The following is a 53,937-nucleotide window of genomic DNA, read 5'->3' as shown; positions in this document are numbered from 1 at the left end:
GGTGTGCCCGATGTCCAGGAGGTTTTTCTCGATCATCTCAATTCGCCCTTTGGTGTGGCGCTGGTCGGCAACGATCTCTACGTCGCCAACACCGACGCCATCGTGCGGTACCCCTACACGTCGGGCGACACCAAGATCACCGCCCCGGGCACCGTGCTGACGCCGTTGCCCGGCGGGCCTATCGATCACCACTGGACAAAGTCTCTCGTGGCCAGCCGCGACGGGTCTCTGCTTTATGTCGGCATCGGATCCAACAGCAACATCACCGAGAACGGCATCCAGGCGGAAAAGGACCGGGCTGCCATCTGGGAAATCGACAGGGCCACTGGCCGTTATCGTGTTTTCGCGAGCGGCCTGCGCAACCCCAACGGGCTGAGCTGGGAGCCGCAGAGCGGCGCGCTGTGGGCTGTTGTCAACGAGCGCGACGAGCTCGGTCCCAACCTGGTTCCCGACTACATGACCTCGGTCAAGGACGGCGCGTTCTATGGTTGGCCGTACAGCTACTATGGTCAGCATGTCGACCCGCGCGTGATGCCGCAGCGGCCGGATTTGGTCGCCAAGGCGATCCCTCCCGACTATGCCTTGAGTTCCCACGTCGCACCTCTGGGCTTAGCGTTCTACACTGGAACCAACCTGCCGGACCTGTATCGCAACGGCGCCTTTGTTGGCGAGCATGGCAGCTGGAACCGCAAGAGCTTCAACGGCTACAAGGTCGTTTTCGTGCCGTTCAAGGATGGTCATCCAGACGGCAAGCCGCAGGATGTCGTCACCGGTTTCCTCGACAAGGACAACAAGGCGCACGGGCGGCCGGTCGGTGTTGCCGTCGACAAATCGGGCGCGTTGCTGATCGCCGACGATGTCGGAAACACGGTCTGGCGCGTAACTTCCGCGAGCCAGTAGGCACCTGCATAAACGCGGATCGCTTCACCTATCTCGGTGCAAATTCCGCCAGCGCCTTGACGAATTCTGCCGGTGCCTCGATCGGCAGGAATTCGCCGCAGTTGGCGATCACGCGACCTTGCAGGTTCTTTGCTCCAGACAGCCTCAAGCCTTCCAGGTAGTCGTCGATCGATCCGAAATCCGCGTCGCCGCGGATATAGAGGATCGGAACTTCGATGCGCGCCGGTACTGCATTGACCTTGGCATCCTCCTTGAACGCGCGATACCAATCAAAGCCGGCCTTCATCAAGTGGGAGGAGGGGGGCCACTCTCTCTGCTGGCCCGCCTACGGAACAAGCATTCAATCCTGGCGTTGAAATGCCGGGCGATCCCGCATGGGCTGTCGCGACGTCGTCGGGGCGATTGCAATTAGGACAATGCAGGGAGATTCACATGCCGCTCACGGCCTTCGCACTCAATTGCTCGCTCAAAGCTTCGAACGACAGAGAAAAATCCTCCACCGATCGGTTGCTCGCCGATGTCCTGGCGGCGCTGATGCAATACGAGGTGAAGGGCGAGATCGTGCGTGCGCTCAGTCACGATATCAAGCCCGGCGTGCTCTCCGACATGGGCGAGGGCGACGATTGGCCGAAACTCAGAGAAAAAATACTGGGGGCCGACATTTTCGTACTCGGCCTCCCGATCTGGCTTGGTCAGCCCTCGAGTGTGGCCAAGCGCATCCTGGAGCGGATGGATGCGTTTCTCGAGGAGACCGATGACAAAGGGCGCATGCCGGCAGCAGGAAAGGTGGCCTTGGTGGCCATCGTCGGCAATGAGGACGGTGCGCATCACTGCCACGCGGAATGCTTTCAGGCACTGAACGATGTTGGCTTCACCATCCCGGCCAATGGCGGGGTCTACTGGGTCGGCGAGGCCATGCAGGAGGTTAACTATGTCGATCTGCCGGCGACTCCGGAAAAAGTCTCGGGTGCGATCGAAATGGCAGCATCAAACGCCGCCCATCTCGCTGGATTGCTGAAAGACCGGGGCTACTTGGGCGTCTCGGGGTGACCTTTGTTCGCCTGACATCCTTCAACCTGGCAGCGTCGATGCGGTCTCAGTCGGGAACAGGAAGGCTTGTAGCGAGTTCATAATCACATCAGCCGGCGACCGCCGCTCCGTCTAAGGCGCGAAGCCGCAAACAGGAGAGCAAGTCATGGGTCTCGGCACAATTCTTATCATCATTCTGATTATTGCATTGCTTGGCGGTTTTAGTGGGCTTGGCGGCGGGCCATTCTACGGCACCGGCTATTACGGCGGGGGCGGCCTCGGTCTTCTGCTGCTTATAGTCATTATTCTGGTCGTGCTCGGGCGTCTCTAGCCCTCGCGATGCGGTGGCAGGGTGTATCACCTGCCGCTTGCAGTCCCTTTTGCGGGTTGCTTTGAATCCATAGCAGCCCAGCAATGGCGGTCCGCCCTCTGGAGGGCGGACCACTGCTCGGACATGTCAGGTCAAAATTAGGACGATCTTGAATGTATCCGGATCAACGATCACGATCCGGCCGTCCGCAAGCACGAAATACTCGTAGCTTTCGTAAGCGGGAACGATCTTGACGATACGAGCCGGCAAACGATGCAGCCTGACCTTTTGCCGCGGAACTTCGACGCCGACGGTGATGTCAAAATCGACGTTGGACACAGGCTCGACCTTCGTCTCCCGGATGATCTGGGTGACTTCGGTTTTCTGCTCCACCGTCACGTTGTTGATGGAACCGGTCGACGTCGTATCCTGCGTCGAGGCCTTGCCCTGGGCCTGCTCGTCGGTTTGCGTCTTGGCCTTGTCCTGAGCCTGCTGGTCGGTGGTGGTGCCGGCCTTGCCTTGAGCCTGCTCGTCAGTCTTCAGCTTGGTCTTGTCCTGGGCCTGCTGATCGGTTGTGCCGGCCTTGCCCTGAGCCTGCTCGTCGGTCTTCAGCTTGGTCTTGTCCTGAGTCTGCTGGTCGGTGGTGGTGCCGGCCTTGCCCTGTGCCTGCTCGTCGGTCTGCAGCTTGGTCTTGTCCTGAGCCTGCTCGCCCATCTTGGAACCATTCTGGCAGCCAGCTTGCCCGGAAGCGCAATTGGCGTCTGCGCCAGACTGGCTTTCGGGCTGTTGTGTCTGAGCCATCGCCGTTCCACAGCCGAGCCCGATCGCCAGCATGCTGGTAATGAGAACATGTTTCATGGGGAAATCTCCCTGGGTAAGGTTCGTCCCTTCAGTGCGTAGAACCAGCACCCAAAAAAAATGTTCCGAGATAGTTGAGTTAGGGCTAAAAAACGACCTCGCTTGAGATCATACGATCGCGGGCGAAAGCCGTCGCTAAAACGACCTTTTCAACTCTGCCGATTGCCCTAGCTCTCTCCTGAGAGGAGACCGGATATGGCAATTTATAGTCTGAGAGTGGTCAGCTTCATTTTCGTTGCATTGGCTTTCGTTCCGGCCGCCGCGCATTTCTTCACGATGTTCAACAAGATGAAGCTCGACGGGCCGAACTATCTGGCTGCGCAACGCGCCTATGATGGATGGAGCCTGTTCGGCATCGTAGTGCTGGGAGCATTGCTCTCTACGGCCGCCCTGGCGATCCTGCTCTACCGAGCGAGTGCATCTTTCGGCTTGGTTGTTGTCGCCTTTCTCAGCATCGGCGCCACGCAATTTGCCTTCTGGACGCTGACCTATCCAATCAATCAGGCGACCCGGAACTGGACTGTCCTGCCTGAAAACTGGGAGCTGCTGCGGCGCCAATGGGAGTATTCGCATGCCATCGCCGCCGGCCTCAACGCCTTGGCGTTGCTTGTGCTTTTCCTATCGGCGCTTCGCGCTGCGGTGCGTTGAACGACCACGTCTTCACCAGCACGGCCGCCGAGCGGGCAGGAACCACCAATGAAGCGAAAACATTGACCCGCCAGATGTTTCCAGCGTGGCCCGAAAATGAAGCGGTACTATTTCGATCTTCAAAACGGTGACGGCGCGATACCCGATGATAACGGGCAGCTGTTCGAATCCCGGGAACAAGCCAGAGCGGAAGCAATTCGTATTTTGCAGGATGTTGCCCAAGACGAAATGCCCGCCTGCGATTTCGTCAAGGTAACCGTCAAAGTACGCGATGAGATCGGTGCGCAGATGTTTGAGGCATCGCTTGTCCTGACCTCCGGATGGAGCGTGTGATGCCGCAGTGCTAGCGGCTATACCGCACCGGGATTTGCACGACATTCTCCGATCCAGGCAGATCGAAGGCCATGGCCAGCTGACGTACGGAGGCCATCTCCACGATCAGTTCCTCGATCGAAAGATCCGGCAGACCGGTCTTCACCCTCTGCCTCACCCTGGCCGCAAGTTCATGGACCCGTACCGGGACGAAAAGCGGGCTGTCGTCCAGCAGCTTGCTGATTTCGATGACCACATCGGCGTCGATGTCTTTCGGCAATTCCCGCATGGGCGTCACCTCCAATCGAAGCAACAGCCCGCCATATCGGTGCGGCGGGCGATCAGGCATTGAGCGCCGGGCAGTGGGATCGGAGAGGGACGTGCTCGACGCTGGCCGATAGCCAGATTCATAAAGCTGCGGGCATCGGTGTGTCACGAAAAAATATCAGTACGAAAATTGCCAAGCGGTTCGTCCCACGCAATCCACAAGCGCCTTCCCGAAATCGCGGCTCCGGCAGCGGCTGTTCCCGACAGAGGAGGAACAAAAAATATGGCCCGGAATTGAGACTGACGAATTGGAGGATCTGGCCATGGACAGCAGGGAAGAAAAGATCAAACGGCGAGCCCATGAAATCTGGGAACAAGAGGGCCGGCCGGCTGGCCGCGAGCAGGAGCACTGGGACCAGGCCGTGCAGGAGATCGAGGCTGAGGGTTCGGAGACTGAACGTGGCCCGGTTTTGCCTGATCCGACAGTTGCAGCCGATTCCAATAGCTTGAAGCGTTGATCGTCAGATGCCGTGGCGTCTTGAGAGGACGATCAGGCAACCAAATTGGTGGAACCTCGTTTGCCGGACAGCAACCAGAGGAGGTTTCGATGAAGAGGTTCTTTTCACTCCTGGTCCTGGCCGCTGGCCTTACGCTCGGCGCCTGCGACAACAATATCGAGCCGATGAAAGCCAACACCGGCCCCATCAACAAGAACCCACAGGTTGACCAGGCCGCCAAGCCAGAGTCCGCGACTGGTGATGATAAGCCAGCTATTGCGCCTCAGAGCCAATGAACTCCGTCTCACATTGCGACACACCTCTGCTGCGCGTCGCCTATCTCGATGGTGGACCGCAGGACGGCGCCCCGGTTATCCTGCTGCATGGCTGGCCCGACGACGCGACGACATACGCTCGGATTTCGCCGGTCCTTCATGAAGCTGGCTTCCGGACGTTTTCGCCTTGGTTGCGGGGCTTCGGGCCGACATCGTTCCTGTCAAAAGAAATCATGCGCTCGGGCGAGATTGCCGCGATGGCGCAGGATGTGCTGGATTTTGCCGATGCGCTAGGCCTCAGCCGCTTTGCGGTCGTCGGACACGATTGGGGTGCCCGGATATCCTATCTGCTCGCGTCGGTTTTCCCGGACCGCATCAAGTGCTGTGCTGCGCTGTCGCTCGGCTGGCAACCAGGCAAACCAGCAACGCCGGCGCCCGGACAAGCGAAAGCATTTTGGTATCAATGGTTCATGGCGACGGCACGGGGCGCCGAGTTCGTACGAAACAACGGTAAGGAATTCGCCAGATACCAGTGGGACAGCTGGGGTCCATCAGGCTGGTTCGACGACGCTATTTTCGATGGTGTCGCGAGTTCGTTCGAAAATCCTGACTGGGCGGATGTGACGTTGCATTCCTATCGGGTCCGATGGGAAGAGGCCGAGCCCGATCCCCGCTATGCCGAACTCGCCCGCCGGCAAGCAGCGGTCAAGATCATCACGGTGCCGATCCTGACGCTTCATGGTGGCGCCGACCGCGTTGTGTTTGCCCAGTCCTCAGAGGGGCTCGAAGAGCATTTCACCGCGTTCTACAGGCGGGTGGTGCTGGATGGCATCGGACACTTCCCGACGCGTGAGGCTTCTGATCAGGTTTCGCGATTGTTGGCTGCGTTTCTCGACAGCCATGGCAAACGCTGAAGTGGAGTCATCATCCGACCTCATAATACAGGCCGGAACCTGACGCATCGCCGCGCATTTCGTCTCCATGCATGACGAACCGAAATGCGGCCTCGCAATCAATCGGCAGCCAGGGAGAATTTGAATGCAAGCTTCAGACGCAATCTCAGCACACCATGCTGGCCAGCTGGCCATAGTACCGTTTGTCGGCACGGTGACGGTACGATTTTCCGACGCCATAGTCGCTGCTACGGAACGGGCGAAAGTGCTTCAGGAAGAAGGACATGAGCCCGTGTTCTACATCCCTTTCGAAGACATCTATTTCGACCTTTTCGAAAAGACGAACACCACCAGCCGCTCCCCTTCGAAAGGCACCGCGAGCTACTGGCGCGTCCATGCGGTGGGCAGCTCGGCTGACGATTTCATGTGGGCATACGAGACGCCTGAAACCGCGGCGCGGCCCATTGCACGTCATGGTGCATTCGATCCGGAAAAGGCGCGCATCGATGCTGAGCCCGCGGAGGACAGACGGCACACGCCCCACGTCCCGGAGTAGATTGCCCGTTCGCAGCGGGGCGATCTGAATTCAAGGCTGGTGCTGACGGCGCGGAAACTCGTCATCAAGGATGCGTAGTGCCTCCTCATATTTGACAGTCGATGCCCCGACCTGTCGGGCCTGCCAGATATTGTCCGCCAGATCCGCGCGCTTCACCGGCAGCGCCAATGGATTCGATGCCGCCCGTCGCACAAACGCGAAGTAGTCCTCGCCATCCCTGCGCGACATGGCGTCGACGGCCGAAGCGATCGTCGGGCCAAAACCGGCCTCGTCCAACCTGGTCCGGTTCCAGCCTTCGCCCTTTTCCACAACGTCATGGAGATAGGCGACGACCTTCTGGTCCCTGGTTTCGACCGCGTCAACGACCCGGCGGCAGTGCTCGATATACGGTCGCCCGGTCTTGTCGCGCTGTGCTGCGTGGACCTCTTCGGCAATCTTGGCCGCCCGGTAAAACATGCTCATCTGGCTTACCCTTCAAACATGGTTTCACCATCGCTCCTCGGTATCGTGGTGCGGCAGGTCTATTCCGCAGCAAACCCAGCCAAGTCGCTGCCTCGATCCATAATTGTAGCGCGGCTCCAGGCGAGCCGGATCGTCGAACGTTCCGACATGCAACGCGATCTCTCCGGGCGATGCGTCATAGGCAAGGCTGAGCGGCGATCCGCAGGCGGAGCAGAAGCCCCTCCGGGCAATCGGTGAAGATCTGCGATAGGCCGGCGTCGCATTGGTCCAGGTCACGCTTTGGGAAGGCAACCAGGCCAGAACCGCGAACGCACTGCCGGTCGTTCGCCGGCACATATCACAATGGCAATAATGCACTCTCGGTTCGCTTCCAACGCGGAAGCGGATCGTGCCGCAGAGACATCCTCCGCTCAGTTCCATTTTGGCGCCCCGGCTGACTTGCGGCTCCAACGCCTCTCGCGCGGTCTCATGCGAGCACCTCCATTCATCTCAGCGGAAACGCCAGCCATTTGCGTCGGTTCCTGTGGCTATCTCAGGAACCAGTGCTTGCGCGCGGCGTTGCGTGTCTTTGCCGACAATGGGAGGAAACAGGGAAATGCATCGTCGGTCGGAGAAGCGCTGATGTCGATGCCGGGGCTGGCATACGGTCCTCTCGGCGATCGATGCATGCATGTCTGCGTGGATATGCAGCGGCTGTTTGCCGAGCCGTCTCAATGGGCAACGCCCTGGATCACCCGGGTTCTCCCGCAGATCGAGAGGCTGGTCGAAAGACGCGCGCCACAGACGGTCTTTACACGCTTCCTGCCAGCCGAAAAGCCGGGGCAGGGCGTCGGCACATGGAAGCGCTATTATGAGCGCTGGGCTTCCCTGACGATCGAGACGATCGGGCCCGAAATGACCGAACTGTTGCCGTCTTTGGCCGGCTACTGCCCGCCAGCGGCGATCATCGACAAGCACATCTATTCGCCCTGGTTCGAAGGGCGCCTCAGAGCCCTTCTGGTGGAGCGCGGCATCGATACGCTGGTCATTACCGGTGGCGAAACAGATGTTTGCGTTCTCGCCACCGTGCTCGGGGCCATCGATTTCGGCTATCGCGTGGTTCTCGTCACGGACGCGCTGTGCAGTTCTTCCGACGCAACCCATGATGCACTGCTGACCGTTTACCACCAACGTTTCGCGCAGCAGGTCGAGACGGTTGAGATGGAAACGGTTCTCTCGAACTGGACTTGACGTCCGCTAACCCGGCCCGGGTGGAAGTGTCCATGCTTCCTTGCGCGGTTGGGCTGCCTATCTGTTAAGAGAATGACGGACACCAGAACAGGTAGCAGACGTGACGCAACGATCGGGAAGTGCTGATCTTCCACTCCATGGCGGGCGCGTGCCGAAATGGCTCGGCGACCGCATGACGCGTCTTGGCGCTGTGATGTGCGAGGCGATCATTCATCACTATGGTCGAGACGAGCTGCTGCGGCGGCTGGCGCATCCATTCTGGTTCCAGTCCTTTGGTGCTGTCATGGGCATGGATTGGCACTCGTCGGGGATCACGACCAGCGTCGTGGGCGCTTTGAAGCGTGGCCTCACGCCGCTCTCCGGCGAGCTCGGCATTCATGTCTGCGGTGGTCGCGGCGCGCATTCGCGCAAAACCCCGCATGAGCTGGAGGCCATCGGCCAACGCGTCGGCTTCGACGGGGCGGGCCTGGCCACCGTCAGCCGGCTTGTCGCCAAGGTCGACAGCGCCGCGGTCCAGGACGGTTTCGATCTTTACCTGCATGGTTTCATCGTCACCGATGATGGTCGCTGGGTCGTGGTGCAGCAAGGCATGAACGGTGACAGCAAGGTGGCGCGCCGCTACCATTGGCTCTCCGAGGGCCTCAAGAGTTTTGTCGACCACCCGCATGCCGCCATAGAGGGCGCCCATCAAGGTGAGATCGTCAACCTGACCGACAGGCGCGCCGACGCGTCGCGCCAAGGGCAACTGAACCTTTTGCAAGACCTCGGACCCGATCGCATCCTGGGCGAGCTTGCAGCATTGGAGCGTTGCGCGGAGCCGACGCGCCGGCAAGAACCGGAGCAGCCGCTGCTGCCGCATTTGGTCATGCCGGCCCACCATGACGTTCGCGAAAGCGATGTCGTCATGCATCGTCTTCACGGCAATATCGCAGCCGCCGCGGACCGCGGTCCCACCGATTTCGCCGAGCTCCTTCTGGTCCCCGGCGTCGGCGCGCGTACGGTGCGCGCGCTGGCCCTCGTTGCCGAGGTGGTGCATGGCGCGCCTTGCCGGTTTTCCGATCCCGGCCGCTTCTCGCTGGCGCATGGCGGCAAGGACAGGCATCCATTTCCAGTACAGCTGAAGGTCTATGACGAGACGATCGGGGTTCTGAAGTCGGCCGTGCAGAAGGCAAAGCTCGGTCGCGATGAAGAAATCGGGGCCTTGAGGCGGCTCGACGATCAGTCGCGGCAAGTCGAGCGATACGTGACCGGCCCCAGCCTGAAGGAAATTGTCGCGGGAGAATTCGACCAGTCGCATCTGCTTGGCGGGCGCAGCGTGTTCGGGTGGGAAGCGCCGCCGGACACAGCATCAGCTGAGCGGAACGAGAAAGCGTGAGCACGGGTGGAGGGGCTGGAGATCAATCGTCAAGATCGATGAGGGCGACACCGAGCTCCGGACGCTTGCTGCGACGCAGATGACCGGGTGCTTCCACCAGGGTGATTTCGAGCGTTGGACGAACGATGCCGTCAAGCAGATGTCCACCCCGAGTGGTGCCGTCACTCAATCCAAGCACCGCATGAACGTGCAGGCTGGGCTTATCGTCGTCACCCAATGCGACATCGCCGATCGCGCTCAGAACCTCGCACTGTTCGTCGACAGGGATTTTGCGGTAGGTCTTCGAGGCCGGATCAAACCAGCCCACCGTGGCTTTCTCGAAAGCCCCTATGGCGGTCAAGGACGCGCTGCCGATCTCTTGGTCGACCGCGAAGGCGGTCAGTGCCGCGAACGCTTCTTCGCCTGGGTCGAGCACCACGACGAATGTCCGTTGTCCGCCGATCTCATTGACGAGCTGCGATTTCATCCCTGTGCTCCCGCCGCATTCAGTGCCGGCCTCATATCAATGTGCGCGGTGTTCCGCATTGCGCTTGCGGGTCGCCGCAGCTTTCCTTGCCGATTCCGATCGGCTTGCGGCAGACCGTGATGCCGATGCCTTGCCGCCGCTTTTGCCGCCTTTGTGCGCCGCTGGATGGCCCGTGTGTTTGCCGCGGCCGGAACCGCCTTCCTTCTTGCCGCCGCCATCGTCCTTGTTGACGGTAGCCCATGCGCGCCGCTCTGCCTCCTTGTCGGAAACCCCGCGCTTCTCATAGCCTTCGGCAATGTGGTCGGCTTTGCGCTCCTGCTTGTCAGTGTATTTCGATTTCTCGCCTCGTGGCACGGCCTGTTCCTCCTGTTGAATAAGGGCTGAACGTCGACTCGACGCGCTGGTTCCAACAGAAGTCGCGTAGCCAATGGCGCATCGCGATGCATGGCCAAACACCGCCGCGCCGCGCAAGCTAGCGCCTTTCGAGCCGGGGAGAGTGCAGCAGCAAGGCGAGGGGGATTGGTTCAGCCGATTGCCAACCTCACGACGATGGCCAGGATCACGACGCCGACCAAGCCGGCTATGAAGACGACCCGACGCGTGCGCGTTCGCAGGATGATCTCGCCTTGTCTCGCCTGCTCCGCAGAGAATACGGGTCCATGTCACCGTCCTTGCCATGCCGACCATCGCTCATGATCGCCTCCTTCCGGCTGTTGGCACACAACCATCGCTTGACCGGGGAGGTTCCGATTGCATCGATCCCGCCGACAGAAAAAAAGATCACAGGCTCGTGAGGAGGGAACTTTGCCCTCCGCGAGTGGTTTGGGCCGCTTGAGACCCAGCCAGCCCGGAGCCAGCCATGTCCGATGCCAAGATTTCCAGTGGCCTGAGCAGACGCATGTTCATGACGGCCTCTGTTTCGGCGGCGGCGGTGATGCCGCTTGTAAATTCCCCGACGAGAGCTGCCCAGCCCGCGTCCGCAAAACCGGCCGAACCGCGCGATTTGTCGGCGGTTTCGATGCGTATCAACAAGCAGACCTACAACCTCGCGCTCGACAATCGAACCAGCCTGCTTGACGCGCTGCGCGACCATGTCGGCCTGACCGGCACCAAGAAAGGTTGCGATCACGGTCAGTGTGGTGCCTGCACGGTGCTGATCGACGGAAAGCGGGTACTGTCCTGCCTGAGCTTTGCCGTCATGAACCAGGGCCGAGAGATCACAACGGTGGAAGGCCTGGCTTCGGCGGAAGGGGAATTGCATCCGGTCCAGAAGGCCTTCGTCGACCACGATGCCTTCCAATGCGGCTATTGCACACCGGGTCAGATCATGTCCGCCATCGGTTGCATCAACGAAGGCCATGCTGGGTCGGAAGACGATATTCGCGAATATATGAGCGGCAATCTATGTCGCTGCGCGGCCTATCCCAACATCGTTGCCGCGATCGTCCAGGCACGCGACGAGACCAGGAGGGCTTAGGATGCGCCCATTCGTATATGAAAGACCAACCAGCGTCTCCGCGGCAATCGCCATGGCGTCCCGTCCCGATACCGTGCATGTTCCGCCAACCGGTGCCGACACGCAGTTCATCGCCGGCGGCACCAATCTGGCCGACTACATGAAGCTCGGTGTCGCGCGGCCGGAGCGACTGCTCGACCTCAACACTCTTGCCGAGCCGGCCTTGCGGCAGATCAGGATAGACGATGATAAGATCCGGTTTGGTGCGCTGGTCCGTATGGGTGAAGCAGCAGACAACAATGATGTCAGGCGCCGTTGCCCGGTCCTCGCCGACAGCCTGAAATTCGCTGCCAGCGGTCAGCTTCGCAACATGGCGAGCCTGGGCGGCAATGTGCTGCAACGTACGCGCTGCGAGTATTTTCGAGAGATATCTTGGCCGTGCAACAAGCGCGAACCGGGCTCCGGCTGCGCTGCGATGGAAGGGTCCAATCGCCAGCATGCCGTGCTGGGTACGAGCGATGCCTGCATTGCCACGTATCATGGTGATTTCGCGCAGGCGCTGGTTGCGCTGGACGCCACCGTCGATGTCGAAGGTTCGCGGGGAAGGCGCACGCTCACTTTTGCCAAGCTGCATAGACGGCCGGGCGAGACGCCCGACATCGAGACGGATCTGGCCGCCGACGAGCTCATTACCGCCATCGAAGTGCCGCTCGCACGGTGGAGCAGCCGGTCGCGCTATCTGAAGATACGCGATCGCGAATCCTACGCGTTTGCGCTGGCGTCCGCGGCTGTCGCGCTCGACATGAATGGCGAGACGGTAAGGAGTGCGCGCATTGCGCTCGGCGGAGTGGCGACGGTGCCGTGGCGTGCGCGCGAAGCAGAGGACGCGCTACAGGGCAAAGTGCTTGACGAAGCCACGGCGCAGGAGGCCGCAGAGGCTGCTTTCGCCGATGCCAGACCGCGCGAGCATAACGCATTCAAGATACCGCTCGGCAAGCGCACGCTGGTGCGGGCGCTGCTCGAAACCCGGGATATGAAGGGCTGAGCCATGAACCAAGCTGCACCCGCTCCAAGGGAAAACCAGGGCGATCCCGTTGTTCGCATTGACGCCCGGCTAAAAGTTACCGGACAGGCCGGCTATCCCGCCGACATCGTCACGGCCAACGTCGCCTACGGTGCCCTTGCCACCAGCAGCATTGCCCGGGGCAAGGTTTCCGAACTTCACACGAAAGACGCCAGGGCCGGACCCGGTGTGCTGGACATCGTCACCTATGGCGATCTGGACAAGACCGACATGCCGAAATTCGGCAACACCGGCGCAAGTTCGATTGGGCCTTTGCACGACAAGACGGTTTTTCACGATGGTCAGATCATCGCTCTGGTGGTCGCCGAAACCTTCGAGGCGGCGGAGGAGGCAGCGATGTTGATCCGCGCCGACTACGAGGACGAACGGCCCAGCGCCAGCTTTGATTCCAAGGGCGTGAAGATGGAACCGGCTGCCGGCAAAAGCCCGATGTTCAAGGAGGATGCGAAGGCCGGTGACTTCGACGCCGCTTGGGCGGATGCGACGGTGAAGATCGACGAAAAATATTCGACGCCGACCCAGCATCATAATCCGATCGAGCTGTTTTCGACCACGGCCATATGGCAGGGCGACCAGTTGACGATCCACGAGCCCAGCCAGAATGTTACGGGCTGGAAGGTGGAACTGGCACGCCAACTGAAGCTCGATCCGGCCAATGTGCGGATCGTCAGTCCCTATATCGGCGGCGCCTTCGGCTCCAAGGGGCCGATGACGGCACGCACTGCGATCGTTGCCGTCGCGGCGCGGCGCATCGGCCGGCCGGTTCGCTGCGTCGTCAATCGCATGCAAGCCTTCGGTACCCAGACCTATCGAGCCGAAACGCGGCATCGGATCCGCATGGGCGCCGGCAAGGACGGCCGCATCACGGCGTTCGGACATGAGGCCTGGGAGGTGACGTCACGCCCTGACCCTTATGTCGTCGGCGGCACGTCCGCCACCGCGCGCATGTACAATTACGGCTCCGTTCTGACGCATGTTTCGCTGGTTCATGCCGACCGCAACACGCCTGGCTACATGCGATCGCCGCCGGAGACGCCTTATGTCTACGCGCTGGAAAACGCCATGGACGAAATGGCCGTGGCCCTCGGCATGGATCCTGTCGAGTTTCGTCGCATCAATGAACCGGAGAAGGAGCCGATCGGAGGCAAGCCATTTTCCAGCCGCTCGCTCATCAAGTGCTATGATCAGGCGTCGGAGGCCTTTGGCTGGTCGAAACGCGATCCCACGGTCGGCTCGATGCGCGACGGCGATTGGCTGGTCGGGATGGGCTGTGCGACGGCAATCTATCCGACAGCCGCCGCGCCTTGCGCGGCCCGGGTTCGTCTCACCGCCGATGGCGAGGTTCGGGTCCAGTGCGGCTCGCATGAAATCGGCACCGGCGTTCGCACCATCGCCGGCCAGATGGCGGCCGAAAGGCTGGGGGTTGGCATGGACAAGATCAGCGTCGAGATGGGCGACAGTGCCTTGCCGCCGGCTCCCGTGTCAGGCGGATCGATCTCGACCGCCAGCGTCTGCTCCGCAGTCATGAAAGCCTGCGACGCGATACGCGAAAAACTGTTTGCCGCCGCTGCGGGCAAGGGGGCTCCGCTGGCAGGTTCGGGCAATGCGAAGCTGGATTTGAAGGACGAAGAGGTCGTCACCGAGACCGGCAAGTCCGCCAAGCTGGCCGATGTCTTCAAGGTCATGCAGGTCGGCGCCATCGAAGAATATGCCGAGTTTGCGCCGAAGGGTTCTTCGCCTGAAGCCCTCAGCAAACTCTATGCCGGACAATCGGAGTTTCATGGTGGAGAGAACGACGAAGATTCGGTCAAATATGCCTTTGGCGCCGAGTTCGTCGAAGTGCGCATCAACAGCTATACACGCGAAATCCGGGTGCCGCGCATTGTCGGAGCCTTCGCTGCCGGGCGCATCATGAACACGCGCACCGCGCGCAGCCAGCTGATGGGTGGCATGATCTGGGGCATCGGCCAGGCGTTGCACGAGGCCACGGAAATCGATCAGCGACACGCGCGCTACGTCAATCGCGACCTGCAGGACTATCTGGTGCCGGTCAACGCCGACATCAAACAGGTCGACGTTATCCTGGTCCCCGAAATCGACCACCAGGTCAATCCTGCCGGCGTCAAGGGCTTGGGCGAACTCGGCAATGTCGGAACGGCTGCTGCCGTGGCGAGTGCCGTCTATCATGCCACCGGCAAGCGCATTCGGGATCTGCCGATCAGAATAGATGATTTGATAGGCTGACGATCGAGAGCTCTGAGAGGAGGGGCTTCACAAGCCGACATCGTCATCGAAATTGTCGCGGTGGCGGCGTTGTCCGACTGAAAAAGTTTTCGCATGCAGCGATAGCTTAATCGCCTTGGCTCTCGAGTGTCACTCCGGGGCTGTGGCCGGAGCCGTGTAACGGCGGCGTACAGCGTCAAGCACCCGCTTGCGGCTATCCTGCGCCGACAGGGTCTTGTCCTCTTCAGCCTCGGCGGTTTCGCGCGCCAGGTCCTTGTCCCTGATCTGATGTCGGAACCATTTGGAATAGTCGCCGGTGCGCAAATGAAACTCCCAGGTCTTGTCGTCTATCCCCTCGGCGATCTGAGCGAAGATCATCAGATTGTGAGCCCTGAGGTTCATCGCATTGTCAGGGCCATGGAAATAGAAGCTGCCGGCTTCGTCGAGCTGGCCTTCGGCATATTTCCGGCTGTGCCGCTTGAGTGACTGACGTGGTTCGACCACCTTGACCGTCTTGACTTTCTTGCCCGACTGCGGCCGCCAGAACAGCACGCGCGCGCCTTTGGGCGTTGGAATGTCCTTTGGCGGCTCAATGCCAGTTTCCTTGCAGAAGACCTTCACCACGTCCTTCGCCTTGGGGCCAAGCGCAATGATGGCTGTCACAAGGCGCAAGGCGTCTGTCGAGATCGCCTCGGGGTGAACGGTGATCAGGATTGTGCCCGGCAATTCCAATGACAGGACCGCCCGCGTATCGTCGCGCCGCTTGGGCAGAAGATGGTGCGCTTCATCGATGACGAGCCAGTGCGGTCTCGCGGTGCGCCGGCGGAAACTGCTCAGGCCAGGCAGCAGGTCGGCAAAGAAATCCGGCCTCTCGTCGACGCGCAGGGCCAATCCATTGACGACAATGTTGCTGTCGGCCTTGGCGATCAGATCCAGCACCTGCGCCTTTGTCGGCGCGCTTGAGCCGTCTCCCAGGCGAACGGCGCCTTCGAGGCCGTCATAGTCGCCTTCGGGATCGAAGACGCAGAACTGAAAACCACTTTCGACGAAGCGTTCCGTCAGCGCGGTGGCCAAGGTGGATTTGCCAATGCCGGAACTCCCGGCAATGAGGATCGTATCGCTCGGCGACAGGTAGACATCATCGCCGCCAGACGATCCAAGAACGATGCCGTCATGGCGCTTCGGCACTATCGCGTGATCACGCTTTATCAGTTTTGCGATGAGTTGCTCCACGCCCTTGCCGCGGGCGCCACGCATGACCAGGTTGGCTGTATCCTTGACCGCCGGAATTGCATTGTCGACGGCGGCGCTGCAGCCACAGGCCTGCAGGAACGCGTGGTCGTTCTCGGCATCGCCGACGCCGACGACGTTGTGCGGCGAAAGTCGAAGGTCCTGAAGGGCCGCAGCGAGCCCGGTGGCTTTGTTGATGCCGCTCGGCAGGATCATCACCGCGCCCTTGTTGAAGATGATTTCCAGTTCGAGACCCATCTTCTTGATGATATCGAGCACGGTCGCCTGATGGGGTTCCCAGGTCGCGACGATCGATCGCCCGACCGAAAGCGGCTTGACGCCCTGCCGCTTCAATCTGGCGACGAATTTGGGCTCGGGCGATGGGGCGATCACCCGTTCTTCCTCGCTTGCCGGCGTGTAGATCATCGCGCCATTCTCAGCGACGACCTTGTCGAAGAGGCTAAGCTCGGGAAAGACGCGCTTGAGATCGGGCAGTTCACGCCCGGTGACGAGAACCAGCTTGCGGCCGCTTTTCTTGAACCGCTCAAGCGCGGCGAGCGTCTTTTTGGCGACGATCCCATCATGAGCCAGCGTGCCGTCATAGTCTGCCGCCAATGCAATGAAATACATTCCGCCGACCCTTCTCGTTCCGGTTGCCCTGCGGCTAGAACGTGCGATCGAGACAAAGGCTCCCCACCGACCGGATCGCAGGTCTGGAGAAGGGCGGTTCGCCCTCGGAAATCAGGAACTCCTTCAGTGCCGGTACGTTGACCAGACAAGCCGGGAACCGTCCCGGTCTTTGCTGGCGGCGCGCAAACCGCGTCGCCGAAATCCACACCAAGCGCAATGAAAGGTAAGGCCATGGGCTTCTTTTCGAAGGACATCAAGACACTCGACGATCTCTTCGTGCACACGCTGCGCGACATCTATTACGCCGAAAAGCAGATCGAGAAGGCGCTGCCGAAGATGATCGACAAGGCAACCGACCCGCAATTAAAAGCCGGATTTGAAAAACACCTCGACCAGACGAGAGGCCATATCGAGCGCGTCGAACAGGTGTTTGAGTTGCATGGGGTCAAGGCCAAGGAGGTCAACTGTCCGGCAATCGACGGCATTCTCGAGGAGGCCGACGATGTGAGCGGTGACGTCGATGACAAGGAGGTTCTCGATGCGGCGCTAATTGCTTCGGCGCAGGCCGTCGAACACTATGAGATGACCCGCTACGGCACGCTCATCGCCTGGGCCAAGCAACTCGGCCGCACCGACTGCGCCAATGTGCTGACCAAGAACCTGAGGGAAGAACAGGCGACCGATCGCAAGCTCACCGAAATGGCGGAAAGCAAGATCAACCTGCAGGCAGCCGAATAAGGCTGCGATCCGGCCGGCTGGTAACTCGGCCGGCCGGATTGCCGGCAGGTTTCCACTCCGTCAGCGAGACGGGTCGACGCCCAAGGCCGCTGATTGCTGGCGCAGCGCCTCACCGTCGTCCTGCGGCGCATGCCCAGCAGATCCTGCAGTTTCCGTGTAGATGCGGTAGGCTACACAAGCGAGCGCCACCGTGAAAAGCAGACGAACCATCCATTCTACTCCTTGCTCATGGATTTCATTCCGGCCATCCTCAGTATCCTCCCACGACCGGCAGGATCTCGCCGGTGATGTAGCTCGAGCAGTGCGGCGAGGCGAGGAACACATAGGCTGGCGCGAGTTCTTCCGGTTGCGCGGGTCGTTTCATCGGCGTGTCCGCGCCGAATTTGGAGACGTCGTCGGCTTCCTTGTCCGACGGATTGAGCGGCGTCCACACCGGACCCGGTGCGACCGCATTCACCCTTATGCCCTTGCCGATGAGATTGCCCGACAGGGCCCGCGTGAAGGCATGGATGCCCCCCTTGGTCATCGAATAGTCGACCAGCTGTTTTGAACCGTCGATGCCGGTTACCGAACCGGTGTTGATGATCGCCGAACCGGGCTTCATGTGCGGCACCGCTTCCTGCGCCATATGAAAATAGCCGTAAAGATTGGTCTTCAGCGTCGTGTCGAAATGTTCTTCGGTCAGCTCGCCGAAATCGCTGGAATGGATCTGGAACGCAGCGTTGTTTACCAGCACATCGATGCGGCCGAATTTTTCAACGGTCTCCATGACCGCCTTATGGCAGTGGCTGCGTTCGCTGACATCGGCCTTGACCAGGATGCAGCGTCGTCCCTCCTTTTCCACCGCTGATTTGGTCTCTTCAGCATCCTTGTCCTCGGTCAGATAGACGATCGCGACGTCGGCGCCCTCGCGGGCGAACAACACCGCCACCGAGCGGCCGATGCCGGAATCGCCGCCCGTGATGAGCGCTACCTTTTGGTCGAGTTTTTTCGATCCGAGATAGTAGGGCGCATCGTACAGCGGCTCCGGCTCTAGCGCCCATTCGTGCCCCGGTTTGGGCTGATGTTGCTCGGGGAAGGGGGGCTCGGGATATTCACGGGCGCCAGCCTGCATGGCGCCTTGCTGCTTCCCATCGCCTTTCGACTTGTCCTTGGCATCGACGCCACGTTGGATATGGCGCTGCTTTGCCGCTTCACCGGCTATTTCCGACTTCATCTGCATGATCGTCTCCTTGGCTTGGAGAGGAAACAACGCATGTCAGGCAAAAAGGTTTGCGCAAAAGATCGAGAGATTCCGGCCAGCGTTTGGCAATGCGTAACAACGACATCGCCAGTTGCACCAATTCAGCTGCAATGCAGCCGTGCCAGCCACCGCCGCCGATGGGGTCGAGCACCCGGGCTTGCCCGTTGCCTGTGCCGCCTTGGCAGCGAGCCAAATGTGATGATGTGGATTGGGAGCTATTGCGTCAAACTGGCGTGCGCAAAGCAGCGCCATCCGGTCTGCTCCGGGCGTAGCCGCCGGAATCTATCTTGGCGAGAGGCCATCGAGCAGGAAGTCCAGGCCTTTTCGGAAAGTGCCGTCCCAATCGTTGTCCAACAGCAGACGAGAGCGTTCGATTGTCGGATAGTGTTCGCTGAGACGTGTAAGACGCTGCTGCGCGGCTGCTCTGTCTTCTTCCGAGAGGTCGAAGCTTGCCCGGGTGAGGGTGGCGCCCATCACATAGTTCCAGAGCGACCAAATCGCAGCGTTGAGATCCGCGTCCGCAACACCGGCTCTGGACAAGGTCTTGCTCAGCATTTCCAGGCGACTGAGGATGTTCGGGCCAAGCGCCCGTCGCGGCAACAGCGATGCCGACCAAGGATGGCGCAACATTCTGGCGCGCCAGTTTTCGAGCATATGAACGACGTCTCCGCGCCAGTCCGGAGACTCACCTGTTTCAGGCGATCCGCGATATTCGAGCACCGAATCGAGTGCCAGATCAAAGACATCCTCCTTGTTGTCGACGTGCCAGTACAGGCTCATCACACCCGAGCCAAGGCGATCCGCCAGCCGACGCATTGTCAATCCGTCTATGCCCTGGGCGTCCAGCAGTTCCACCGCGATCGCCACGATACGCTCTCGAGACAGCGGCGGCTCGCTGCTCGCTTCCTGCATGGGTGGAAGCTTTGTCCGTTGCGATCGTTTGCTGGCACTGCGGGGTTTGGCTGCCATCTGTCTTCCTTGCTGGCCGAACGTCGATTTTGGCAGGCACCGTCAGGAATGTCGACGCTGATCGCTTGACTAGTACGACGTACCATACGATGACTCGTACATCGCACGATTCATCGTATGAGCGATCTGGTTAAAGTTCATGCCGGCCGCGAGTGCGTTTATTCGCGGTCAGCAGAGCCAGGAGAAATCATGTCACGCGCAATCAAGCATCTGCTTACCGGAGGGCTAATCATCATGACCATGGCAGTTTCCGCTGCGGCTACAGCGACTGGGAACGACCTCAAGCTGACCATCGTCAATCCACAGACGCTCTACGACCCGTCGCCGAATGGCTACAGCACCGCCGTGATCGCACCGCGCGGAGCTCGGATTGCCTACATCTCCGGGCAGGGCGGCCAAGACAGCACAGGAGCCTTGTCACCCGATTTCGCAGTCCAGGTTAAGCAGGCCTACGCAAATTTGCATGCGGCGCTCGAGGGCGTCGGCGCCAGGCCGGATCAGGTGGCGAAGCTCACGGTCTTCGTGGTCGACCACGACATGTCCAAGCTCGATGTGTTGACCAGGAACGTCAAGGACATGTTCGGCGAGGCGCTGCCGGCGCAGACACTGGTTCCCGTTGCCAAGCTTGCAATCGACCCCATGCTTTTCGAGGTGGAAGCCGTGGTCATTCTGGAGTAGGGGCGAGATCGCCCCACAAACTGAAACGGGTCGAGCGTGCCGCCGACAGCCGCACATTCGGAGCCACCATACGGAAGTAGAGCCGGCCAACGGTCGGTTGAGCTTCGCGTCAGCTCAGGTCTGTCCTTCGGTTTCGCTCGAAGCAAAGCCGCCAATTTCGCGACGCATTACAGTAGGTAGTGGCTCAGCGCGTTTTCCCTTCCGTCTACCGCGGCGGTATTTGCTCTGATACTCGCGTCGCTGTTTCGCGATTTCGTAGAGTACGATACCCGAACTGGTTCCGAGGTTTAGGCTCTCGATCATCCCGAACATTGGAATTGCTACGCACATCTCGCTGCGCTCGACCGCGAGGGTGCTGATGCCCCGTTTCTCATTACCGAACCAGACAGCGAGTTTGGTGTGCTGGGTATAATCGCCCTCGTGCAGGAAAACGCTGGTCTTTCCCTTTATATGCGGCGAGGTGACGACGGACACAAAGCCATGTTTTTCCAGATGGCTGAGGCAGGCGTCAGTGCTGTCGAATCGTTTCACAAACGTCCATTTGACGGCTGATACAGACGTTTCCGAAAGCGATTTCCGTTGGCGCATTTGCTGCCAGTCATCAGGAAGTGCTTTGCGTGGATCGACGATATAGACTCTTTCAACGCCGAGAGCATTTGCGTTTCGAATTACCGTTCCGATGTTCCTGATATCATTCGGATCTTCGACAACGGCTACCAAGTTCTTGCAGCGAAACGATTTGACCGCAGCCGCACGCTTGCGAACCGATACTCTGGGTTTCTGAGCCTCAAGGGTTTCCATGAGAGAGGTTCTTACCAGAGGCGCATCTGAATCCAAGGCCCGTGGCGACTCTATCGCCGCCACATCAGGAAGTCGCATAAGATAGATTATGGAACTGACGCATGGGCCAGGAACTGTAAATTGCCGCTGATTCTCATAGGCTTGAGCGCTCGTGGCGTATTGCCTTGAGCGGATAGCCAACCCTAGGCTGTCGAAATGAAGATGGCAAACAGCGGGATCGAAGCGGCGATCGAAGTGTTCGTGCATGGCTTCAGTGCCGACAGAAGCCGCACCTTTCCTTACGTGGCCCGCCGTGTTGGGCCGTTGTGGCTGATGCGCGACGCCGAGCGCAAGAATCCTCGCGACTACCGCGGCGAAGAATGGGTCGTCCATGACGTCGCCGCTCAACAGGCCGATGCCATCGTGCGGCAGCATGCACGGCCGGGCTTTGCCATTTCCGTTATGATCGCGCACGAGGATCCGGACGGGCCGACACGAACTGCCTACAAAGCTCTCGGCTACCGGCTGCTTCGGACCGAAGGCTTTTTCGTCCACCGATTGCGCCGCATTCCCAGCCCGCCGGCGGTTGCTTCGATCGAACGCGTGCAGACAGCCGAACGGGCGGCGCAGTTGGGAAAGATCATCCGCAGGCAGCCGATCCCAGACGATTTGCTCGGCGACAGCGCGCCATTCCGTCAGTATGTGGCAGTCGATGGCGCCGATATCGTTGGGCGCGTACGCAGCCTTGATGCCCTGGGAGCCACATGGTGTTCGAGCATGTATGTCGAGCCGTCGCACCGGCGTCGCGGCATTGGCCAGGCTTTGATGTCGAGAATGTTGCACGACGATCGGGCGCGTGGGTCGAGGTACTCGGCGCTGGCTGCAACCCACGCCGGGGCGCTGCTTTATCCCCGGATGGGCTACGAGCGGATCGGAACGCTGCTGATATTTGCGTCAAGGAGCCGGAAGACCGTATGAGGGTTTATTCGCATCATGCTGATTTATAGTGGATTTCAGCTTGATCGGTGGTCAGAGCCCTCTCCTTTTACAACAGCTGGCCTAGCTTAACATCTTCGATGCCGATGAACTTCATCACAGCCCGCGATTTCACCAGGGAACGGTGCGGCCGAGATAGTCAAGATATTCCAGGCCGGGGTTTCCCCGTTTTGCGAGGAGCACGTTCACAAGGCTGGGAATGCTCTCTTGGATGGTGAGCCGTGCGCCCGGGCCGCCCAACTCCGTGCGAACCCAGCCCGGCGCCATCAGGACCATCGAACGGGCCTCGCCCGCGTGCCGGGCTGCGTAGCAGCGCATATACTGGTTCAAGGCGGCCTTGCTGCCGCGGTAGACCTCGCGCATGCCGGTCGTGTTGTTGCAGACGCTGCCCTGTCCAGACGACATCACGCCAATCAACCCGGACGCCTCGACAAAGTCATCGAGGCTCTCGATCACGCGCAGCGGGCTCAGCGCGTTCGTGAGCATGACCCGGATGAATTCGTCGGTCGTCACCTGCCCGACCGTATCCGTCTCGTTGTTCGTCGTTCCGGCGTTAACGAACAGCATGTCGAACATCTTGCCGGTCAGGCGTTGGCGCAGGCCCGCAACCTGGTCGGGCTCGCAGATGTCCAGGGTCTCTATCTCGACCCGGCCAGCATGCTCGTCTGCCAGATCGTGCAGCAAGGTCCGGGTTCCGCCGCCGCGAACTGTGCCGACGACATTCCATCCCTTTTTCAGGAACTCGGCCGCCATGGCATGGCCGAGGCCCCGCGATGCGCCAATGAGGAGGATTGTGCGAGCTGGGTCGCTCGGAATGTGTTTGGGCATGAGAGTTGGTAGCTTTCGATGTTGGTCCGACAGCCGATATAAGCGGCCGTGCGCAGGGCGCCAGACGCATCAAAGTCAAAGTATGGTTGCATCAAACGCTATGTCTGGCGACGCGGCTGGGATAGGCTCAGGTCATGACCAATGTTGATGTGGACCTGAACCTTCTCGTCGCACTGGATGTGCTGCTCGCCGAGGGCAGCGTGACAGGGGCAGCCCGTCGCCTCGGCTTGAGCGCATCGGCCATGAGCCGGACGCTCACGCGACTTCGGGCAGCAACAGGCGACCCGCTGCTCGTTCGCGCCGGGCGAGGCCTGGTGCCGACACCGCGCGCTGCCGAACTGCGCGAGCGCGTCCATGAGCTTGCGCGGGACGTGCAAGCAGTGCTCCGGCCGCAGATCACGCATATGGACGTCGCGTCGCTCGAACTGACATTTACCGTCCGAGTGAGCGAGGCATTTCTGGAATTTCTGTCTGGCCCCGTCGTGGCCGCGGTCACTCGGGCAGCCCCACGGATCTGCCTTCGCTTTGTCCCCAAACCTGACAAAGACGCGCGGCCGCTAAGGGAGGGGCTCATTGATCTGGAGATCGGCCTGCTTGGAACGTCCGCGCCGGAGATACGCACCCAGTTCCTGTTCCATGACAAGCTTGTCGGCGTGGCCCGAATTGGACATCCTCTTCTCGAGCGCGCGGCGGTGACCGCAGAAAGATATGCCGCCTGCGACCATGTCTTGGCGTCCAAGGATGGGGAGAGAATCGAGCCCGTCGATGCCGCCCTGGAGAAGCTGGGGTTTAAACGGGCGATAAGGGTCGTCGTGCCTGGATATCCGGATGCAATGCGGATTGCACGCCAATCGGATCTGGTCGCGCTGGTGCCGCATTCATGCCTGGGCAACAGCTTGACGAGCGATCTCCCTGTCACATCGGGTCTTGCGACCTTCGAAGTCCCGGTCCCCACGCCGGAGTTCAAGATATCGGCGATGTGGCATCCGCGAATGGACGCCGACCCGGCCCATCGCTGGTTTCGCGATACTGTGATGGCCGTGTGCCGGGCAGCGTATCCGAGACGGTGAGGTCACGTCGTCATGCATACCGGCATCGGCAGCGCTTTGGGTACGCGAGCCCTGGAGCCGGTCATGAAGTTCTGTTTCTTTCACGCTGATTCGTAAGGGATTTCAATCATCATCCCATCATAGGCTGGTTCGACATTGGCTGGTGTCTCGGCCACCACCGTTGCGTAGTCGAGCGGCACGTGCATATGCGTCAGCACCGCATGTATCGGCGCCAGCCGCTCGATCCAATCAAGCGCTTCGCCAAGGGACAGGTGACTAGGATGCGGCCGGTATTGCAGCGCATCGATGATCAGCACGTCGAGGGCGCGCAGCCGTTCGGCGGTGGGCTCCGGAAAGTCGCTGATGTCGGGGCAATAGGCGAGACCGCCGATGCGGAAACCGAGCGATACGATGTCGCCGTGGATCTGCGGCAGCGGCTCGAGGGTGAGGGTACCCCCCTCTCCTTCGATGACCACCGGCCTGGTGTGGTCGATGAGATGCGGCCTGACGATCGGCGGATAGGAACTGCCTTGCGGCGTCTCGAAACAGTATCCGAACGCTTCCCGCAGCCGAAGCATCGTCGCCCTGTCGGCATGAACGTCGATCAGCTGGCGCTGATCGAGAACGAAGCCGCGCAGATCGTCGATGCCATGGATATGGTCGGCATGCGGGTGGGTATAGACGACCGAATCGATACGTTTAACGCCGGCCAGCAGCATCTGCTGCCGAAAATCCGGCCCCGTGTCGATGACCACAGTCGTGCGGCCGCCATTCGACGCGATCCGCTCGACGAGTGCGGCGGCACGCGTGCGCCGGTTCTTCGGGTTGTCGGGGTCGCAATTGCCCCAGTCGCCGGTGATGCGCGGCGTACCTGGCGACGAGCCGCAGCCGAGAATGGTGAGGCGCAGCCGGTCGGTCATCGTTCAGGCGCTTTGCTCTACAGGCCGCGGCATCTTGCCGAACAGCCGGAAGAAATTATCCGTCGTCAGATCAGCGATTTCAGCTTCGCTGACGCCGATGGTTTCGGCCAGCACCTTGGCGGTATGGGCGACATAGGCCGGCTCGTTGCGTTTGCCGCGAAACGGCACGGGCGCCAGGTAGGGCGCGTCGGTTTCGACCAGCAGCCGGTCATGCGGCACATCGGCGGCAATGGCGCGCAACTCAGCCGAATTCTTGAAGGTGAGGATACCCGAGAACGACACGTAGCCGCCGAGAGCGACGCCAATTTCGGCAAGCCGACGCCCGGAAGAAAAGCAGTGCAGCATGAAGGGGAAGGTGCCCTTCCCCGTTTCGGCCTCAAGAATATCAGCCATATCTGCATCGGCATCGCGCGAATGGATGACCAGCGGCAGCCCCGTTTCGCGTGCGGTGGCGATGTGATTGCGAAAGCCTTGCGCCTGCGCATCGCGTGGCGCCTTGTCGTAGAAATAGTCGAGACCGGCCTCGCCGATCGCCACCACTTTCGGGTGGGCGGCCAGCCGCACGAGATCGGCAGATGTTACGTCGAGCTCTTCCGCGGCATTGTGCGGATGGGTGCCGACCGAACAGTATACTTCTTCGAAAGTCTCTGCGATTTCAAGGATTTGCTGAAATCTCTTCACGCGAGTTGAGATCGTCACCATGCGGCCTATACCGGCCGCCTTGGCGCGAGCGACAATGGAAGCCCGCTCCTCGGCGAAATCTGGAAAATCCAGATGGCAGTGGCTGTCGACGAGCATCAGACGTTCGCGTCCGGCTGTTCGACGTAACGTGGAAAAACCCCTTCCGGCACGGGTAACGCGGTGCCCGGCACCAGCGCATGGTCCGCGTGGACATGCACGAAGTCGCGGCTGTCCGCCGGCACCGCCAGCAGATCGAGCAGTTTCGCGGCTGATCCCGGAGTAAAGGGCTGACACAGCACCGCCACGCGGCGCACGACCTCGGCGGTCGTCCACAGCACGGTTTCCATGCGCTCCGGATTGGTCTTCTTCAACGCCCATGGCGCCTCTCCGGCAAAGTAGCGATCGGCTTCCGCCACCACGCCGAAGATCGACGCCAGCGCCAGATGGATGCCCTGCTCGGCCATCGCCTTGCGCGCGGTGTCGAGAGCGGCGACGGCCTGGTCCAGGATCGCGCTGTCGGCATCCGTCAGGTCGCCGCGCTGTGGCACCACGCCGCCGCAGATCTTGGCGATCATCGACAGCGAGCGCTGCGCCAGGTTGCCGAGACCATTGGCAAGGTCGGCATTGGTGCGGTTGACGATCGCGTCATGGCTGTAGCTGCCGTCGTTGCCGAAGGGCACCTCGCGCAGGAAGAAGTAGCGCACCTGATCGAGACCGTAGTGCTCGACCATCGCGAATGGATCCACGACGTTGCCAACCGATTTCGACATCTTCTCGCCGCGGTTGAACAGGAAGCCATGCGCGAAAACGCGCTTTGGCAACTCGATGCCCGCCGACATCAGAAAGGCCGGCCAATAGACCGCGTGGAAGCGGACAATGTCCTTGCCGATGATGTGCGTAGCCGGCCAATAGCGCCATTGCTCGGCCTTTGTGTCGGGATAGCCGGCGGCGGTGATGTAGTTGGTCAAGGCATCGACCCAGACATACATCACATGCTTGTCGTCGCCCGGCACCGGCACGCCCCATTTGAAGGTCGTGCGCGAGATCGACAGATCCTTCAGCCCGGACTTGACGAAGCTGAGCACCTCGTTGCGGCGCTCGGTCGGACCGACAAAGTCGGGCTGGCTCTCATAAAGCGCCAGCAATTTGTCCTGATAGGCGGAAAGCCTGAAGAAGTAGCTTTCTTCCTCGTTCCATTCGACGGGCGATCCAAGCGGTTCGCGACGCACGCCGTCGTCGCCGACGATCGTCTCACCTTCGTCGAAATAGGCTTCCTGGCGCACCGAGTACCAGCCGCTATAGCGGTCGAGATAGATGTCGCCATTGGCGGCCATCGCCTTCCAGATTGCCTGGCAGGATTCATAGTGGCGCGGTTCCGTCGTGCGGATGTAGTCGTCGTTCGAGCCACCCATCGCCTCGGTCATGGCGCGGAAAATCGCCGAATTGCGGTCGGCCAGCGCCAGCGGCGTTATGCCTTCCTTCTCGGCCGTTTGCTGCATCTTCAGACCGTGTTCGTCGGTACCGGTCAGGAAGAATACGTCCTTGCCATCCAGGCGCTGGAAGCGCGCCAGGGCGTCGGTTGCAATGACCGTATAGGCGTGGCCGATATGCGGCTTGCCGTTCGGATAAAAGATCGGGGTGGTGATGTAGAACTTGTCGCGTGACATGAATGAACCGTCATGAATGTCTGAATGGAAAGGCGTGGCGGTGGATATCGTATCGAGGCAGCATTTGCCATCCCGATGCCAATGCATGCCGCCCAAAAGTGGCCCCGGTTTTGGGGACAACGGCATGCATCGGGAAAACCGTCACATTCGCATTGCAGAATTCAGGCGGTCGATCATGATCAGGGCGTGCTGCTTCTTGTCGAGATTGTAGGTATCGGTCTCAGATATAGCGTCCAGCGCCTCATGCCAAGTGTCCGACAATTTTTTGGCCCGTGCGAGATCGCCCGCCAGTGCTGCCTGACTTGCCGCGTCCGACAACAGGTCCAGCGCCCGGCGGTTGAAGATATCGAACTGGATCGCCTGATCGCGGCCGGCCACGGCTTCGGCGAGGCGAAACGCGCCGCCGACATCGCTCTTTCTGCCGGTGACCAGAGCGTCGAGCGTGGAGGCGATCTCCAGCCCGCCATACTGCGTCAACAGGATCGCGTTGCGGGCGCTGCCCCCTGCCCGCCCGACCAGTGCCGCGCGAGCCGCCGGATCGCCAGGCGGCGCCGGCTCGGTCGTTTCCAGCACCGTCATCAGGTCGTCGGCGTCGAGCGGGTTCAATCGCACCACCTGACAGCGCGACCGGATCGTCGGCAGCAGGCTGCCCGGCGCGTGGACAATCAGGATGAACAGCGTCCGTGCCGGCGGCTCTTCAAGATTTTTCAGCAACGCATTGGCGGCATTGGTGTTCATGTCGTCGGCGGGATCGACGATGACCACCCGATAGCTGCCGTCGTGCGAGGTCAGCGACAGGAAGCGGCTGACCTTGCGGATCTCATCGACGGTGACGACTGTCTTGAAACTCTTGGTCTTGTCGTTCAACGGCCGGGTCAGATGCAGCACGGAAGGATGCGCCCCGGTGGCGATCTGGCGGAACAGCGACGACGCCGGATCGGGAGCGGCAAGGCTTTCCGGCGCGTTCGCAAAATCCGGGTGCTTCAACAGATGATGCGCAAGGTGGAAGGCGAGCGTCGCCTTGCCGATGCCGACCGGTCCGGAGAAGATCAGTGCATGAGGCAGCTTGCCCGCCCGATAGGCAGCGGTGAGCACGCCCGCAGCCTGGCCGTGCCCGACCAGAAGGGGCGTTTCGGAGGGCTCCGGCACGCCGTCGAGCGTGTCGTGCTGCTCGGGTGCAATGCGCTCGAAGATCATGCCGGCGTTGCCTGCCTGTCGCGTGCCGGCGTTCTCGCCGCCAGTGCCGCGAACACCGCCGCGGTGACGACGTTCTCGACCGCGTCGGGCTCGGCGGCTGCGTCGATGACGATGCAGCGCTCCGGCTCGGCCTTGGCGATCGCCAGAAACGCCTCGCGGCGGGCCTGATGGATCGCCAGCGTCTCCTTTTCGAAGCGGTCGGCGACTGCCTCGGTGCCGCGCCGCAGCGTTGCGCGCCTCAGGCCTTCCGCCGGATCGATGTCGAAGATCAGCGTCATGTCCGGCATCATGCCGTTGATGGCGACCTGCTCCAGCGCATCCATGAACGCCGGATCGATGCCGCCTGTGACGCCCTGGTAGACGCGTGAGGAATCGAGGAAGCGGTCGCAAAGCACGATGGAGCCACGCTCGACCGCCGGCCGGATGAGCTGCTCGACATGATCGGACCGCGCGGCGGCGAAAAGCAGCGCTTCCATCTTCGGTCCGAACGGTTCGGCCGCGCCCGAAAGCAGCACATGCCTGACGGCTTCGGCGCCCGGCGAGCCGCCAGGTTCGCGGGTAAGCAGCACATCGTATTTCTTGGCGCGCATCTTCCTGGCCAGCCGCTCGATCTGCGTCGACTTGCCTGCCCCCTCGCCGCCTTCGAAGGTGATGAAAAAACCGCGTGCCAACCGAGAGGCCTTCTTGTCCATGGCTGAATGGGATTGTAGCGCTCTAGATAGTCCGCGTTCGGCCAAACGTCCATGCCGTCATTTTTTGCTTTCATGTCATGTCGTTCGCCAAAACCATGGCCAGATTTGAGCGACGTGCCTTAGCGCAGCCAGCCGACCGCCAGTTCCTTGACTGCATCGAGGGCGCGCTGCGGCAGCGTGCCGACGCCGATCGATTCGGCGGCGAAAAGCGGCGTCTCCTGGCTCAGCGTATCGCCGATCCAGACGCGCAGCGCACCCACCGGCTGCCCCTCCTCCACCGGTGCTGCAATCGGGCCGTCATAGACGATCCTGGCCGTCAGCTTGTCGCGGTTGGTGATCGGCAGGAAGATGTCGATCGGACCCTTGGCCTTCAGCATCACCCTGGGCTTGGCGCCGCCAAAAACCTGGGCTTCTCCAACCACCTCGTCCCTGGCGAAGATTTCGGTCTTCTCGAACGAGCGGACACCCCAGTCGAGCAGCTTTCGCGCCTCTTCGGCACGCTCCTTGTCCGAGGCCAGCCCGCTCATCGCCGCGATCACCCGTGTGCCGTTGTGACTGACCGTACCGACGATGCCGAAGCCGGCTGCCTCGCTCGCACCGACCGCCAGGCCGTCGGCGCCGATGTCCATCGCCAGCAGCGGATTGCGGTTCCTCTGCGAGATCTTGTTCCAGGTAAAATCCTTCTGGCCGTAGTAGCGGTAGAAATCCGGATAATCACGCCACAGGTGCAGGGCGAGCTGCGCCAGCTCGCGCACGGTCGTCTGTTGGCCATCCGCCGGCAGGCCGGTCGAATTGACGAAAGTCGACGTCTTGAGGCCGATCTGGCGGGCCCGTTCGGTCATCTGCGCGGCAAAATTGTCCTCGGATCCCGACATGCCTTCGGCGATGATGATGCAGCCGTCATTGGCCGCCTGCACGGTCACGCCCTGAATCAGGTCTTCGAGCCGGATCGACGACTTGAGCTTGGCGAACATCGTCGATGTTCCCGAAGGCGCGCCACCCTTGCGCCAGGCGTTTTCGCTGACGACGAACGTATCGTCGAGCTTCAGGCGACCAGACTTGATGGCGTTGAAAACCACTTCCATGGTCATCAGCTTGGCCATTGAGGCCGGCGGTATCGGCTTGTCGGCATCCTTGGAAAACAGCACCGTCCCGGTCTCGGCGTCGATCATGAAGGCCTGTGCGGCCTTGGTCTCGAACAGCTGCGCGCCGGCCGGAGCCTGGAAAAACAGCAGCAGGCCAAAAACCAGAAGCCCGGCGAGCGGGAGCAAGCGAAATTGCATGATGTTCGACCCGTTGGCCGGCACCGCCGGCAAGCCCGCAAAAAGTATCGGGCTTTTTGCACGGCGGATCAACCGCGTAGCGGAAATCCAGCCTGGCTTGTACTCAGTTGCGCACAGCCAGCGCATCGGGAGCGCCATGCGACCAGGCAGCCTGCAACATCTCGTCCAGATTGCGGTGGCCATCGGGATAGAGATTGACCGAATACCAATCCTCGCCGTCGAGTTCCGAACGCTGGATCTCGATCTTGCCGAAGGCGGCAAGCTGAGCGGCAATACGCTTGGCTTCTCCGGCATCCTCGAACGAACCGGCAGCGACATAGGCGGTGGACGGACCGCCCGGTGGCGGCTGCCGCTTCCACGATTGAAGCACGTCGGCCGGCGACATGCCGTCGCCACCCAGCGCGGCGAAGGCATTTGAGGCGCGTTCGACCCGTTCGTCGGCGTAGGACAGCGAGGCCACGGCAAACGGCGATTGCGGCGGCAGATTGATCTGCGGGCGTTCCGGCACGATGGGCCCGAAATCGGGAAGCGCCAGATCGCCATAAGCCGACGGCTGCGCCGACATGGCCGGCTGGACAGAACCGGAATCGGTCAACTGGCCCGGAAACGGCACGGCGGCGCTGCCCGCAGGCAGGCTTGGCGACGGCCCGTTCATGGCGACCATGACGCCGGTCGGCAGTCCGTCCGACGGGTCGGGCACTCTGTTGCCGGGATGGTAGGAAGCCATCAGATATTGGTCGTCATCACCGTCAAGCGGCGCGCGGCCGACATATTCGACCTTCACCTGAGCGGTGCCGGTGTTGGCATAGTCAAGCATCTGGGCAGCGCGCTCCGACACATCGATGATGCGGCCTTCGTGATATGGGCCGCGATCGTTGACGCGAACGATGACCGAACTGCCGGTCTTGAGATTGGTGACACGGGCATAGCTTGGCAGCGGCATGGTCGGGTGCGCTGCGGTCAGGTGGGTCATGTCGTAGACTTCGCCATTGGCGGTAAGCCGGCCATGGAAGGCGTCGCCATACCAGGAGGCCAGGCCGACCTTGGCGTAGCGCTTGTCTTCCTTCGGGTAATACCACTTGCCGCGGACCTGATAGGGTTTGCCGAGCTGATCCCTGCCGCCGCCACGTTGGATGCGCCCATTCTGCGAGATCACACGCGGGCTTGCCTTCACGCCATATTCGGATTCGGCGAAATATTCCTTGGAGCGGGTCTTCTTGTAGACCATCGCTTTCGGCTCGGGCTGCGACGCACAAGCCGCCAGCAAGGCGGCCGACATGGCGAACAACGCGACTGTAGCAGCGCGACGAAGACGCGGTTGCGTCACAGCCTGCATTTTCCTGATGTCCCCTTCAGTCTTGACCTAGACGTCGTATCCAACCGTCGAAGAAGCCGAAACACTCACCCGACCAATACCAACGACGCCTTTGAACCCCGATCCTTTGTGCGCAGGAATTGCTTATCACGGTATTAACCGATTGTGGCTGCAACCGGGCAAGATTGTGGCGTCTCCACCACGAGAGCCCTCTGAAAAGTAACGATTTTCGCGCTTCCACGCGAGAGATGTGATGCCCTCTGCCACAGAGAGCCTGGCTTCGCTCCTGCCGGCGATACCTGCCCGTTGACAGGCTTTGTCGGGCAGCGGACCGACAGTCCGGAACAAAGAAATGCGCCGCTAGTTTCATCCGCAGGGCACTCGAACAGAAGGATGAGCATGATGAAAATGGCTTCATTGACAATCGCGATCGCAATGTCACTTTCTGCCGGGTCTGCGATCGCCGCATGCCCGGACAAGTCGGCTTCCAATGCCGGGACGGATGCCGAGCAGACCGCCGGCATTTCGAAAGATGGAACTCACGCGCCCTTAGAGGCCCCGAAAGCCACGGACAGCGCGGGCAAGCCAACCGCCAAGGATGGCGCCACAATGCCATTGGCGGGCGCTGAAGGCGGCGGCGACAAGAATCTCGCAACCTCGCAGCAGGACATTGAGGCGCAGCAGCATGGTGATAAGGCCGCGGCGGCAAAGGCCGATGAAAGCTGCAAAGACTGAGGACAGCTCAGGCCGGAGCCAAATTGCAGCTTCGGCCTTCCTCACCAGCAGCTGTTCCCTTGGCGAACTAAATTTTTGGGGGAATACCGCAGCCGTCCCAAGAGGTTGGCCCTGTGGGGATTAACCCGTCCGCCCGGTTGCTTGATGGGTTCCGGTCGATAGCCGGATTGCGCCCTTGCCTGGCCCCCTGCATGCAAGCACTGCAGCGCCTCACATCTCGGGCAACGCCCGCGGCGGGCTCTCTTCTTCATGCACCATTGGACCGCGCTAGTCCCGGTGCTCGATCCCGACACGCTCAGAGTCTGCCCAGGAAAGCAGGAACCGACGCAGCGGTGGTTGACGCAGCCCTCAATGCCGCTTTACAGGAATGAGGCGTGAACCAGCCGGGAGCGCCTTCGGTGCCAATCCGGTGCCAACAGGCCAAACGAGCTGGCCTCGCGCTACCCAAGTGGTTGAAGAATTACGATGGAGGAATGGCCGAGCGGTTTAAGGCACCGGTCTTGAAAACCGGCGTGGGTGCAAGCTCACCGTGGGTTCGAATCCCACTTCCTCCGCCAGACGTCGAAGGTCCGTTCCGGAGACATGGGTAGCAGTTTGTACCTAAGACATGATGACAACCGCGTGCTTGACGGGTTGTCGATTGGTTGCAAGGTCCTCTGTTCCAGTCGATATATCCGAACTGCGAGTCATCGTCTCGATCAGAGCGCCCGGTTGCGTCAGGCTCACTTTGAAGTTCGGATGGATGACTGTTATTTCCTCTCGGGAGCGCTCCGCCGAACATCTCCATGGTCCTTTGAATGAGGCGATAGATAGTCAGGCTGCGCCGGCTGCAGTTGCGGTCAATGGCTGGAGGAAGTGATCGTTGATGACACCGGCCGCCCCTGCATTCGGGCATGGGCGGCCGTCTTGTGGAGTGGGATGACGCGGCTCGATAAGCAGCCAGCCTGTTGGCGCTGGATCGCTCCAGCTTTCGTCACCTCCGCCCAGATCAGCCCGCGGCGCTCGGCACCGGCGTGTTGAGCAGCTGCTGTTCCCAGAGGTACGCGATGCCGCTGCCGCCGAAGTGCTGAATGAGAATCTCGGTCAGCTCCTCGACATGCTCGGTGCGCGCCCAATCGCGTTGCCATTCGCCAGTGAGCGCCATCACGGTCATCACGTTCGCGCCGGCCGCGATCATTCGCTGGATGGCAACTTCGTGAGACTCCCTCGAAATCCCGCCCGACGCGTCGGTGATCACGGTCACGTCCCAGCCTTCGCCGGCGGCCTGGATCACAGGCATTGCGACGCAGACCTCGGTCCACAGGCCGGCGATGATCAGCTGCTTGCGGCCGGTCGCCTTGACGACGTTCACCACATTCTCGTCCTGCCAGGTGTTCACCCAGGTGCGATCGATGACTTCCTGGTCCGGAAATACGTCGGTGATCTGCTTGAAGAGAAGTCCTCCGCGCGCCGCAATCACGCTGGTGAGAATGGTCGGAACACCGAAGGCTTTTGCTAGCTTCGCCAGCGCGGTCGTGTTGTTGACCACCATGTGTGGGTCGTGGCTGTTCAGATTGGCCAGCTGATAGGGCTGGTGGTCGATCAGGACGAGGACCGAATCTGCGGGACGAAGAAGCGAAGCAAGGCCGTTACGAGGGGTCATCAAGACTTCCTTTCTCTGCCGTCTGGACGGCATGGGTTTTCGGGAGACATGCGCCAGCGGGCGACGTTGCCGAAACGCAATTTGCTGTTCCTTTTAATGATGCGATAGTGCCATATTCAGGCAAGCTGTGTCGCGAAACGAGGAACGCCGATTGGACATCGAAGATCTGCAGACATTCGTCGTAGTGGCCGATGCCGGGGGCGTATCGGCCGCCGCCCGCCGACTCGGCGTCTCCAAGTCGATCGTCAGTCGGCGGCTCTTTCGGGTTGAGGCGGAGCTTGGCGTCCAGCTTCTTGCACGAACGACCCGCGGCGCCTCGCTCACGGAGGCGGGAATTACTTTCAGAGATCATGCGGCCCGAGCCAGCGCCGAGATTGATACGGCCAGGGAAGCGATCTTCCCCACCGGTGAGCTACGCGGCCGCCTGAGGGTTGCCATGCCGCTTACTTTCGGCGCGACCCATTTTGCCCCCGTGCTCGCGGAAATGGCGCGTCTGCACCCGAATCTTCACATCCATACTTCATACAGCGATCGCTTCGTCGATCTCATCGCAGAGGGTTTCGATTGCGCGATCCGGGGCGCCTACCTTCAGGACTCCAACCTGATCGCGAAGCGCGTCGGGCCTATCCATGGAAAGCTTGTCGCGAGCCCGGACTACATCAAAGCGCACGCGTCACCCGAGACTCCGGACGAACTCGTCACCCATCAGGCCCTCATGCAGGGAACGGAAGCCTGGCAGTTCATGGATGGCGGCAAGATTGTTACGGTCCAGCCGCAGGGAAGATTCAAGGCCGACAGCGCCACGGCGCTTGCCGCGGCGGCGGCGGCGGGTCTCGGCATCGCCTGGCTCCCCGATTGCATTACACATGAACATGTGGCCTCCGGCGCGCTGGTCCCGATCATGACACGCTATCCGGTACCTCCGGGAGCTGCGTATGTCGTACGCCCGCCGGGGCAGCATCCTACGCGGAAAGTGCGCGTCCTCACCGAGATGCTGATTGAGTATTTCAAACGCAACCCGGATCTTTGGGGTCTTGACGGCTAGGACACGAACGGTTCGAGCCGTGTCAAAGAACCGCGTTCGACGGTCCCATTGCTCCGAGCCGTTGCGTTCGGCGACATTGCTTGCACGTTCCGTGCGTCAGCGCCCTTACAGAGCCTTTAGCCTTTGGAAAGGGAGATGTGTTTCTTCTCGAGGGAGCAGGCGGCGCGCCGGCAGCAGAGGCGAATCGATGGATATCTTTGGCATCAAGGCACTGTTGATCTGCGCGCTGATCTTCATTCCGTTCGAACATCTGTTTGCCGAGCGGCCGCAGAAGATTTTCCGCAAGGGGTTTGCTGTCGATCTGATTTATCTGCTGTTCAACGGCTTCATCATAAAGCTGGCCATCGTCATGATGGCGGCAGGCGCGCTCGGTGCCGCTGCGCTCCTTGTCCCGCCGGCGATAACGCAGGCCGTCAGCGGCCAGCCCGTCTGGCTGCAGGTTGCCGAAATCATCGTGATTACCGATATCGGCGTCTACTGGACACATCGGGCCTTCCACAAAATCCCCGCGCTTTGGAAGTTCCATGCCGTTCACCACGGCATTGAGGAACTCGACTGGCTCGGGGCCTTCCACAATCACCCCGTCGACGCCATCGTCACAAAGGCGATATCGCTGACGCCGATCTTTTTCCTCGGCTTCTCGGAAGCCTCGATCGCCGTCTTTTCGACCATCTACCTTGGACACACGCTGCTTGTGCATTCAAACGTGCGGATTCCGTTCGGCCCTTTGAAGTGGCTGATCGCCAGCCCGCAGTTCCATCGCTGGCACCATGCCAACCAGCGCGAAGCCTATGACAAGAACTTCGCCGGGCAGTTGCCTTTCCTCGACATGCTGTTCGGCACCTACAATCCCACCGGCGACAAGGTGCCGGAAAAGTACGGCGTCGACGATCCGATCCCCTCCACCTATTTCGGTCAGATCGGCTATCCCCTCCTGCGCCGCAGGAAGCTGCCGAACCGGGCAGTGCCGAACACCGAAGCCTGACTGATGGCCCGACGGTGCGGTATCCACCCCGATCCGCTTTCGGGCCGTGGAACGCCGAACCCCGGGAAGGCTTTTCGCGTCGAATCGGCTAAACCTTGAGCATGAACGAAACCTCACTCTATGCGCCGGTGAAGCGGTTCCTCGAAAGCCTCGACTTCGTCGTCAAAGGCGAGATCGGCGGCTGCGATGTCGTTGCGTTGCGCGAGGGGGAGCCGCCGGTTGTCGTCATCTGCGAGTTGAAGCTGCAGTTCAATCTCGAACTGGTGCTGCAAGGTGTCGATCGCGCGGCGGCCTGCGACGAGGTGTGGCTGGCCGCGCGCATGTCGGCCCGCGGCAAGGGCCGCGAAAGCGACGCCAGGTTCCGCAATCTCTGCCGCCGTCTTGGCTTCGGCCTGCTCGGTGTGACCGCGACGGACCGGGTCGAGGTGCTTCTCAGCCCGATCGCGCTGGCGCCGCGCAAGAATGCCCGCCGGCGCTCTCGTCTGGTCGACGAGCACCAGCGCCGCCGCGGCGATCCGGTTGCCGGAGGAGGATCGCGCAATCCGATCATGACGGCCTATCGCCAAAGCGCCCTCGCCTGCGCTGCCGCCATGGTGGACGGACCCAGGCGGCCGCGAGATCTGAAGGCGGTGACGCCGATCGCGCCGAAAATCCTGCAGCACAATGTCTATGGCTGGTTCGCGCGCGTCGACCGCGGCCTTTACGGTCTCACCGATGCCGGCCGTGCGTCTTTGGTCCGTTGGCCGCAGGCATCGCACGACGAATCCCGACACGCAATTTTGAACGCACCGGCCATATGATTGAAGATTCCCGCGGCGTCCGAGGCGGTTCGCTCGGTTGATTTCTCCGACAAAATATGTTGGTTGTCCCGCCCATGAAGAAGCTCTGCATGACCGCCTTGGCGTCAGTGACACTGAGTTTTCCAGCCAGCGCAATGGACAGTGCATTGCGCGCCGGTCTGATGAAACTCGATCCCCAAACCCGTCTTGAACAGCGTTGCGACGCCGAAGTGCTCGACCGCATCACCCATGACGATCGCAAATTCAAAGCCGATCGCGTCGTCGCCTACGCCTTCGCCACGCCCGAGATGGGCGCCGATGCAATCAAGAGCTCGGGTGCTGCGTTTCGCAGCAAGGGGCAGTGGTACCGGCTGAAATTCAAGTGCCAGACCGCGCCGGACCATATGGAAGTTCTGCAGCTCCGTTACCGGATCGGGGACGAGATTCCAGAAGCCGACTGGGCAAAGTACAATCTCTACGATTGATTTGCGATCGGCCGTGGTTTTGCCCGGCTGTCGGTGAGTGCCGCAAAGCCTGATCCGGTTTGACGCAACGCTGCTTCGGTGATGCAGCCACGCGTGATCCCTTGACGCCAGGGGACCACCAAGTTAGGGCCTCTGGATAATCGACGAACACTCGGCAAAATCAGCAAGGGCTTCCTGTCGATGGACATTTTTTTCAGCGCTGCCAGTCTGACCGCCCTGCTCCAGGTCATCGCCATCGACCTCGTGCTGGCTGGCGACAATGCGATCGTCATCGGCCTCGCCGCGGCCGGCCTGCCAGCCGAACAACGCAAGAAGGCGATTCTTCTCGGCGTGGTGGCGGCAACGGTGCTGCGCATCGGGTTTGCCGCAATTACCGTCAAGCTGCTGGCGATCGTCGGCCTGCTGCTCGCCGGCGGCATCCTGCTGCTGTGGGTCTGCTGGAAGATGTATCGCGAGTTGCGTACGTCGCATGCCGATGAACTGGAAGCGACCGAGGCACTGTCGAATTCGGACCTCAACAACGACCAGGCGGTCGCCGGCAAGACGAAGCGCAAGACGCTTGGCCAGGCTGCCTTGCAGATTGTCGTCGCCGATGTGTCGATGTCGCTCGACAACGTGTTGGCGGTGGCTGGAGCGGCGCGTGATCATTTTCCGGTGCTGATCATCGGCCTGGTGCTGTCGATCGCCCTAATGGGGCTGGCCGCGACTTTCATTGCCAAGCTGCTGCATCGCCACCGCTGGATTGCCTATGTCGGCCTGCTGATCATTTTCTATGTGGCTGTGGACATGATCTATCGTGGCGCGGTGGAGGTTTGGCCGCATGTAAACGGTGCGGTCGGCTGAGGCTGGCGGACATCGGCATCTTCACGCCGTGGAAGCAAGACCGCCGTGCGTTTTGCCGCATCGCGGGCGTGCCCATACCAATGCCGCAATAAGTGTGGTACTGCGCCGGCAATCCTGAAAAGCCCGGAAACGCTCTATGTCCGCTCCACGCGTGAGTTTTGTCAGTCTTGGATGCCCGAAGGCCCTTGTGGATTCGGAGCGCATCATCACGCGCCTGCGCGCCGAAGGTTACGAAATCGCCCGCAAGCATGACGGCGCCGACCTTGTCGTCGTCAACACTTGCGGCTTTCTCGATTCCGCTCGCGACGAGTCGCTCAACGCCATCGGCTCCGCGCTTTCGGAAAACGGCCGGGTGATCGTCACCGGTTGCCTGGGCGCAGAGCCGGACGTCATTCGCGAAAAGCACCCCAATGTGCTGGCGATCACCGGGCCGCAGGCCTATGAGAGCGTGATGGCTGCCGTGCATGAGGCCGCGCCGCCTTCGCACGACCCTTATGTCGATCTTTTGCCGCCGCAGGGTGTCAAGCTGACGCCGCGCCACTACGCCTATCTGAAAATTTCCGAAGGCTGCAACAACCGCTGTACCTTTTGCATCATTCCGGCACTGCGTGGCGACCTCGTCTCGCGGCCGGCGGCCGATGTGCTGCGCGAGGCCGAGAAACTGGCCAAGGCTGGGGTCAAGGAACTTCTGGTGATCTCACAGGACACCAGCGCCTACGGCATCGACATCAAGTATCAGACGTCGATGTTCGGCGACCGTGAGGTGCGCGCAAAATTCCTCGATCTGTCCGAGGAACTGGGCAAGCTGGGCATCTGGGTGCGCATGCACTATGTCTACCCCTACCCGCATGTCGCCGACGTCATCCCGCTGATGGCAGAGGGCAAGATCCTTCCTTACCTGGATATCCCCTTCCAGCACGCTTCGCCGCAGGTATTGAAGAACATGCGCCGGCCGGCACACGGCGAAAAGACGCTCGAGCGCATTCGCGGCTGGCGTGAGGTCTGCCCGGATCTGGCCATTCGCTCCACCTTCATCGTCGGCTTCCCCGGCGAGACGGACGACGATTTCGAGATGCTGCTAGACTGGCTCGACGAGGCCAAGATCGATCGCGCCGGCTGCTTCAAATACGAGCCGGTCCGCGGCGCCCGCTCCAACGATCTCGGTCTCGAACAGGTTCCCCAAGAGATCAAGGAGGCGCGTTGGCACCGTTTCATGCAGCGCCAGCAGAAGATTTCGGCAACGCAGCTGGCCAAGAAGGTCGGCAAGCGCCTGCCGGTGCTGATCGACGAGGCGCATGGCACGTCGGCAAAGGGCCGCACCAAATACGACGCGCCCGAGATCGATGGCTCGGTGCATATCCAGTCGCGCCGCCCTTTGCGCCAGGGCGATATCGTCACCGTCAAGATCGACCGCGCCGACGCCTATGACCTTTATGGTTCGGCGGTCTGAGGGCCGTATTTACTACATCTGGCGATAGTTCAGCCTTTTAACCCGCTCAGCCGCGATCCGCTCTATGGTTTGCGGACCGGAGATGCGGGGGAATGCGGATGAACACCAGATCTGCGGAACAAAATTACATCGCGACGCTGGATTTGCTCAGGCTGGCGGCAGCACTTGCTGTCGTGTTCTTTCACTATTTCTTTCGCGGCGCGGCCGCCGAAGGCTACCTCGCGCAGGGCTATCCGCTTGCCGCACCGTTCGCCCTCTACGGCTATCTCGGCGTCAATCTGTTCTTCCTGATCAGCGGTTTCGTCATTGCCTGGTCGGCGGAAAACCGGAGCTGGGATCAGTTTGCGATCGCGCGGTTCGTTCGCCTCTATCCGGGTTTTCTGTTCTGCATGACGATCACCTTCGCAGTTCTCACCCTTGCCGGCACACCGTTGCTTCCAGCCTCTTTCAGCCAGTATGTCGCCAACCTGTCGATGTTCGCGCCGGCCTTCGGCCAACCCTTCATGGACGGCGTCTACTGGTCGATCGTGCTTGAACTGGTGTTCTACGGATGGATCACGCTGGCCCTGTTCACCGGGCTCTTCCAGAAACGCAAGCTGGAGCTGATCTTCATCTGGCTGGCAATCTCGGCCTTGAACGAGTTCTTCATCGGCAGCGGCGGAGCCAGGCTGCTGTTCCTCACCGAGTTCGGCCCGTTCTTCGCCGCCGGCGTGCTGGTCCACCACATCCATTCGCATGGCCGTTCTGTGCCGGCCCTGCTGCTGCTCGCCGCCGCGTTCCTGATCTCCTGCGGAACGCTGTCGGTGACGCAGCGCTGGATGCTTGGCCACTACGGCATCGCCGTCTCCTCGGCCAATCTTGTCCTCGCCAACGCCGTCATGCACGCGGCTCTGATCGGCGCGGTGCTGCTGCGCCACCGTGTGAGGGCATCGGCGCTCACCCTGGCGCTGGGCGGGCTGACCTATCCGCTCTATCTGCTGCATCAGGAGATCGGCTATCTCGCCATCAATGCGGCAACGCCCCTTGTCGGCAAATGGATTGCCGCCCTTGGTTGCATCGTGCTCATGCTTTTCATTTCGTGGGCGATCTGGCGCACCTGCGAACGACCGGTACAGCGGTTGCTCAGGTTCTGGCTCGGCCGTGTGGTCGATGCCGGACGAACGCGGTTTCATCGCCCCTCTGCCGGCGCACAGCCCGCCGAATGAAGAAGGGCGCCTTGCGGCGCCCCTCCGTCTCATGTCTCGCGCTGGTTATTTCGGCAGCTTGTCGTCGACGCCCTTCACATAAAAATTCATGCCGAGCAGCGTGCCGTCGTCGGCGACTTCGCCATCCTTCAGCCATGGCGTGCCGTCCTGCTTGGCGATCGGCCCGGTGAAGGGATTCCAGCCGTCGGAGATCTTCTTTTCGGTGGCTTCGGCCATCGCCTTCACGTCGTCGGGCATGTTGGTATAAGGGGCGAGCTTGACGGCGCCGTCCTTGATGCCGAGCCAGACATTGCCCGGCTTCCAGGTACCGTCGAGGGCTGCCTGGACCCGGCTGATGTAATAGGGACCCCAATCATCGGTGAGCGAAGTCAGCTGCGCCTTGGGCGCGAACTTGATCATGTCCGATGACTGCCCAAAGCCCTTCAGGCCCCGCTCCTCGGCCACTTGCAGGGCAGCGGTCGAATCGGTGTGCTGGACGATGATGTCGGCACCCTGGTCGAACAGCGCCTTGGCGGCGTCGGCTTCCTTGCCCGGATCGAACCAGGAATTCACCCAGACGATCTTGGCTTTGAAGTTCGGGTTAATCGACTGTGCGCCGAGCATGAAGGAGTTGATGCCCATCACCACTTCGGGAATCGGGAAGGAAACGATGTAGCCGGCAACGCCGGCCTTCGATTCCTTGGCGGCGATCTGGCCGAGCACGTAGCGGCCTTCGTAGAAACGCGCATTGTAGATGCCGAGATTGTCAGCGGTCTTGTAGCCGGTGGCGTGCTCGAACATCACCTTGGGGAATTTCTTGGCGACCTTCACTTCCGGGTCCATGAAGCCGAAGGAGGTGCCGAAGATGAGCTTGCAGCCTTCGCGCGCCAGGCGCTCGAAAGCGCGGTCGGCGTCGGGACCTTCCGAGACGTTTTCGAGATAGGCTGTTTCGACCTTGTCACCGAGCGCCTTCTTCACATCGAGACGGCCCTGGTCGTGCTGGTAGGAGTAGCCGAAGTCGCCGATCGGGCCGGTGTAGACCCAGCATGCCTTCAGCTTGTCCGCAGCTTCCGCCGTCACTGCCAGCGACATGGCGGCGGTCGTGGTCATCAGGGCAATAAGCAGTTTTTTCATTGTGTTACCTCTCTGAGTTAAGCCTTGGAGCTTCCCGTTTGTTTTTATTGTCAACGATCCGGAACGAATGGCTGCCCCAAGGAAGCCGGCGTGTTCATCATCGTCAGACGCTTGTTGCGCGAGATTAGAACGAGAACCACGATGGTTGCCAGATAGGGCAGCGAAGAAAGGAACTGTGAAGGCACTGGAATACCAAAAGCCTGTGCATGAAGCTGGCCGATCCACACCGCGCCGAAGATGTAGGCGCCGGCCAGCACCCGCCATGGCCGCCAGGAGGCGAACACCACCAGCGCCAGCGCGATCCAGCCGCGGCCGGCGCTCATGTTCTCGACCCATTGCGGCGTGTAGACCAGCGACAGATGGCCGCCGGCAAGCCCGGCACAGGCGCCGCCGAAGATCACCGCGAGATAGCGATAGCGGATGACCTGGATGCCAAGCGCATGGGCCGAGGTGTGGCTGTCGCCGATCGAGCGCAGCGTCAGTCCGGTCCTTGTCTTGAACAGGAACCACATGACGGCCGCGGTGAGCGCGATCGAAATGTAGAAGATCGGGTCCTGACCGAACAGCAGCCTGCCGACGACAGGCATTTCCGTCAGACCGGGAATGTAGAGGTTGGGCAGCCTTTCGCCGGGTTGGCCGACAAAGCTGGTGCCCATCATGCCGGACAGGCCAAGGCCGAGCAGCGTCAGCGACAGGCCGGTCGCCACCTGGTTGGTGGCCAGCGACAGCGTCATGACGGCAAACAGCAGCGAGAACACCGCGCCCATGGCGATTGCCGCCAAAAGGCCGATCCAGGGCGAGCCGGTGAGATAGGTCGCGCCGAATCCGCCGACAGCGCCCATGATCATCATGCCCTCGACGCCGAGATTGAGCACGCCGGAGCGCTCGACCACCAGTTCGCCGATTGCCGCGATCAACAGGGGCGTTGCCGCCGTGGCGATGGTCAGAAGGATGTTTACGGTGATGTCCATCAACGGGCTTCCTTCAACTTTGGCGCGGCTTCGAGTTTCGCGGCACCTTCCGGCTTGGTCAGCGCCAGGCCGACCAGGCGAATGCGGTAGTGGATGAGCGTGTCGCAGCCGAGCACGAAGAACAGCAGCATGCCCTGGAACACCCGCGCCACCTTGTCGGAGATGCCGAGCGCGCTCTGCACCGCTTCGCCGCCGAGATAGGTCAGCGCCAGCACCAGACCGGCGGCAACGATGCCGAGCGGGTTGAGGCGGCCAAGGAAAGCCACGATGATGGCGGTGAAGCCATAGCCGGGCGAAATGACAGGCTGCAGTTGCCCGATGGCGCCCGAGACCTCGGAGATGCCGGCGAGACCCGCCAGAGCGCCTGACAGCAGGAAAGCAAAAAAGACCATGCGGTTGAGGCCGAAGCCGGCGAAGCGCCCTGCCCGCGGGCTTGAGCCCAGCACGCGCACCTCAAAACCTTTCAGCATGCGGCTCATCAGGATCCAGACCAGCACCGCGGCGACCAATGCGAAGACAAAACCCCAGTTTGCTCGCCCGGCATCCGGCATCAGCTCCGGCAACACGGCCGAATCGTTGAACTGGATGGTCTGCGGGAAACCATGGCCCTGCGGATCGCGCCAGGGTCCGCGCACCAGCCAATCAAGGAAGAGCTGCGCGACGTAGACCAGCATCAGGCTGGTCAGGATTTCGTTGGTGCCGAAGCGAGTCTTGAGCAGAGCCGGGATCGCGGCATAGGCCGCGCCGCCGACCATGCCGAGCAACAGCATCAGCGGCAGCACCAGCGGACCTTCGAACTGCGGAAACAGCACGGGAATCATCGAACCGGCAATGCCGCCGAGGATGAACTGGCCTTCGGCGCCGATGTTCCAGATGTTGGCCTTGTAGCAGACCGACAGGCCGACGGCGATCAGGATGAGCGGCGCTGCCTTGATCGCCAGCTCATGTAGCTGCCAGACCTGGCTGATCGGCTCGATAAAATAGATATTGAACGCGGTCAGCGGATTGACGCCGAGCAGCGCGAACATGACGGCGCCGGCAATGATGGTCAGCGCGAAGGCGATGAACGGCGACAGGGCCGAAAACAGCATGGAACGCTGCGGGCGTTTGACGAGTTCGAGGCGCATCATGCCGTCTCCAGCGAGTGTTCGGCGTGGCCTGGTTCGGCGCCGCCCATCAGCAAACCTACCTTTTCGAAGGTTGCCTCGGCGATCGGCATAGGTTTCGACAGCTCGCCATTGTGCATGACCGCGATCGCATCCGATATCTCGAACAGCTCGTCGAGATCCTGGCTGATCACCAGCACCGCCGATCCGCTGCGCGACAACTCGATCAAGGCCTGGCGGATATGAGCGGCAGCGCCCGCATCCACGCCCCAGGTCGGCTGGTTCACCACCATGACGCTTGGCCGGCGGTCGAGTTCACGGCCGACGATGAATTTCTGCAGATTGCCGCCCGAAAGGGCCGCGGCCTCCGGATCCGGCGCACTCTTGCGTACATCCATCGCCTCGATGATGCGTTGGGACGCGGCTTGGATGGCACCGCTCTTCACCATCCCGCCGGAACCGACGAACGCCTTGCCGTCGGTGGCATGGCGCGACAGCAGCAGGTTTTCGGAAAGCTTCATGCGCGGTGCCGCACCGTGGCCGAGGCGCTCCTCCGGCACGAAGGCAGCGCCCAGCAGTCGGCGCCCGGTGATGGTGAGGCCGCCTGCGTCCTTACCGCGAATGCGCACCGAGGATGCATCCTGCTGCGGCACTTCGCCTGAGACGGATTCGAAGAACTCGCCCTGGCCGTTGCCGGCGACGCCGGCGATGCCGATCACCTCGCCCGCCCGGACGTTCAGGTTGATGCCCTTGAGCGGGATCGAGAACGGTGTTGCCGGCTTGCGGCTGAGGTTGCGAATCTCGAGCAGCGGCTGCGCCGTGGCGATCCCCTCGACCGGCGCGCGCACCACCGCCTGCACCTCGTTGCCGACCATCATGCGAGCCAGCGAAGACGCGGTTTCCTCGCGCGGATTGCAGTGGCCGACGACCTTGCCGTGGCGCAACACGGTGGCGCGGTCGCAGATGCGTTTGACCTCTTCGAGCCGGTGCGAAATGTAGAGGATGGATTTGCCTTCCGAACGCAGGCGCTCCAGCGTCTCGAACAGCTTGTCGGCTTCCTGCGGCGTCAGCACCGAGGTCGGCTCGTCCAGGATGATGAGCTGAGGCGTTTGCAACAGGCAACGGATGATTTCGATGCGTTGGCGTTCGCCTACCGACAGGTCGCCGACCAGCGATTCAGGATCGAGCGGCAGGCCGTAGCTGAAGGAAAGCGCCCTCGCCTTCGCAGCGATGCTGTTGATCGGCGAGCCGTCGTCCAGCGACAGGGCAATGTTTTCGGCCGCGGTCAGCGCCTCGAACAGCGAGAAGTGCTGGAACACCATACCGATACCGAGTTTTTTCGCGACGCCGGGGCTGGAAATCCTGACGGCCTGCCCGTTCCAGAAGATCTCGCCGGCATTGGGCTCCAGCGAACCGAACAGCATCTTCACCAGCGTCGACTTGCCGGCGCCGTTTTCGCCAAGCAGGGCGTGGATCTCACCCCTGGCGATGTCGAGATCGATATGATCGCACGCCGTCAGCGTGCCGAATATCTTGGTGAGGCCACGAACCTCAAGCAGGTTCGTGCCGTCGTGATTTGCACTCACAGTGCCTCCCATCTGGTTAGCCAGACATGTTCTGTGTTCCCGCAGGCATGGTAGGCGCGGCCGGCTCTCATCGGAAAGCGGCACACGTCTTGAAAGAGCTTCAAGAATTTCAGCGGAAATTCAAGGGATAGCAAGGCAGAACGAACTAAGGGATGAGAATGGTCGTCCCTGTGGTCCTGCGGCCCTCGAGGTCGGAATGCGCCTTGCCGGCGTCCTTGAGCGCGTAGCGCTGGTTGATCTTGATCTCGACCGCGCCGCTGAGCACGACCTCGAACAGGGCGGCGGCAGAAGCGTCGAGGTCCTCGCGTTTTGCGTTGTAGACGAACAGTGTCGGCCTTGTTGCGAACAGCGAGCCCTTCTGGGCCAGCAATGACATGCTGAATGGCGGTATGGGTCCCGAGGACTGGCCAAAGCTGACGAACATGCCAAGCGGCCGCAGGCAGTCGAGCGAAGCCGGAAATGTGTCGTTGCCGACCGAATCATAGACGACATCACATTTTTTGCCGCCGGTGATGGCGGCGACGCCGGCGACGAAATCCTGTTCCTTGTAGTTGATGACATGATCGAAACCATGCGCCCTGGCGAGCTCGATCTTGTCGGACGAGCTGGCGGTGCCGATGACGGTGGCGCCGAGATGTTTTGCCCATTGGCCGAGGATCAGCCCGACGCCGCCTGCCGCGGCGTGGAACAGGATCGTGTCGCCGGCCTTCACCTTGAACGTCCGGCGCAGCAGATATTCCGCGGTCATGCCCTTCAGCATCATCGCCGCGGCCTGTTCGTCGCTGATGCCATCCGGAACCTTGACGACGCGGCTGGCATCGATGACGCGCTGTTGCGCGTAAGCGCCCGTCGTCACGGCATAGGCGATGCGATCGCCCGGATTCAGCCAGTCGACGCCCTGGCCGACCTCCAGCACCACGCCGGCAGCTTCGCTGCCTGGCACGAGCGGGAAGCCGCCAGGCGGCGGGTAGAGGCCAGAGCGATGGTAGACATCGATGAAATTGAGGCCGATCGCGGTGTGCCGGACCAGGATCTGCCCGGATCCCGGCTGGCCGGGGTCAGCGTCCTCATAGGTCAGAACTTCCGGGCCGCCATTGGCGTGAATGCGGATCGCTTTCGACATTGCTGGGCTTCCTGTGGGCTAGGCTTCCTGTGGGAGCGGCTGATCAAGCCTTTTTGGCACCGAGATTGGGAAAGAACTGCATGATGCCACCGATGCAGGCAAGGTAAAGCCCGGTGATGGTAATGCCGATCTTGGTGAAGGTGCTGACCTGTTCGCCCAGCACGCCGATCTGATCGTAGAAGGCAGCGAGTGCCGCCTGGGCCAGGGCGAGCGCGCCGAAAGCGCACCATAAGAGGGTCATCCCAAGGTTGATGCGCCGCAGCCGCACCACCCGCACCGGGTGGATGAAGTTGATCGGCACGAAAGTCAGGACGCCGGCCACCACCACCACCGCGAACGAAACCCATTGTCCGGGCTCGATGACGAACAGGGTGAACACCACCATGTTCCAGACCACGGGGAATCCCTTGAAGAAATTCTCCTTCGTCTTCATGCCGGTGTCGGCATAGTAGATGGCGCTGGAAACGACGATGATCGCCGCCGACAGGAATGACAGGCCCTCGCCCATGAAGCCGCGCTGATAGAGGGCGAAGGCCGGGATCAGCACGTAGGTCACGTAGTCGATGATGTTGTCGAGCAGTTCGCCCGACCAAGTCGGCAGGATCTCCTTGACCTCGAGCTTGCGCGCGATCGGTCCATCGATGCCGTCGACGAACAATGCCAGCCCGAGCCACCAGAACATTGCGGTCCAGCGCTCTTCGCTCGCCGCCACAAGCGACAGGAAGGCCAGGAATGACCCTGAGGCGGTCAAGAGGTGGACGGAGAACGCCCTCGCCTGTGGCCAGGTGACCTTCTTCTTCGGCCTGGGAATCCGGTCCGTTATCTTTTTGGCGGCTTTTCGGGCCGTTGTGTTCTTGCTCACGGGCCCCGCCAATCCAGCTTGCAGATTTCGGCCGAACGGCCGGCGAAATTCCAGTTGCGGCCGAAAGCCCGCATCTTGCTCTTATCGGACCTGGCCACGATGATCTCGGGAGCGATCCAGTATTCCGAATTGCTGATCACCGTGTCCTTGTCGCGGTCCTTGCCGGGGATGGGTGTCACCGCCCCGTCGATGATCTTCGGAATCTGGAAGATACGCGTCTTGTCACGCGTCTCATAGGTGATTGGCACCTGCTCGACGCCAAGGAATTTGCCGACGAGGATGGAGAGCAGCGATGTGGTTCCGCCTGCCTTGCCGGTGAAGATCTTGGTCAGCGCCTTGACTGCGTAGACCGAGGCTCGGCTGTCGATGAACAGGCCGGCGGTCCAGTTGCCGCGGCTCATGTAGCCGGGGATTTCCATAATCAGCCCGAGATTGAGGCCGGACAGATCGACCTCACCGAAATGGCCTGCATCGATACGAAACCCCGCCCAGGTCTGGCAATAGCCTTCGGTCGGCGGATGATTGCCAAGCGATAGCACGCAGGGGCAAAAAACCGTGCAATTGCAGGAGAGTACGAGCTCTCCCTTCATCGCCCAGCTCTGGTCTGCCATCGATTTTCCCCCACTCACAGCGAGATTACTAGCAGCGCGGCTGCCCAGACAAGCAGTATCGCACCGCCCAGCCGGGTTGGAACCCTGCTGGCTGTTTGTTTTTCGATCAGGGTGAACAGCCCGATCAACGCCATCCAGAAAATGTTCATGACGCCAACGGCGAACATCACCAGCATCAAGGCCCAACAGCAGCCGAGACACCACAGACCTTGCGCGACACCGAGCCGAAAGATGTTAAGGGGCCTTGCGCTCCAGTTCGAAAACAGGACCGAGAACGGGTTCTTGCATTTCTTCAGGCAAGCTTCCTTGAGGCCGCTGAACTGGTAGAGGCCGGCAATCACGAGAGCGAGCGCACCGGCAAGGCCGACGACCGGATCGAGCATCCCGGCTGATGAGGCGAATGCATGGACGGCCAAGGTCAGCGCCGCGAACATCATTGAAGCGGCGAGCCAGACGCTGAGGTAACCGGTGACCAGCACCAGCGGGTGAACGACCGGTTCGCCCTTGATGCGAGCCGTGTCAGTGATCTCGCAATAGGTGCGGATCATCGGCGCCGCCGAAGGCAGCATCATCGCGACCGCCATCAGGAGCCACATGAAAACGAGCGCGCCGACCTGCAAGCCGAGACTTGCGTCCAAAGGCACCGGTGAGAGGCACAGCACAAAGAACCGTTCCAGGAAATCGGGCAGCGGCAGTTGCGGCAGCCTGCGCAGGATCGTGTCGCCAGGGGCGCCGACGCCCGCAATCCCTGTTTCAGCCCCGCGGATTGCCATCGCCGCAAGAGACAGCCAGGCAAGCAGGATGCAAGCGCCGACAACGACGTTTACCGTGACGCGAGGATTGCGCGCGATGCCGGCCATGGCGCGGCCGGCGCGGTCGAGATGGCTGAAGTCGTCCTGCTGGCCGGTCATGACATCCGAATGGGCCGAATCGCCGCGTTGATCAAGCGACATGATCTGACCTATATGCTCATCGAACGGCAGGTCGGGTGGACCCGCCTCGCATTGCAAGCCGGAAGCCGATCTTGGAGCATCAGCAAACTGCGCGGATACTGGTTGCCGGCACGGGGCCGGCAGGGCTGATCGCGGCGCTCGGTTTTGCCGCCGAAGGTTTCCCGGTGACGCTGGTCGGGCCGGAGCCCACTGCCCCCGACGGCCGCACGACGGCCCTGATGAACCCTGCCTTGAAAGTGCTCGACCGGCTTGGCGTGCTCGAAGCCGTCAAATCCAAGGCGGCGCCCCTGAAAGTGATGCGCATCGTCGACGCCACCAGCCGGCTGATCCGCAGCCCGGTCGTCACCTTCCGTGCCAGCGAAATCGACGAGGACCAATTCGGGCTGAACCTTCCCAACAGCGTCCTCAACCCGGCACTCGCCAGCGCCGTTGCCGCGCATGCCGGCATCGACCGGCTGATGTCGATAGTGGCGAACTGGCATCTCGATGCCGAGCACGCCCGTGCCGTCCTGGCCGACGGCAGCACGGTCGACGCATCGCTTGCGGTCGCCGCCGATGGGCGGTTGTCACCGGCGCGCCAGGCGGCCGGCATCTCGACCTCGGCCCGGTCCTACCCGCAGGCAGCTCTCGTCCTCAATTTCGGCCATAGCGGCGACCACGCTTTCACCTCGACGGAATTCCACACCGAGACCGGTCCGTTCACGCAGGTCCCATTGCCCGGCAATCGCTCCAGCCTGGTCTGGGTGGTCAAGCCCGAGACCGCGACCGACCTCGCCGCACTGGACGATACGACGCTTTCTCAGCGGGTCGAACAGCAGATGCAGTCGATGCTGGGCCGGGTGACGGTCGAGCCGGGCCGGCAGATCTATCCCCTTTCGGCGGTGACACCGCTGCGTTTCGCCCGAGATCGGGTGGCGCTGGTCGGCGAAGCCGCCCATGTGTTTCCGCCGATTGGTGCGCAAGGCCTCAATCTCGGCATCAGGGACGTCGACGATCTGGTTGGAATCGCTTGTGAAAATCGATCCGACCCGGGTGCAGCCAAGGCGCTTGCGGCTTACGATTTCAAGCGCCGCCCCGATATTCTGGCGCGTAGCGGTGCGGTCAACCTGCTCAACATGTCGCTGCTTTCCGACATGCTGCCGGCCCAGATGGCCCGCGTGGCCGGGCTCGGCGTGCTCGGTGGCTTCGCGCCGCTTCGGGCTTTTTTCATGCGCGAGGGGCTTCGTCCCGGCAGCGGTTTTGCCGCGCTAGCCGGCGGGTTAGGGAAACAGGTCCGGCGCTAGGATATCGTGCCGGATCAGGTAGAGCAGCCCGGTGACAGTCACGACCGATAGACAGGTTGTGATCAGCACACTGGCCGACGCGCGCTGTACCCAGACGCCATACTGCTGGGCGATGACGAAGACGTTGGTGGCGGTCGGCAATGCCGCCAGAAGCACCGCCGAGAAGACCCATGTCTTCGAGAAATTGCCGATCCAGCTCAGCACGACATAGCAGAGCAACGGGTGCAGGATCAGTTTCAGCGCCGCAATCGGAACCATCTCGTGCGGGACGCGATTGAGCGGCCTGAGCGCCAGCGTGACGCCCATGGCAAACAGCGCGCAAGGTGCGGCCGCCCGGGAAAGATATTCCAGAAATCGCTCCACCGGCACGGGCGGTCGAAAGCCGATATAGGCGGCGCCGACGCCCAGGGCGGTTGCGATGATGAACGGGTGCAGCACGATCTTGCGCACGACACCCAGCGCAAGCCGGAGAGGCGTGGTCTTGTCGTCGCCCGACAGCGCCATCATCATGGGCGCGATGGCGAAATGCATGATGTTCTCGAAACAGAAGATCAAGGCGACCGGCACAGCCGCCTCCTCGCCGAAGGCCAGCAATGCCAGCCCCGGTCCCATATAGCCGATATTGCCATAGGCGGCCGCGAGCGCCTTGATGGTCGATTGCGCTATCTCGCCGCGCGAGGTCAGGACCGACCCCATGAACATCAAGGAAAATATCATGAAGGTCGAGACGACCGAACCGAAGATGAAGCGCCATTCCGTCAGGTCTTCGAACGGCGTCTTGGCAAGCAGTTGGAAGAAAAGTGCCGGCAGCGCGACATAGACGATGAACGTGTTCATCCAGCCGAGCGCCTCCAGCGGCTGCCTGGTGATGCGCGCCACCAGGAACCCGACAAAAATCAAGCCGAAGAACGGAAGAACAAGACCGATGACGTCAGACATTTTTATGCTGGTCCGAAACCCTGGCGCCGGGCTAGCCCGTTGCTTAATAGGGCGTCAAGCGCCTCGGGATTGAATTGATGCGCGGTCTGCGCCAAATAAGCCCAAGGAATTCAGTGGTGAGTACGATGAAAACAGCCAAATTCGCGATCGGACAGGTGGTTCGCCACCGGCTGTTTCCATTCAGGGGCATTATTTTCGATGTCGATCCGCAATTCGCCAACACCGACGAATGGTACGAAGCCATCCCCGCCGACGTGCGGCCGCACAAGGATCAGCCTTTCTATCATCTGCTCGCCGAAAATTCGGAGACCGAGTACATCGCCTATGTCTCCGAGCAGAATCTGCTCGAGGATCAGTCGGGGGAGCCGGTCCGGCATCCGCAGATCAAGGAGATGTTCGACAAGAAGCCGGACGGCGGCTACCAGCCGAAGCGGCAGTCCAGGCATTAGCCCACTGGAAGACAATCACAAAAAAAGCGGGGCATGACCCCGCTTTCTTGTTGGCTCGGCGATATCGGCCGATCAGTTGGCGGTCTTCGCCTTGTCCTGCTCTTCCTTGAGCTTCTTGGCGAAATCCTGGTTGTTCTTGGCGACGAAGTCCTGAAGCTTCTTTTGCCGGTCCTCGATGTCCGACTGCTGCAGCGCCGGTCCGTCATAGGCGCCGCTGAAGCCCTGCAGGGCGACCTTGATCGGATTGGGCTGGTTCTGGAAATTGACGGAGGTCAGGGTAATCGCCTGGCCCTTCTTGAAGGCGGCGACGAGCTGATCGGTCAGCGGCACTTCCGCCACGCAACGATCCGGGAAGCAGATCACATAGTCGAGCTTCTGCGCCTTGCCGGTGTCGATCTGCAGGCCGATGCCGGGAGGCACCAGACGGCCGGTCGGGACCGTCACCTGGAACACCTTGCGGTTCACCTTGCCCTTCAGCTCGATCAGGCTGACGCCGGTGACCAGCTGGCCGTTGCCGGCGGTGGTGATGTTCTGGACGTTGCAGATGTCGACGTCTTCCTGCTTGGTGCAGGCCTTGAACCAGCCTTGCGGAATCTGCTGTTGCTGCTGTGCGGAAGCAGCGGGAAGTCCTGCGCCGAGAAAGCCGACCACGCCAGCGGCCATGACCGACAGGCGGTACGCGTTGCTGTTCAGGCTCGTCATGTCGTGCACTTCCTCTCAAATGATCCCGGGACCGGCTTCTTCGTGCCGTGTGGTCCAGCTACCTGTTGCCGAAATGAGGCAACAGAATGACTTCGGAGGGCGTGTTACACTGCAAGCGATGCCGAATCCAGCCCGGCGTCAGCAATTGTTGAACGCGCGGTTGGCCGGCGCGCAGCCGCCTCATGCTAGGGTGCACACCGAATCATCAAGCCGACCCAGTAAGGAGACGGTCATGGGCCGCGTTGTTGTTTGGCTGATCACCGGGATATCGTTTCTCGCCCTTTCGCATCAGCCGGCCGCATCGGAGCCGAAGCACGCTATCGCCATGCAGGGCGAGCCGGCGCTACCGCCCGGCTATACGCATTTCGACTACGTCAATCCCGACGCGACGAAGGGTGGCTCGATCACCTATTGCGTCGTCGGCAGCTTCGACAATCTGAACCCTTTCATCCTCAAGAGCCTGCGCACGACGGCGCGCGGCATGATGGATACGATCTTCGGCAATCTGGTCTTCGAGCCGTTGATGCAGCGCAATGCCGACGAGGCTTTCACGCTCTACGGTTTGTTGGCCGACAGCGCCGACATGGACCCGGAGCGCAAGAGCATCGAATTCCATCTCAATCCGAAGGCCAAATGGTCGGACGGTCAGCCGGTGACGCCGGAGGACGTGCTGTTCAGCTATGACGTCTACACCGAGAAAGGCCGCCCGCCTTACAGCGATCGCATGGCCAGGGTCGCCAAGCTCGAAAAGACCGGCGATCACAGCGTGCGCTTCACCTTCAACGACAAGGCCGATCGCGAATTCCCGCTGATCATCGCGCTGACCCCGATCATCCCGAAGCACGCCTTCGACAAGGAGACTTTCGACAGGACGACGCTCAAGCCGGTGATCGGCAGCGGCCCTTATAGGATCGCGCAGGTGCAGCCCGGCCAGCGCATCGTGTTCAAGCGCAACCCGGACTACTGGGGCAAGGACGTCCCGGCCAAGCGCGGTTTCGACAATTACGACCAGATCACCATCGAGTATTTCCTCAACGCCAACGCCAAGCTCGAAGCGTTCAAGAAAGGCCTTTGCGCCATCGACGACGACAGTGATCCGGTGAAGCGCGAGCGCGATCTCGATTTTCCGGCCTTCCACAAGGGCGACGTCGTCGCCGAAACCTTCGACACCGGCATTCCGCCCGTGGTGACCGGTTTCCTGTTCAACACGCGGTTGCCGAAATTCGCCAACCCTGTCGTGCGGCGCGCGCTCGGCATGCTCTACGACTTTGAATGGGCCAACAAGAACCTGTTCGGCGGCAAATACACGCGCACGATGAGTTACTGGCAGAAT

The 53,937-nt window shown here is 61.3% G+C and carries 61 protein-coding genes and 1 tRNA gene (2 of these 62 only partly in view); 30 read left to right on the top strand and 32 right to left on the bottom strand.

Annotation, left to right across the window (positions count from 1 at the left end; translation table 11 throughout):
• Positions 1 to 900, top strand: partial view of a PQQ-dependent sugar dehydrogenase gene (locus AC0L3E_RS24420; RefSeq protein ID WP_473605813.1) — the 3' portion only. 441 nt of this gene lie to the left of the window's left edge; only the last 900 of its 1,341 coding nucleotides appear in the window; the start codon falls outside the window, past its left edge; it ends in the stop codon at positions 898 to 900.
• 28 nt (positions 901 to 928) lie between these two features.
• Here the strand turns inward: AC0L3E_RS24420 and AC0L3E_RS24415 are convergent, their stop codons facing one another.
• Complete coding sequence (locus AC0L3E_RS24415; protein ID WP_473605812.1) at positions 929 to 1,189, bottom strand: alpha/beta fold hydrolase; 261 nt, start codon at positions 1,187 to 1,189, stop codon at positions 929 to 931.
• 143 nt (positions 1,190 to 1,332) lie between these two features.
• Here AC0L3E_RS24415 and AC0L3E_RS24410 point away from each other — a divergent pair, with 143 nt between their 5' ends.
• A complete protein-coding gene (locus AC0L3E_RS24410; protein WP_473605811.1) occupies positions 1,333 to 1,950 on the top strand; it encodes a flavodoxin family protein in 618 nt (205 codons plus the stop codon).
• Between the two features lie 145 nt (positions 1,951 to 2,095).
• Positions 2,096 to 2,260 (top strand): DUF3309 family protein, encoded by a 165-nt coding sequence (locus AC0L3E_RS24405; RefSeq protein ID WP_013531546.1) that lies wholly within the window; start codon positions 2,096 to 2,098, stop codon positions 2,258 to 2,260.
• A gap of 126 nt (positions 2,261 to 2,386) precedes the next feature.
• Here the strand turns inward: AC0L3E_RS24405 and AC0L3E_RS24400 are convergent, their stop codons facing one another.
• A complete protein-coding gene (locus tag AC0L3E_RS24400) occupies positions 2,387 to 3,097 on the bottom strand; it encodes a DUF1236 domain-containing protein (protein ID WP_473605810.1) in 711 nt (236 codons plus the stop codon).
• Between the two features lie 195 nt (positions 3,098 to 3,292).
• On the opposite strand from AC0L3E_RS24400, the gene AC0L3E_RS24395 reads away from it, so the two are divergent.
• Together AC0L3E_RS24395 and AC0L3E_RS24390 are read left to right on the top strand one after the other, a co-directional pair.
• The gene (locus AC0L3E_RS24395) at positions 3,293 to 3,745 is read left to right on the top strand and encodes a hypothetical protein (RefSeq protein ID WP_473605809.1); all 453 of its coding nucleotides are present in this window, start codon (positions 3,293 to 3,295) and stop codon (positions 3,743 to 3,745) included.
• Between the two features lie 96 nt (positions 3,746 to 3,841).
• Complete coding sequence (locus AC0L3E_RS24390) at positions 3,842 to 4,078, top strand: DUF6894 family protein (protein ID WP_473605808.1); 237 nt, start codon at positions 3,842 to 3,844, stop codon at positions 4,076 to 4,078.
• Positions 4,079 to 4,088: 10 nt separating this feature from the next.
• Here AC0L3E_RS24390 and AC0L3E_RS24385 read toward each other — a convergent pair whose 3' ends face one another.
• A complete protein-coding gene (locus AC0L3E_RS24385) occupies positions 4,089 to 4,346 on the bottom strand; it encodes a hypothetical protein (RefSeq protein ID WP_127267547.1) in 258 nt (85 codons plus the stop codon).
• Between the two features lie 301 nt (positions 4,347 to 4,647).
• Here AC0L3E_RS24385 and AC0L3E_RS24380 point away from each other — a divergent pair, with 301 nt between their 5' ends.
• The 4 genes from AC0L3E_RS24380 (at position 4,648) to AC0L3E_RS24365 (ending at position 6,545) form a co-directional block, all read left to right on the top strand.
• Positions 4,648 to 4,842, top strand: coding sequence for a DUF2934 domain-containing protein (locus AC0L3E_RS24380; RefSeq protein ID WP_127267550.1), 195 nt, complete (start codon positions 4,648 to 4,650; stop codon positions 4,840 to 4,842).
• 89 nt (positions 4,843 to 4,931) lie between these two features.
• On the top strand, positions 4,932 to 5,117 hold the full coding sequence (locus AC0L3E_RS24375) for a hypothetical protein (RefSeq protein ID WP_256746256.1): 186 nt from the start codon (positions 4,932 to 4,934) through the stop codon (positions 5,115 to 5,117).
• The gene (locus AC0L3E_RS24370; RefSeq protein ID WP_127267545.1) at positions 5,114 to 6,010 is read left to right on the top strand and encodes an alpha/beta fold hydrolase; all 897 of its coding nucleotides are present in this window, start codon (positions 5,114 to 5,116) and stop codon (positions 6,008 to 6,010) included. Before AC0L3E_RS24375 ends, AC0L3E_RS24370 begins: the two co-directional genes overlap by 4 nt.
• 124 nt (positions 6,011 to 6,134) lie before the next feature.
• Positions 6,135 to 6,545 (top strand): DUF427 domain-containing protein, encoded by a 411-nt coding sequence (locus AC0L3E_RS24365; RefSeq protein ID WP_127267544.1) that lies wholly within the window; start codon positions 6,135 to 6,137, stop codon positions 6,543 to 6,545.
• 30 nt (positions 6,546 to 6,575) lie between these two features.
• Here AC0L3E_RS24365 and AC0L3E_RS24360 read toward each other — a convergent pair whose 3' ends face one another.
• Positions 6,576 to 7,007, bottom strand: coding sequence for an HD domain-containing protein (locus tag AC0L3E_RS24360; RefSeq protein WP_256746257.1), 432 nt, complete (start codon positions 7,005 to 7,007; stop codon positions 6,576 to 6,578).
• 24 nt (positions 7,008 to 7,031) lie between these two features.
• Complete coding sequence (locus AC0L3E_RS24355) at positions 7,032 to 7,427, bottom strand: GFA family protein (protein WP_256746465.1); 396 nt, start codon at positions 7,425 to 7,427, stop codon at positions 7,032 to 7,034.
• Between the two features lie 201 nt (positions 7,428 to 7,628).
• Here AC0L3E_RS24355 and AC0L3E_RS24350 point away from each other — a divergent pair, with 201 nt between their 5' ends.
• Complete coding sequence (locus AC0L3E_RS24350; RefSeq protein WP_127267549.1) at positions 7,629 to 8,237, top strand: cysteine hydrolase family protein; 609 nt, start codon at positions 7,629 to 7,631, stop codon at positions 8,235 to 8,237.
• Positions 8,238 to 8,337: 100 nt separating this feature from the next.
• Entirely contained in the window at positions 8,338 to 9,612 is a 1,275-nt protein-coding gene (locus tag AC0L3E_RS24345) for a DUF763 domain-containing protein (RefSeq protein WP_256746258.1), read from the top strand.
• Positions 9,613 to 9,634: 22 nt separating this feature from the next.
• Here the strand turns inward: AC0L3E_RS24345 and AC0L3E_RS24340 are convergent, their stop codons facing one another.
• Both AC0L3E_RS24340 and AC0L3E_RS24335 read right to left on the bottom strand, forming a co-directional pair.
• Entirely contained in the window at positions 9,635 to 10,078 is a 444-nt protein-coding gene (locus AC0L3E_RS24340) for a PPC domain-containing DNA-binding protein (protein WP_127329005.1), read from the bottom strand.
• 36 nt (positions 10,079 to 10,114) lie between these two features.
• Positions 10,115 to 10,432, bottom strand: coding sequence for a plasmid stabilization protein (locus AC0L3E_RS24335; RefSeq protein WP_127329054.1), 318 nt, complete (start codon positions 10,430 to 10,432; stop codon positions 10,115 to 10,117).
• Between the two features lie 505 nt (positions 10,433 to 10,937).
• Here AC0L3E_RS24335 and AC0L3E_RS24330 point away from each other — a divergent pair.
• Genes AC0L3E_RS24330 through AC0L3E_RS24320 form a run of 3 tightly spaced genes read left to right on the top strand, consistent with a single transcriptional unit; the run spans position 10,938 to position 14,862 of the window.
• Positions 10,938 to 11,555 carry a (2Fe-2S)-binding protein gene (locus AC0L3E_RS24330; RefSeq protein ID WP_127322071.1) on the top strand — a complete coding sequence of 206 codons (618 nt, stop codon included), beginning with the start codon at positions 10,938 to 10,940 and terminating at the stop codon, positions 11,553 to 11,555.
• 1 nt (position 11,556) lies between these two features.
• Positions 11,557 to 12,579 (top strand): FAD binding domain-containing protein, encoded by a 1,023-nt coding sequence (locus tag AC0L3E_RS24325; RefSeq protein WP_256746259.1) that lies wholly within the window; start codon positions 11,557 to 11,559, stop codon positions 12,577 to 12,579.
• Positions 12,580 to 12,582: 3 nt separating this feature from the next.
• Positions 12,583 to 14,862: a xanthine dehydrogenase family protein molybdopterin-binding subunit gene (locus AC0L3E_RS24320; protein WP_473605807.1), complete on the top strand. Its 2,280-nt coding sequence runs from the start codon at positions 12,583 to 12,585 to the stop codon at positions 14,860 to 14,862.
• A 129-nt stretch (positions 14,863 to 14,991) separates the two neighbouring features.
• Here AC0L3E_RS24320 and AC0L3E_RS24315 read toward each other — a convergent pair whose 3' ends face one another.
• Positions 14,992 to 16,701, bottom strand: coding sequence for an HAD family hydrolase (locus tag AC0L3E_RS24315; protein ID WP_128288702.1), 1,710 nt, complete (start codon positions 16,699 to 16,701; stop codon positions 14,992 to 14,994).
• Between the two features lie 231 nt (positions 16,702 to 16,932).
• Here AC0L3E_RS24315 and AC0L3E_RS24310 point away from each other — a divergent pair, with 231 nt between their 5' ends.
• Positions 16,933 to 17,439 carry a YciE/YciF ferroxidase family protein gene (locus AC0L3E_RS24310; RefSeq protein ID WP_128288701.1) on the top strand — a complete coding sequence of 169 codons (507 nt, stop codon included), beginning with the start codon at positions 16,933 to 16,935 and terminating at the stop codon, positions 17,437 to 17,439.
• A 60-nt stretch (positions 17,440 to 17,499) separates the two neighbouring features.
• On the opposite strand, the gene AC0L3E_RS24305 is transcribed toward AC0L3E_RS24310, so the two are convergent.
• From AC0L3E_RS24305 to AC0L3E_RS24290, 4 genes are all read right to left on the bottom strand, one after another.
• Entirely contained in the window at positions 17,500 to 17,649 is a 150-nt protein-coding gene (locus AC0L3E_RS24305; RefSeq protein WP_473605806.1) for a hypothetical protein, read from the bottom strand.
• Between the two features lie 40 nt (positions 17,650 to 17,689).
• Positions 17,690 to 18,661, bottom strand: coding sequence for an SDR family oxidoreductase (locus AC0L3E_RS24300; protein WP_128309518.1), 972 nt, complete (start codon positions 18,659 to 18,661; stop codon positions 17,690 to 17,692).
• Positions 18,633 to 18,833, bottom strand: coding sequence for a hypothetical protein (locus AC0L3E_RS24295; RefSeq protein ID WP_128309519.1), 201 nt, complete (start codon positions 18,831 to 18,833; stop codon positions 18,633 to 18,635). Before AC0L3E_RS24295 ends, AC0L3E_RS24300 begins: the two co-directional genes overlap by 29 nt.
• 131 nt (positions 18,834 to 18,964) lie before the next feature.
• A complete protein-coding gene (locus tag AC0L3E_RS24290; RefSeq protein WP_128288699.1) occupies positions 18,965 to 19,651 on the bottom strand; it encodes a TetR/AcrR family transcriptional regulator in 687 nt (228 codons plus the stop codon).
• A 189-nt stretch (positions 19,652 to 19,840) separates the two neighbouring features.
• Between AC0L3E_RS24290 and AC0L3E_RS24285 the strand changes: the two genes are divergently transcribed.
• Positions 19,841 to 20,329, top strand: a complete 489-nt coding sequence (locus AC0L3E_RS24285; protein ID WP_128309522.1) for a RidA family protein — start codon at positions 19,841 to 19,843, stop codon at positions 20,327 to 20,329.
• Positions 20,330 to 20,443: 114 nt separating this feature from the next.
• Here the strand turns inward: AC0L3E_RS24285 and AC0L3E_RS24280 are convergent, their stop codons facing one another.
• Positions 20,444 to 21,376, bottom strand: a complete 933-nt coding sequence (locus AC0L3E_RS24280; RefSeq protein WP_473605805.1) for a TrmH family RNA methyltransferase — start codon at positions 21,374 to 21,376, stop codon at positions 20,444 to 20,446.
• A 66-nt stretch (positions 21,377 to 21,442) separates the two neighbouring features.
• Here AC0L3E_RS24280 and AC0L3E_RS24275 point away from each other — a divergent pair, with 66 nt between their 5' ends.
• A complete protein-coding gene (locus AC0L3E_RS24275; RefSeq protein WP_236383391.1) occupies positions 21,443 to 22,087 on the top strand; it encodes a GNAT family N-acetyltransferase in 645 nt (214 codons plus the stop codon).
• A gap of 129 nt (positions 22,088 to 22,216) precedes the next feature.
• Here the strand turns inward: AC0L3E_RS24275 and AC0L3E_RS24270 are convergent, their stop codons facing one another.
• Complete coding sequence (locus AC0L3E_RS24270) at positions 22,217 to 22,933, bottom strand: SDR family NAD(P)-dependent oxidoreductase (RefSeq protein WP_127268848.1); 717 nt, start codon at positions 22,931 to 22,933, stop codon at positions 22,217 to 22,219.
• Between the two features lie 134 nt (positions 22,934 to 23,067).
• Here AC0L3E_RS24270 and AC0L3E_RS24265 point away from each other — a divergent pair, with 134 nt between their 5' ends.
• The gene (locus tag AC0L3E_RS24265) at positions 23,068 to 24,003 is read left to right on the top strand and encodes a LysR family transcriptional regulator (protein ID WP_473605804.1); all 936 of its coding nucleotides are present in this window, start codon (positions 23,068 to 23,070) and stop codon (positions 24,001 to 24,003) included.
• An 80-nt stretch (positions 24,004 to 24,083) separates the two neighbouring features.
• Here the strand turns inward: AC0L3E_RS24265 and AC0L3E_RS24260 are convergent, their stop codons facing one another.
• From AC0L3E_RS24260 to AC0L3E_RS24230, 7 genes are all read right to left on the bottom strand, one after another.
• Entirely contained in the window at positions 24,084 to 24,902 is an 819-nt protein-coding gene (locus tag AC0L3E_RS24260) for an MBL fold metallo-hydrolase (RefSeq protein ID WP_128309818.1), read from the bottom strand.
• 3 nt (positions 24,903 to 24,905) lie between these two features.
• A complete protein-coding gene (locus AC0L3E_RS24255) occupies positions 24,906 to 25,700 on the bottom strand; it encodes a TatD family hydrolase (RefSeq protein WP_128309817.1) in 795 nt (264 codons plus the stop codon).
• Entirely contained in the window at positions 25,700 to 27,250 is a 1,551-nt protein-coding gene (gene metG, locus AC0L3E_RS24250; RefSeq protein WP_473605803.1) for a methionine--tRNA ligase, read from the bottom strand. Before metG ends, AC0L3E_RS24255 begins: the two co-directional genes overlap by 1 nt.
• 141 nt (positions 27,251 to 27,391) lie before the next feature.
• Entirely contained in the window at positions 27,392 to 28,447 is a 1,056-nt protein-coding gene (locus AC0L3E_RS24245) for a DNA polymerase III subunit delta' (RefSeq protein WP_127269115.1), read from the bottom strand.
• Positions 28,444 to 29,118, bottom strand: coding sequence for a dTMP kinase (gene tmk / locus AC0L3E_RS24240; protein WP_164748920.1), 675 nt, complete (start codon positions 29,116 to 29,118; stop codon positions 28,444 to 28,446). The genes AC0L3E_RS24245 and tmk overlap by 4 nt, the downstream gene beginning before the upstream one ends.
• Positions 29,119 to 29,258: 140 nt before the next feature.
• Positions 29,259 to 30,422, bottom strand: coding sequence for a D-alanyl-D-alanine carboxypeptidase family protein (locus tag AC0L3E_RS24235; RefSeq protein ID WP_206631324.1), 1,164 nt, complete (start codon positions 30,420 to 30,422; stop codon positions 29,259 to 29,261).
• A gap of 103 nt (positions 30,423 to 30,525) precedes the next feature.
• Positions 30,526 to 31,758 (bottom strand): septal ring lytic transglycosylase RlpA family protein, encoded by a 1,233-nt coding sequence (locus tag AC0L3E_RS24230; RefSeq protein ID WP_473605801.1) that lies wholly within the window; start codon positions 31,756 to 31,758, stop codon positions 30,526 to 30,528.
• Positions 31,759 to 32,136: 378 nt separating this feature from the next.
• On the opposite strand from AC0L3E_RS24230, the gene AC0L3E_RS24225 reads away from it, so the two are divergent.
• Together AC0L3E_RS24225 and AC0L3E_RS24220 are read left to right on the top strand one after the other, a co-directional pair.
• Positions 32,137 to 32,472 (top strand): hypothetical protein, encoded by a 336-nt coding sequence (locus tag AC0L3E_RS24225; protein WP_127269315.1) that lies wholly within the window; start codon positions 32,137 to 32,139, stop codon positions 32,470 to 32,472.
• A 467-nt stretch (positions 32,473 to 32,939) separates the two neighbouring features.
• A tRNA-Ser gene (locus AC0L3E_RS24220) sits at positions 32,940 to 33,029 on the top strand.
• A 431-nt stretch (positions 33,030 to 33,460) separates the two neighbouring features.
• Here the strand turns inward: AC0L3E_RS24220 and AC0L3E_RS24215 are convergent.
• Entirely contained in the window at positions 33,461 to 34,114 is a 654-nt protein-coding gene (locus AC0L3E_RS24215; protein ID WP_127268278.1) for a hydrolase, read from the bottom strand.
• A gap of 151 nt (positions 34,115 to 34,265) precedes the next feature.
• Between AC0L3E_RS24215 and AC0L3E_RS24210 the strand changes: the two genes are divergently transcribed.
• The 7 genes from AC0L3E_RS24210 to AC0L3E_RS24180 all read left to right on the top strand — a co-directional run bounded on the left by AC0L3E_RS24210 (position 34,266) and on the right by AC0L3E_RS24180 (position 40,906).
• Positions 34,266 to 35,159, top strand: coding sequence for a LysR family transcriptional regulator (locus tag AC0L3E_RS24210; RefSeq protein WP_473605800.1), 894 nt, complete (start codon positions 34,266 to 34,268; stop codon positions 35,157 to 35,159).
• Between the two features lie 187 nt (positions 35,160 to 35,346).
• On the top strand, positions 35,347 to 36,144 hold the full coding sequence (locus AC0L3E_RS24205; RefSeq protein ID WP_127380380.1) for a sterol desaturase family protein: 798 nt from the start codon (positions 35,347 to 35,349) through the stop codon (positions 36,142 to 36,144).
• A gap of 101 nt (positions 36,145 to 36,245) precedes the next feature.
• Positions 36,246 to 36,944, top strand: a complete 699-nt coding sequence (locus tag AC0L3E_RS24200; protein WP_128308556.1) for a DUF2161 domain-containing phosphodiesterase — start codon at positions 36,246 to 36,248, stop codon at positions 36,942 to 36,944.
• 56 nt (positions 36,945 to 37,000) lie between these two features.
• Complete coding sequence (locus AC0L3E_RS24195; protein WP_164898659.1) at positions 37,001 to 37,408, top strand: DUF930 domain-containing protein; 408 nt, start codon at positions 37,001 to 37,003, stop codon at positions 37,406 to 37,408.
• A gap of 180 nt (positions 37,409 to 37,588) precedes the next feature.
• Positions 37,589 to 38,251 carry a TerC family protein gene (locus AC0L3E_RS24190; protein WP_127271063.1) on the top strand — a complete coding sequence of 221 codons (663 nt, stop codon included), beginning with the start codon at positions 37,589 to 37,591 and terminating at the stop codon, positions 38,249 to 38,251.
• A 136-nt stretch (positions 38,252 to 38,387) separates the two neighbouring features.
• The gene (rimO, locus tag AC0L3E_RS24185; RefSeq protein ID WP_127380321.1) at positions 38,388 to 39,701 is read left to right on the top strand and encodes a 30S ribosomal protein S12 methylthiotransferase RimO; all 1,314 of its coding nucleotides are present in this window, start codon (positions 38,388 to 38,390) and stop codon (positions 39,699 to 39,701) included.
• Between the two features lie 98 nt (positions 39,702 to 39,799).
• Positions 39,800 to 40,906 carry an acyltransferase family protein gene (locus AC0L3E_RS24180; protein WP_128308554.1) on the top strand — a complete coding sequence of 369 codons (1,107 nt, stop codon included), beginning with the start codon at positions 39,800 to 39,802 and terminating at the stop codon, positions 40,904 to 40,906.
• 45 nt (positions 40,907 to 40,951) lie between these two features.
• Here AC0L3E_RS24180 and AC0L3E_RS24175 read toward each other — a convergent pair whose 3' ends face one another.
• From AC0L3E_RS24175 to AC0L3E_RS24140, 8 genes are all read right to left on the bottom strand, one after another.
• Positions 40,952 to 42,019 (bottom strand): BMP family ABC transporter substrate-binding protein, encoded by a 1,068-nt coding sequence (locus tag AC0L3E_RS24175; protein WP_128308553.1) that lies wholly within the window; start codon positions 42,017 to 42,019, stop codon positions 40,952 to 40,954.
• Between the two features lie 50 nt (positions 42,020 to 42,069).
• The gene (locus AC0L3E_RS24170; RefSeq protein ID WP_127268999.1) at positions 42,070 to 42,990 is read right to left on the bottom strand and encodes an ABC transporter permease; all 921 of its coding nucleotides are present in this window, start codon (positions 42,988 to 42,990) and stop codon (positions 42,070 to 42,072) included.
• The gene (locus AC0L3E_RS24165) at positions 42,990 to 44,120 is read right to left on the bottom strand and encodes an ABC transporter permease (protein WP_127269000.1); all 1,131 of its coding nucleotides are present in this window, start codon (positions 44,118 to 44,120) and stop codon (positions 42,990 to 42,992) included. Before AC0L3E_RS24165 ends, AC0L3E_RS24170 begins: the two co-directional genes overlap by 1 nt.
• Entirely contained in the window at positions 44,117 to 45,694 is a 1,578-nt protein-coding gene (locus AC0L3E_RS24160; RefSeq protein ID WP_164749014.1) for an ABC transporter ATP-binding protein, read from the bottom strand. The genes AC0L3E_RS24165 and AC0L3E_RS24160 overlap by 4 nt, the downstream gene beginning before the upstream one ends.
• 133 nt (positions 45,695 to 45,827) lie before the next feature.
• The gene (locus tag AC0L3E_RS24155; protein WP_127259302.1) at positions 45,828 to 46,805 is read right to left on the bottom strand and encodes a quinone oxidoreductase family protein; all 978 of its coding nucleotides are present in this window, start codon (positions 46,803 to 46,805) and stop codon (positions 45,828 to 45,830) included.
• Positions 46,806 to 46,848: 43 nt separating this feature from the next.
• Positions 46,849 to 47,667: a phosphatidylcholine synthase gene (gene pcsA, locus AC0L3E_RS24150; protein WP_023811884.1), complete on the bottom strand. Its 819-nt coding sequence runs from the start codon at positions 47,665 to 47,667 to the stop codon at positions 46,849 to 46,851.
• Complete coding sequence (locus AC0L3E_RS24145) at positions 47,664 to 48,278, bottom strand: DUF1326 domain-containing protein (protein WP_127321883.1); 615 nt, start codon at positions 48,276 to 48,278, stop codon at positions 47,664 to 47,666. Before AC0L3E_RS24145 ends, pcsA begins: the two co-directional genes overlap by 4 nt.
• Before the next feature lie 14 nt (positions 48,279 to 48,292).
• Complete coding sequence (locus AC0L3E_RS24140) at positions 48,293 to 49,231, bottom strand: DUF2182 domain-containing protein (RefSeq protein ID WP_473605799.1); 939 nt, start codon at positions 49,229 to 49,231, stop codon at positions 48,293 to 48,295.
• Between the two features lie 71 nt (positions 49,232 to 49,302).
• On the opposite strand from AC0L3E_RS24140, the gene AC0L3E_RS24135 reads away from it, so the two are divergent.
• Complete coding sequence (locus AC0L3E_RS24135) at positions 49,303 to 50,514, top strand: UbiH/UbiF family hydroxylase (protein ID WP_473605798.1); 1,212 nt, start codon at positions 49,303 to 49,305, stop codon at positions 50,512 to 50,514.
• On the opposite strand, the gene AC0L3E_RS24130 is transcribed toward AC0L3E_RS24135, so the two are convergent.
• Entirely contained in the window at positions 50,491 to 51,453 is a 963-nt protein-coding gene (locus AC0L3E_RS24130) for an AEC family transporter (RefSeq protein ID WP_473605797.1), read from the bottom strand. The two genes, AC0L3E_RS24135 and AC0L3E_RS24130, sit on opposite strands and share 24 nt — an antisense overlap.
• A gap of 125 nt (positions 51,454 to 51,578) precedes the next feature.
• On the opposite strand from AC0L3E_RS24130, the gene hspQ reads away from it, so the two are divergent.
• On the top strand, positions 51,579 to 51,902 hold the full coding sequence (hspQ, locus tag AC0L3E_RS24125; protein ID WP_164761589.1) for a heat shock protein HspQ: 324 nt from the start codon (positions 51,579 to 51,581) through the stop codon (positions 51,900 to 51,902).
• Between the two features lie 72 nt (positions 51,903 to 51,974).
• Here hspQ and AC0L3E_RS24120 read toward each other — a convergent pair whose 3' ends face one another.
• A complete protein-coding gene (locus tag AC0L3E_RS24120; RefSeq protein ID WP_127270670.1) occupies positions 51,975 to 52,604 on the bottom strand; it encodes an invasion associated locus B family protein in 630 nt (209 codons plus the stop codon).
• A gap of 232 nt (positions 52,605 to 52,836) precedes the next feature.
• Here AC0L3E_RS24120 and AC0L3E_RS24115 point away from each other — a divergent pair, with 232 nt between their 5' ends.
• On the top strand, positions 52,837 to 53,937 hold the 5' portion of the coding sequence (locus tag AC0L3E_RS24115; protein ID WP_127396693.1) for an extracellular solute-binding protein. Its footprint extends 720 nt past the window's final position; 1,101 of the gene's 1,821 nt are visible here — the first part of the coding sequence; its start codon is at positions 52,837 to 52,839; its stop codon lies off the right edge, out of view.

Source organism: Mesorhizobium sp. WSM4822 (assembly GCF_055811155.1).
The sequence above is the reverse complement of the archived record's forward strand: the minus strand, read 5'-3'. Positions and strand labels throughout refer to the sequence as shown.

Coding starts and splice junctions, on each gene's coding strand:
- AC0L3E_RS24410 (WP_473605811.1), top strand. CDS start 1,333: ATGCCGCTCACGGCCTTCGCACTCAATTGCTCGCTCAAAGCTTCGAAC.
- AC0L3E_RS24405 (WP_013531546.1), top strand. CDS start 2,096: ATGGGTCTCGGCACAATTCTTATCATCATTCTGATTATTGCATTGCTT.
- AC0L3E_RS24400 (WP_473605810.1), bottom strand. CDS start 3,097: ATGAAACATGTTCTCATTACCAGCATGCTGGCGATCGGGCTCGGCTGT.
- AC0L3E_RS24395 (WP_473605809.1), top strand. CDS start 3,293: ATGGCAATTTATAGTCTGAGAGTGGTCAGCTTCATTTTCGTTGCATTG.
- AC0L3E_RS24390 (WP_473605808.1), top strand. CDS start 3,842: ATGAAGCGGTACTATTTCGATCTTCAAAACGGTGACGGCGCGATACCC.
- AC0L3E_RS24385 (WP_127267547.1), bottom strand. CDS start 4,346: ATGCGGGAATTGCCGAAAGACATCGACGCCGATGTGGTCATCGAAATC.
- AC0L3E_RS24380 (WP_127267550.1), top strand. CDS start 4,648: ATGGACAGCAGGGAAGAAAAGATCAAACGGCGAGCCCATGAAATCTGG.
- AC0L3E_RS24375 (WP_256746256.1), top strand. CDS start 4,932: ATGAAGAGGTTCTTTTCACTCCTGGTCCTGGCCGCTGGCCTTACGCTC.
- AC0L3E_RS24370 (WP_127267545.1), top strand. CDS start 5,114: ATGAACTCCGTCTCACATTGCGACACACCTCTGCTGCGCGTCGCCTAT.
- AC0L3E_RS24365 (WP_127267544.1), top strand. CDS start 6,135: ATGCAAGCTTCAGACGCAATCTCAGCACACCATGCTGGCCAGCTGGCC.
- AC0L3E_RS24360 (WP_256746257.1), bottom strand. CDS start 7,007: ATGAGCATGTTTTACCGGGCGGCCAAGATTGCCGAAGAGGTCCACGCA.
- AC0L3E_RS24355 (WP_256746465.1), bottom strand. CDS start 7,427: ATGGAACTGAGCGGAGGATGTCTCTGCGGCACGATCCGCTTCCGCGTT.
- AC0L3E_RS24350 (WP_127267549.1), top strand. CDS start 7,629: ATGTCGATGCCGGGGCTGGCATACGGTCCTCTCGGCGATCGATGCATG.
- AC0L3E_RS24340 (WP_127329005.1), bottom strand. CDS start 10,078: ATGAAATCGCAGCTCGTCAATGAGATCGGCGGACAACGGACATTCGTC.
- AC0L3E_RS24330 (WP_127322071.1), top strand. CDS start 10,938: ATGTCCGATGCCAAGATTTCCAGTGGCCTGAGCAGACGCATGTTCATG.
- AC0L3E_RS24325 (WP_256746259.1), top strand. CDS start 11,557: ATGCGCCCATTCGTATATGAAAGACCAACCAGCGTCTCCGCGGCAATC.
- AC0L3E_RS24320 (WP_473605807.1), top strand. CDS start 12,583: ATGAACCAAGCTGCACCCGCTCCAAGGGAAAACCAGGGCGATCCCGTT.
- AC0L3E_RS24315 (WP_128288702.1), bottom strand. CDS start 16,701: ATGTATTTCATTGCATTGGCGGCAGACTATGACGGCACGCTGGCTCAT.
- AC0L3E_RS24310 (WP_128288701.1), top strand. CDS start 16,933: ATGGGCTTCTTTTCGAAGGACATCAAGACACTCGACGATCTCTTCGTG.
- AC0L3E_RS24305 (WP_473605806.1), bottom strand. CDS start 17,649: ATGGTTCGTCTGCTTTTCACGGTGGCGCTCGCTTGTGTAGCCTACCGC.
- AC0L3E_RS24300 (WP_128309518.1), bottom strand. CDS start 18,661: ATGCAGATGAAGTCGGAAATAGCCGGTGAAGCGGCAAAGCAGCGCCAT.
- AC0L3E_RS24290 (WP_128288699.1), bottom strand. CDS start 19,651: ATGGCAGCCAAACCCCGCAGTGCCAGCAAACGATCGCAACGGACAAAG.
- AC0L3E_RS24285 (WP_128309522.1), top strand. CDS start 19,841: ATGTCACGCGCAATCAAGCATCTGCTTACCGGAGGGCTAATCATCATG.
- AC0L3E_RS24280 (WP_473605805.1), bottom strand. CDS start 21,376: ATGCACGAACACTTCGATCGCCGCTTCGATCCCGCTGTTTGCCATCTT.
- AC0L3E_RS24275 (WP_236383391.1), top strand. CDS start 21,443: ATGCGCGACGCCGAGCGCAAGAATCCTCGCGACTACCGCGGCGAAGAA.
- AC0L3E_RS24270 (WP_127268848.1), bottom strand. CDS start 22,933: ATGCCCAAACACATTCCGAGCGACCCAGCTCGCACAATCCTCCTCATT.
- AC0L3E_RS24265 (WP_473605804.1), top strand. CDS start 23,068: ATGACCAATGTTGATGTGGACCTGAACCTTCTCGTCGCACTGGATGTG.
- AC0L3E_RS24260 (WP_128309818.1), bottom strand. CDS start 24,902: ATGACCGACCGGCTGCGCCTCACCATTCTCGGCTGCGGCTCGTCGCCA.
- AC0L3E_RS24255 (WP_128309817.1), bottom strand. CDS start 25,700: ATGCTCGTCGACAGCCACTGCCATCTGGATTTTCCAGATTTCGCCGAG.
- metG (WP_473605803.1), bottom strand. CDS start 27,250: ATGTCACGCGACAAGTTCTACATCACCACCCCGATCTTTTATCCGAAC.
- AC0L3E_RS24245 (WP_127269115.1), bottom strand. CDS start 28,447: ATGATCTTCGAGCGCATTGCACCCGAGCAGCACGACACGCTCGACGGC.
- AC0L3E_RS24235 (WP_206631324.1), bottom strand. CDS start 30,422: ATGCAATTTCGCTTGCTCCCGCTCGCCGGGCTTCTGGTTTTTGGCCTG.
- AC0L3E_RS24230 (WP_473605801.1), bottom strand. CDS start 31,758: ATGCAGGCTGTGACGCAACCGCGTCTTCGTCGCGCTGCTACAGTCGCG.
- AC0L3E_RS24225 (WP_127269315.1), top strand. CDS start 32,137: ATGATGAAAATGGCTTCATTGACAATCGCGATCGCAATGTCACTTTCT.
- AC0L3E_RS24215 (WP_127268278.1), bottom strand. CDS start 34,114: ATGACCCCTCGTAACGGCCTTGCTTCGCTTCTTCGTCCCGCAGATTCG.
- AC0L3E_RS24205 (WP_127380380.1), top strand. CDS start 35,347: ATGGATATCTTTGGCATCAAGGCACTGTTGATCTGCGCGCTGATCTTC.
- AC0L3E_RS24200 (WP_128308556.1), top strand. CDS start 36,246: ATGAACGAAACCTCACTCTATGCGCCGGTGAAGCGGTTCCTCGAAAGC.
- AC0L3E_RS24195 (WP_164898659.1), top strand. CDS start 37,001: ATGTTGGTTGTCCCGCCCATGAAGAAGCTCTGCATGACCGCCTTGGCG.
- AC0L3E_RS24190 (WP_127271063.1), top strand. CDS start 37,589: ATGGACATTTTTTTCAGCGCTGCCAGTCTGACCGCCCTGCTCCAGGTC.
- rimO (WP_127380321.1), top strand. CDS start 38,388: ATGTCCGCTCCACGCGTGAGTTTTGTCAGTCTTGGATGCCCGAAGGCC.
- AC0L3E_RS24180 (WP_128308554.1), top strand. CDS start 39,800: ATGAACACCAGATCTGCGGAACAAAATTACATCGCGACGCTGGATTTG.
- AC0L3E_RS24175 (WP_128308553.1), bottom strand. CDS start 42,019: ATGAAAAAACTGCTTATTGCCCTGATGACCACGACCGCCGCCATGTCG.
- AC0L3E_RS24170 (WP_127268999.1), bottom strand. CDS start 42,990: ATGGACATCACCGTAAACATCCTTCTGACCATCGCCACGGCGGCAACG.
- AC0L3E_RS24165 (WP_127269000.1), bottom strand. CDS start 44,120: ATGATGCGCCTCGAACTCGTCAAACGCCCGCAGCGTTCCATGCTGTTT.
- AC0L3E_RS24160 (WP_164749014.1), bottom strand. CDS start 45,694: ATGGGAGGCACTGTGAGTGCAAATCACGACGGCACGAACCTGCTTGAG.
- AC0L3E_RS24155 (WP_127259302.1), bottom strand. CDS start 46,805: ATGTCGAAAGCGATCCGCATTCACGCCAATGGCGGCCCGGAAGTTCTG.
- AC0L3E_RS24145 (WP_127321883.1), bottom strand. CDS start 48,278: ATGGCAGACCAGAGCTGGGCGATGAAGGGAGAGCTCGTACTCTCCTGC.
- AC0L3E_RS24140 (WP_473605799.1), bottom strand. CDS start 49,231: ATGTCGCTTGATCAACGCGGCGATTCGGCCCATTCGGATGTCATGACC.
- AC0L3E_RS24130 (WP_473605797.1), bottom strand. CDS start 51,453: ATGTCTGACGTCATCGGTCTTGTTCTTCCGTTCTTCGGCTTGATTTTT.
- hspQ (WP_164761589.1), top strand. CDS start 51,579: ATGAAAACAGCCAAATTCGCGATCGGACAGGTGGTTCGCCACCGGCTG.
- AC0L3E_RS24120 (WP_127270670.1), bottom strand. CDS start 52,604: ATGACGAGCCTGAACAGCAACGCGTACCGCCTGTCGGTCATGGCCGCT.